This is a genomic window from Chitinophaga oryzae (assembly GCF_012516375.2).
GTDB classification, from domain to species: domain Bacteria; phylum Bacteroidota; class Bacteroidia; order Chitinophagales; family Chitinophagaceae; genus Chitinophaga; species Chitinophaga oryzae.
This window is the reverse complement of record NZ_CP051204.2, coordinates 403,700-461,370: the sequence shown is the minus strand read 5'-3', so window position 1 is coordinate 461,370 and position 57,671 is coordinate 403,700. Positions and strand designations below refer to the sequence as shown.

38 protein-coding genes (1 of these 38 cut by a window edge) are annotated in these 57,671 nt (G+C 50.7%); 14 read left to right on the top strand and 24 right to left on the bottom strand.

Going from position 1 to position 57,671, the window contains the following annotated elements; translation table 11 throughout:
- Positions 1-159: 159 nt before the first annotated feature.
- The 8 genes from HF324_RS01900 to HF324_RS01865 form a co-directional block, all read right to left on the bottom strand.
- A complete protein-coding gene (locus tag HF324_RS01900) occupies positions 160-1,971 on the bottom strand; it encodes a cytochrome c oxidase subunit I (protein ID WP_168808931.1) in 1,812 nt (603 codons plus the stop codon).
- A gap of 106 nt (positions 1,972-2,077) precedes the next feature.
- Complete coding sequence (locus tag HF324_RS01895) at positions 2,078-3,040, bottom strand: cytochrome c oxidase subunit II (protein WP_246269382.1); 963 nt, start codon at positions 3,038-3,040, stop codon at positions 2,078-2,080.
- A gap of 141 nt (positions 3,041-3,181) precedes the next feature.
- Positions 3,182-4,387 (bottom strand): quinol:cytochrome C oxidoreductase, encoded by a 1,206-nt coding sequence (locus tag HF324_RS01890; protein ID WP_168808928.1) that lies wholly within the window; start codon positions 4,385-4,387, stop codon positions 3,182-3,184.
- A 50-nt stretch (positions 4,388-4,437) separates the two neighbouring features.
- Entirely contained in the window at positions 4,438-5,043 is a 606-nt protein-coding gene (locus tag HF324_RS01885; protein ID WP_168808926.1) for a c-type cytochrome, read from the bottom strand.
- A gap of 82 nt (positions 5,044-5,125) precedes the next feature.
- Positions 5,126-5,713, bottom strand: coding sequence for a DUF3341 domain-containing protein (locus HF324_RS01880; RefSeq protein WP_168808924.1), 588 nt, complete (start codon positions 5,711-5,713; stop codon positions 5,126-5,128).
- A gap of 49 nt (positions 5,714-5,762) precedes the next feature.
- On the bottom strand, positions 5,763-7,205 hold the full coding sequence (gene nrfD, locus HF324_RS01875; RefSeq protein ID WP_078669445.1) for an NrfD/PsrC family molybdoenzyme membrane anchor subunit: 1,443 nt from the start codon (positions 7,203-7,205) through the stop codon (positions 5,763-5,765).
- 117 nt (positions 7,206-7,322) lie between these two features.
- A complete protein-coding gene (locus tag HF324_RS01870; RefSeq protein ID WP_168808922.1) occupies positions 7,323-10,385 on the bottom strand; it encodes a TAT-variant-translocated molybdopterin oxidoreductase in 3,063 nt (1,020 codons plus the stop codon).
- Positions 10,386-10,479: 94 nt separating this feature from the next.
- A complete protein-coding gene (locus HF324_RS01865) occupies positions 10,480-11,709 on the bottom strand; it encodes a c-type cytochrome (RefSeq protein WP_246269381.1) in 1,230 nt (409 codons plus the stop codon).
- A 580-nt stretch (positions 11,710-12,289) separates the two neighbouring features.
- On the opposite strand from HF324_RS01865, the gene HF324_RS01860 reads away from it, so the two are divergent.
- The 3 genes from HF324_RS01860 (at position 12,290) to HF324_RS01850 (ending at position 14,407) form a co-directional block, all read left to right on the top strand.
- Entirely contained in the window at positions 12,290-13,042 is a 753-nt protein-coding gene (locus HF324_RS01860) for a copper resistance protein NlpE N-terminal domain-containing protein (RefSeq protein ID WP_168861828.1), read from the top strand.
- Between the two features lie 53 nt (positions 13,043-13,095).
- Positions 13,096-13,662 carry a phosphoribosylglycinamide formyltransferase gene (purN, locus tag HF324_RS01855; protein ID WP_168808912.1) on the top strand — a complete coding sequence of 189 codons (567 nt, stop codon included), beginning with the start codon at positions 13,096-13,098 and terminating at the stop codon, positions 13,660-13,662.
- 73 nt (positions 13,663-13,735) lie between these two features.
- The gene (locus HF324_RS01850) at positions 13,736-14,407 is read left to right on the top strand and encodes a hypothetical protein (protein ID WP_168808910.1); all 672 of its coding nucleotides are present in this window, start codon (positions 13,736-13,738) and stop codon (positions 14,405-14,407) included.
- 9 nt (positions 14,408-14,416) lie between these two features.
- On the opposite strand, the gene HF324_RS33325 is transcribed toward HF324_RS01850, so the two are convergent.
- The 4 genes from HF324_RS33325 to HF324_RS01835 form a co-directional block, all read right to left on the bottom strand.
- Complete coding sequence (locus HF324_RS33325) at positions 14,417-15,688, bottom strand: TonB-dependent receptor domain-containing protein (protein WP_373997296.1); 1,272 nt, start codon at positions 15,686-15,688, stop codon at positions 14,417-14,419.
- The gene (locus tag HF324_RS33320) at positions 15,628-16,878 is read right to left on the bottom strand and encodes a TonB-dependent receptor (RefSeq protein ID WP_220101265.1); all 1,251 of its coding nucleotides are present in this window, start codon (positions 16,876-16,878) and stop codon (positions 15,628-15,630) included. Before HF324_RS33320 ends, HF324_RS33325 begins: the two co-directional genes overlap by 61 nt.
- A gap of 353 nt (positions 16,879-17,231) precedes the next feature.
- Complete coding sequence (locus tag HF324_RS01840) at positions 17,232-18,416, bottom strand: GTP-binding protein (protein ID WP_168861827.1); 1,185 nt, start codon at positions 18,414-18,416, stop codon at positions 17,232-17,234.
- Between the two features lie 8 nt (positions 18,417-18,424).
- A complete protein-coding gene (locus HF324_RS01835) occupies positions 18,425-18,823 on the bottom strand; it encodes a MerC domain-containing protein (protein ID WP_168808905.1) in 399 nt (132 codons plus the stop codon).
- A 422-nt stretch (positions 18,824-19,245) separates the two neighbouring features.
- On the opposite strand from HF324_RS01835, the gene HF324_RS01830 reads away from it, so the two are divergent.
- Together HF324_RS01830 and HF324_RS01825 are read left to right on the top strand one after the other, a co-directional pair.
- Entirely contained in the window at positions 19,246-19,671 is a 426-nt protein-coding gene (locus HF324_RS01830; protein ID WP_258539389.1) for an SCO family protein, read from the top strand.
- Between the two features lie 113 nt (positions 19,672-19,784).
- Positions 19,785-20,120 (top strand): Fur family transcriptional regulator, encoded by a 336-nt coding sequence (locus HF324_RS01825; RefSeq protein ID WP_246269379.1) that lies wholly within the window; start codon positions 19,785-19,787, stop codon positions 20,118-20,120.
- A gap of 132 nt (positions 20,121-20,252) precedes the next feature.
- Here the strand turns inward: HF324_RS01825 and HF324_RS01820 are convergent, their stop codons facing one another.
- The 3 genes from HF324_RS01820 to HF324_RS01810 form a co-directional block, all read right to left on the bottom strand.
- Positions 20,253-21,965: a M3 family oligoendopeptidase gene (locus tag HF324_RS01820; protein ID WP_168861826.1), complete on the bottom strand. Its 1,713-nt coding sequence runs from the start codon at positions 21,963-21,965 to the stop codon at positions 20,253-20,255.
- Positions 21,966-22,170: 205 nt separating this feature from the next.
- On the bottom strand, positions 22,171-22,842 hold the full coding sequence (locus tag HF324_RS01815) for a DUF5606 family protein (protein ID WP_168808897.1): 672 nt from the start codon (positions 22,840-22,842) through the stop codon (positions 22,171-22,173).
- 95 nt (positions 22,843-22,937) lie between these two features.
- Positions 22,938-24,611 (bottom strand): lamin tail domain-containing protein, encoded by a 1,674-nt coding sequence (locus HF324_RS01810; protein ID WP_168861825.1) that lies wholly within the window; start codon positions 24,609-24,611, stop codon positions 22,938-22,940.
- 158 nt (positions 24,612-24,769) lie between these two features.
- On the opposite strand from HF324_RS01810, the gene HF324_RS01805 reads away from it, so the two are divergent.
- Together HF324_RS01805 and HF324_RS01800 are read left to right on the top strand one after the other, a co-directional pair.
- Entirely contained in the window at positions 24,770-25,759 is a 990-nt protein-coding gene (locus tag HF324_RS01805; protein WP_168808892.1) for an aspartate-semialdehyde dehydrogenase, read from the top strand.
- Positions 25,760-26,108: 349 nt separating this feature from the next.
- Positions 26,109-26,327 carry a hypothetical protein gene (locus tag HF324_RS01800; RefSeq protein WP_143312907.1) on the top strand — a complete coding sequence of 73 codons (219 nt, stop codon included), beginning with the start codon at positions 26,109-26,111 and terminating at the stop codon, positions 26,325-26,327.
- Positions 26,328-26,427: 100 nt separating this feature from the next.
- Here HF324_RS01800 and HF324_RS01795 read toward each other — a convergent pair whose 3' ends face one another.
- The 4 genes from HF324_RS01795 to uvrB form a co-directional block, all read right to left on the bottom strand.
- The gene (locus tag HF324_RS01795; protein ID WP_168808880.1) at positions 26,428-27,087 is read right to left on the bottom strand and encodes a DUF2461 domain-containing protein; all 660 of its coding nucleotides are present in this window, start codon (positions 27,085-27,087) and stop codon (positions 26,428-26,430) included.
- Between the two features lie 222 nt (positions 27,088-27,309).
- Entirely contained in the window at positions 27,310-28,392 is a 1,083-nt protein-coding gene (locus HF324_RS01790) for a porin (RefSeq protein WP_168808878.1), read from the bottom strand.
- 262 nt (positions 28,393-28,654) lie between these two features.
- Positions 28,655-30,043 (bottom strand): ammonium transporter, encoded by a 1,389-nt coding sequence (locus HF324_RS01785; RefSeq protein WP_168861824.1) that lies wholly within the window; start codon positions 30,041-30,043, stop codon positions 28,655-28,657.
- A gap of 408 nt (positions 30,044-30,451) precedes the next feature.
- A complete protein-coding gene (uvrB, locus tag HF324_RS01780; RefSeq protein ID WP_168808874.1) occupies positions 30,452-32,503 on the bottom strand; it encodes an excinuclease ABC subunit UvrB in 2,052 nt (683 codons plus the stop codon).
- A gap of 104 nt (positions 32,504-32,607) precedes the next feature.
- On the opposite strand from uvrB, the gene HF324_RS01775 reads away from it, so the two are divergent.
- Positions 32,608-33,399, top strand: coding sequence for a S1/P1 nuclease (locus HF324_RS01775; protein WP_168861823.1), 792 nt, complete (start codon positions 32,608-32,610; stop codon positions 33,397-33,399).
- 115 nt (positions 33,400-33,514) lie between these two features.
- Here HF324_RS01775 and HF324_RS01770 read toward each other — a convergent pair whose 3' ends face one another.
- Together HF324_RS01770 and HF324_RS01765 are read right to left on the bottom strand one after the other, a co-directional pair.
- Positions 33,515-34,438: a PfkB family carbohydrate kinase gene (locus tag HF324_RS01770; protein WP_168808872.1), complete on the bottom strand. Its 924-nt coding sequence runs from the start codon at positions 34,436-34,438 to the stop codon at positions 33,515-33,517.
- An 80-nt stretch (positions 34,439-34,518) separates the two neighbouring features.
- The gene (locus tag HF324_RS01765) at positions 34,519-35,934 is read right to left on the bottom strand and encodes an MATE family efflux transporter (RefSeq protein WP_168808871.1); all 1,416 of its coding nucleotides are present in this window, start codon (positions 35,932-35,934) and stop codon (positions 34,519-34,521) included.
- A 405-nt stretch (positions 35,935-36,339) separates the two neighbouring features.
- Between HF324_RS01765 and HF324_RS01760 the strand changes: the two genes are divergently transcribed.
- A complete protein-coding gene (locus HF324_RS01760) occupies positions 36,340-36,855 on the top strand; it encodes a hypothetical protein (RefSeq protein WP_168808870.1) in 516 nt (171 codons plus the stop codon).
- 106 nt (positions 36,856-36,961) lie between these two features.
- On the opposite strand, the gene HF324_RS01755 is transcribed toward HF324_RS01760, so the two are convergent.
- The 3 genes from HF324_RS01755 to HF324_RS01745 all read right to left on the bottom strand — a co-directional run bounded on the left by HF324_RS01755 (position 36,962) and on the right by HF324_RS01745 (position 50,656).
- On the bottom strand, positions 36,962-39,016 hold the full coding sequence (locus HF324_RS01755; protein ID WP_168861822.1) for an OmpA family protein: 2,055 nt from the start codon (positions 39,014-39,016) through the stop codon (positions 36,962-36,964).
- Between the two features lie 73 nt (positions 39,017-39,089).
- Positions 39,090-40,100, bottom strand: coding sequence for a PorP/SprF family type IX secretion system membrane protein (locus HF324_RS01750; RefSeq protein ID WP_168808868.1), 1,011 nt, complete (start codon positions 40,098-40,100; stop codon positions 39,090-39,092).
- A 107-nt stretch (positions 40,101-40,207) separates the two neighbouring features.
- Positions 40,208-50,656 (bottom strand): gliding motility-associated C-terminal domain-containing protein, encoded by a 10,449-nt coding sequence (locus HF324_RS01745; RefSeq protein WP_168861821.1) that lies wholly within the window; start codon positions 50,654-50,656, stop codon positions 40,208-40,210.
- 610 nt (positions 50,657-51,266) lie between these two features.
- Here HF324_RS01745 and HF324_RS01740 point away from each other — a divergent pair.
- From HF324_RS01740 to HF324_RS01720, 5 genes are all read left to right on the top strand, one after another.
- On the top strand, positions 51,267-53,846 hold the full coding sequence (locus HF324_RS01740) for an NACHT domain-containing protein (protein WP_168861820.1): 2,580 nt from the start codon (positions 51,267-51,269) through the stop codon (positions 53,844-53,846).
- Positions 53,847-53,867: 21 nt separating this feature from the next.
- Positions 53,868-54,788: a transglutaminase domain-containing protein gene (locus HF324_RS01735; RefSeq protein WP_246269378.1), complete on the top strand. Its 921-nt coding sequence runs from the start codon at positions 53,868-53,870 to the stop codon at positions 54,786-54,788.
- Between the two features lie 16 nt (positions 54,789-54,804).
- The gene (locus HF324_RS01730; RefSeq protein WP_168808865.1) at positions 54,805-56,655 is read left to right on the top strand and encodes a chloride channel protein; all 1,851 of its coding nucleotides are present in this window, start codon (positions 54,805-54,807) and stop codon (positions 56,653-56,655) included.
- Positions 56,656-56,772: 117 nt separating this feature from the next.
- Positions 56,773-57,378, top strand: coding sequence for an NAD(P)H-dependent oxidoreductase (locus tag HF324_RS01725; RefSeq protein WP_168808864.1), 606 nt, complete (start codon positions 56,773-56,775; stop codon positions 57,376-57,378).
- Positions 57,379-57,382: 4 nt separating this feature from the next.
- A protein-coding gene (locus tag HF324_RS01720) for a monovalent cation:proton antiporter-2 (CPA2) family protein (RefSeq protein WP_168861819.1) crosses the window boundary here: on the top strand, positions 57,383-57,671 show its 5' end (the start). Its footprint extends 1,601 nt past the window's final position; the window shows 289 of its 1,890 coding nt (coding positions 1-289); its start codon is at positions 57,383-57,385; its stop codon lies off the right edge, out of view.

Sequence of the window (57,671 nt, the reverse complement as noted above, 5' to 3'; positions counted from 1 at the left end):
CTACTGCATACGATGACGACAACTTTATGGAGTTTTCTTGCAACATTTTATTTCTATCCACATCCCGGGTTTTAAATCCGGAACAAATTTACAAACATCACGGTGAACAAGATTCCGGAAAGCAGTTTATTTCTGCGCTCCGGAATCCTGTTTTATAAGTTAGTGAGCGGACTCGTTAGGACCAATCGGTTCTGTCTGCGGGATGAAGTCTCTTCCATCCTTGCTGTAGTCATAAGCCCAGCGGTGAACTTCTGGAATTTCACCAGGCCAGTTGCCGTGACCCGGGTTGATCGGCGTAGTCCATTCCAGGGAGGTAGCTTTCCATGGGTTCTGTTCGGTCAGTTTTCTTCCTTTGAAGATGCTGTAGAAGAAGTTGAACACGAACAGCAGCTGTGTAGCGAATACCAGGATTACCACGATGCTGATAAACTGGTTCAGGCCACCGAACTGGTTGAAGGAAGTCCAGCTGGAATAGTCGAAATACCTTCTTGGCATACCGGCCATACCTTCGTAGTGCATCGGCCAGAAGATCAGGTAAGCGCCTACCAGGGTTACCCAGAAGTGGATATAGCCGATAGTATTGTTCATAAAACGGCCATACATTTTCGGGAACCAGTGATAGATACCGGCGAACATACCGAAGAATGCGGAGACACCCATTACAATGTGGAAGTGTGCGATTACGAAGTAGGTATCATGCAGGTGAATATCGATAGAGGAGTTACCCAGCCAGATACCGGTCAGACCACCAGAGATGAAGGTGCTCACGAAACCGATGGAGAACAGGGAAGCCGGTGTGAAACGGATGTTCCCTTTCCAGATGGTGGTGAGCCAGTTGAACACCTTGATGGCAGATGGTACCGCGATGAGGAGGGTGAGCAGTACGAAGAAGGCGCCGAGGAATGGGTTCAGACCAGTAACGAACATGTGGTGCGCCCAAACCAGGAAGGCCAGGATACAGATAGCGAACAGGGAACCGATCATGGCGAGGTAGCCGAAGATAGGTTTACGGGAGCTAACTGCCAGTACTTCAGACACCATACCCATGGCAGGGAGGATGATGATGTATACTTCAGGGTGGCCCAGGAACCAGAACAAGTGCTGGTAGAGGATGGCGCTACCGCCTTCGTTTGCCAGGGCTTTACCTGCGATAAAGATGTCAGAGAGATAGAAGCTGGTACCAGCGTGGCGGTCCATCAGCAGGAGGATGAAGCCGGACAGCAGTACCGGGAAAGACAGTACGCCCAGTACGGCGGTAAAGAAGAATGACCAGATGGTTAAAGGCATTTTGGTCATGCTCATACCTTTGGTACGCATGTTCAGGAGGGTAGAGATATAGTTCAGACCACCGAGCAGCTGTGAAACAACAAACAGCGCCATAGAGATCAGCCAGAGATCCACACCTATTTTAGAACCGATGGAAGCGTCTCCCAGCGCACTCAGCGGAGGGTACATGGTCCAACCGCCGGAAGCCGGTCCTGTCTGAACGAACAGGGAAGCCATCATTACGAGGCTGGCCAGGAAGAAAAACCAGTAGCTGAGGCAGTTCATGAAAGGAGAAGCCATATCGCGGGCACCTACCTGCAGCGGAATGAGCAGGTTGGAGAAGGTACCACTCAAACCAGCGGTCAATACAAAGAATACGAGGATAGTACCGTGCATTGTTACCAATGCATAGTAAGCTTCGGGAGTGATACGGCCACCTTTAGCCCAGTGACCCAGAATGCTTTCCAGCCAGGGGAAAGTAGCATCGGGAAAACCCAGTTGCAAACGGAACACCACAGAAAAGAAAGCACCGATGATAGCCCAAATAATACCGGTGATCAGGAATTGTTTGGCAATCATTTTATGATCAAGGCTGAATACATATTTCGAGATGAAATTGTCTTCATGATGGTGCTCATGATCATGATGATCATGCGCGCCGTGCATTACCTCCTGTTGACTGTGCAATGTTGCTTCGTTACTCATAATCGGTTCTGTTTATTAATAAACCAACGCCCGGGAAGTATCGCGTTTGTCAGTTTGTCTTTTATTATTGGTTAAGTACTGCGTCAAAAAAATCTTCTACACAAAATTACGGCTTGCCGATATTCGCTGCCACTGTTTTTTGTGTGCTGTCGGCCTTTGGCGCTTCAGCAGGAGCCGGGTGAGCCAGGCTGTACTGCAGCGGTTGTTTGGCAACCCAGGCATCGTATTCTTCCTGAGTTTCAACAACGATCACGCCTCTCATGGAATAGTGACCGGAACCACACATCTGATCGCAGGATATTTCGTAGGTAAAATCCGGGTTACCGGTTTTTTCCTTCATTTGTTTAGTAGTGAACTTCGGTGTGAACCACAGGGTGGTAGGGATACCGGGCACCGCGTCCATTTTCATACGGAACTGAGGTAAACCAACGTCGTGAATAACATCACGGGAACCGATTACGAATTTTACGGGTTTACCTACTACCAGGTGCACTTCAGTAGCCATGAAGTCATCTTTGCTCAGCTGGTCATCCCAGTCCATACCCAGCGGGTTGCTGGCAGCTTCGTCGATTTTTTTGAAATCGCGGCGACCGAGCTGACCGTCTTTACCGGGGTAGCGGATGAGCCAGTTAAATTGTTTACCGGTGATTTCAACGACTGCCGCATCTTTCGGTGCGTCGGAAGTCAGTTGGAACCAGTGTTTCAGACCAAAAGCCACCAGAACGGTCAGTGCGATGGCCGGGATAACGGTCCAGATCACTTCCAGTCTGTTGTTATGCGGAAAGTAAAATGCTTTACGGCCTTCTTTTTCCTGGTATTTGAATGCGAACCAGAACAGAAGGATCTGGGTACCCACGAAAACGACACCGGTGATGGCGAGGGTTACGTAGATGAGGGTATCCACACCTTCACCCTGCACAGAAGCAGATTCGCCCAGGATCTTGCCTTTCAGCAGATTATTACAATAATACACGCCGATGAGCCCCAGCACCAGGAATGCTATCAGCAGGAAACCATTGATACGGTTGCTTTGCTGGCGCGCTTTCTTTTCTCCCTTCAATATGGACACATATTCGCTCGCCTTCGCAATCTGGAAGATGACTATGAATATGAGAACAATAACTAAGACTGCTAAAAATCCTGACATTGCTATATGAAATAATTAAGTTATCTAATGCTTTTCTATTGCTAAATCTTCGTTATCACCATATTAGGTGTGGTGAACAATGCTTTCCTTCAGGTAAGGGTGATTTTTCGGTACCAGCGGAGCTTTGGTCAGCGCGTTGGATACCAGGAAAATGATCAGGCCAACGAAGCCTACTCCCAGACCCAGTTCATACCAGGGGAACACCAGGTGTTTGTAGGTACCGGGACCTACCATCTGCCAGAAGTCCAGCCAGTGACCAGCGATCACTACCACTGCTATGAAAGCTACGGAAGTATAGTTACGTTTGGTGTCCCTTTTCATCAGGAACAGTAACGGAGTGATAAAGTTGATCAGGAGGTTGAGGAAGAAGATAGGTCTCCATTCGCCCCATACGCGCGGCTGGAAGTATTCAGTTTCTTCCGGCATGTTGGCGTACCAGATCAGCATGTACTGGGAAAACCAGAGGTAAGTCCAGAAGACACTGAAAGCAAAGATAAATTTACCCAGGTCGTGCAGGTGTTCTTCATTTACATAAGTCAGGTAACCGTGTTTTTTCAGGTATACCACGAACAGCGCGATCAGGGACAGGCCTGATACCCAGCTGCTGGCGAAAGTATACCAGGAATACATAGTAGAGAACCAGTGAGCATCGATGCTCATCAGCCATAACCAGGGGGTGGTGGAGCCAACGCTCAGGGTGAAGACTACCAGGAAGCCACCGCACCAAACAGTATTTCTCCAGATGAGTTTACGGCCGGTTTCAGGTTTCAGGTCCCAGCCATCTTCTTCGATGGACATGTTGCGGAGCTTCAGGGTGAAGAAAATCCACAAGCCCATAGTGATAATGGTGGCAGTAGTGAAGAAGCCTTTGTTCAGGAAAGCGGATTTCCAGCTGAGGATCTTATCTTCTGCTACGTGATGAGCGTTTAACCAGTGGTAGATGTGTTCTTTACCACCAAAAACGAGGATCATTAAAATGATAAACAGGATCGCACACAAGGCAGGAACTGCCATGGAGATTGCTTCCGGCACGCGACGGAAGGCGATCTGCCAACCACCGTGGGCCAGGGTTGTGGCTGCAATAAAAAAGGTGCTGGCCAATGTAATCAGCAAAAAGAAGCTGCTGTTTTGCAACAGACCGGCCCAGAACCGTGTCGCGTTCTCACCTTGAAACGCAATTAATCCGATCAATAAAGTCAGCAAGCCCACGCCCATTAACACGAAGCTGGTCTTTTTTAATCTTGCCGGTACTACAAATTGGTCTTTCATTACTGTATATTAAAATACTTGTTTGAAATTCAGTTTTAACTCTCTCTAACTTATTTAGCGGTTGTGCTATCTGCCGCGGGAGCAGCTGCTGCTGCAGGCTGAGCGGCGCCAGGCTGTTTGCTCTTGATGTAAGCGGCTACTTTCCAGCGTTGTGCCCTGTCGAGCTGGCTGGCGTAGCTGCCCATCATGTTATAACCATAGGTCATTACATGGAACAGGCGGCCTTCAGAGTAACCGGCTTTTGCGCCGGCTATCAGGTTGGCAGGCGCTGCAGAGTAAGGACCATCGCCTCCTTTGTACAGCGGACCGTTACCGTCCAGTGCAGTACCATGGCAGATACCGCAGTAAATATTAAACAAACGTTCACCTTCTTTCAGATCGTCGGCGGTGATTGTCAGCGGATTTTTCACCAGGTTAGCCTGTGCCGTATCTGCTTCTTTCAGATGGTAAGGCAAAAGTTCACCTCTCTTCACGGTTCCGTCCACTGGTTTCAGACCTGCCAAACGTGCACTGTAAAACTCATACGCACGGGATTCATACATGTCGGGCACATAAATCCTGCCGGGCTTTCTGTTGTGCTCCCCCTTATTACAGGCTGCCAGGAAAGCTCCAGTTGCCAATGCGGCTACAATCAATATGTTAGAAGTCCTTTTCATCAGAAATTATTTATTCTAGCTTTCATTAGTTCTGCTCCCAGTACCTAATGGTTGCAACTGTAATTTTTTGCTGTTAATGTTATTAAGCGTTAGCCGGACGAGCGTAAATGTCTTCATCAGCTTTGTCGAAGCGGCCATACCACCAGCCAGCTTCCGCTCTTTGTTCATTGACGTCGTGCGCACCGGCCTCATTCAGGAAGCGTTTTACTTCTTCTGCATTGGTCTTTTCTGTGAGCTCGATCACCATCACAAACTTATCATCAGTCTGTCTGGGGTGGAATATATGTTTCTTCACACCTGGCATTAACTGGCACAGGTAGCAGAAAGTCATTACCATCCCAACCGCAGCAAACAATACAGTCAACTCGAAGGTAATAGGAATGAATGCTGGTAACGGGAAGTGAGGCTTACCACCGATGTTCAGCGGCCAATCCACGTTAAATACCCAGCTCATGAAAGTTAAAGCCGTGGTGGTACCTGTGATACCATATATGAAACCGGCTGTGTGCAGGCTGGTTTCCCTTAAACCCATTGCATGATCCAGGCCGTGAACAGGAAAAGGAGTGTATACATCGTGCAACTTGTAACCTGCAGTGCGAACTTTCTTCACTGCCGGGAACAACACTGCCTCATCGTCAAACAAGCCTACAACAAAATTTTTAACAGCCATATATTTAAAAATTCAAATTCCAATTAATTAATTCTGTCAATTCATCTGATTAGTGAGCATGTTCGTGGTGAACAGCGTGTGCAAATTGCTCTGCAGTTTCGCCTTCGTATTTCTCCATGCCTTCTTTAAAGTTCTCACCGGAAGTTTTCAGGATAGACTTGATCTCAGCTACCGCGATTACCGGGAAGTATTTAGCGAACAGGAAATAGCAGGTGAAGAACAGACCGAAAGTACCCATGTAGAAACCAACTTCCGGCCAGGACGGACGATAGTAAGACCAGCTGGACGGCAGGTAGTCGCGGTACAGGGAAGTACAGATGATCACAAAACGTTCGAACCACATACCGATGTTTACAATGATAGACATCACAAAAGTGACCATCACGTTTCTTCTCATTTTGCGGAACCAGAACACCTGCGGGGTGATTACGTTACAGGTCATCATGATCCAGTAAGACCAACCCAGCGGACCGGCAGCGCGGTATTTGAAGAAGGTAGCGAATTCGTAAGGGTTAGCGCCGTACCATGCCATGAAGAGCTCAGTCAGGTAAGCGCAACCTACTACGGAACCTGTCAGTACGATTACCTTGTTCATGGCTTCCATGTGACCCAGGGTAATATATTCTTCGAGGTGTAATATTTTACGGGTGATGATCAGCAGGGTTTGTACCATCGCGAATCCGGAGAAGATCGCACCCGCCACGAAGTAGGGAGGGAAGATGGTAGTGTGCCAACCAGGAATTACAGAGGTCGCAAAGTCAAAGGATACGATGGTGTGCACGGAAAGTACCAGCGGAGTGGACAAACCTGCCAGTACCAGTGACAGTGCTTCGTGACGTTGCCAGTGTTTGGTGGAACCTGTCCAGCCGAAGGAAGCTACACCATACAGCAGTTTACGCAGTTTGGTTTTAGCTCTGTCGCGGATGGTGGCGAAATCCGGGATCAGACCGGAATACCAGAACAACAGGGAAACGGTGAAGTAAGTAGAGATCGCAAATACGTCCCACAGCAGCGGAGAGTTGAAGTTAACCCATACCGGACCGCGGGTGTTGGGATAAGGCAGGATAAAGAAGCCCATCCATACACGACCCATGTGAATAATCGGGAACTGGCCGGCGCACATTACCGCGAAGATGGTCATCGCTTCTGCCGCACGGTTCACCCCTGTACGCCATCCCTGACGGAACAGCAGGAGGATGGCCGAAATCAGGGTACCGGCGTGACCGATACCTACCCACCATACGAAGTTGGTGATGTCCCAACCCCAACCGATGGTTTTGTTCAGATTCCAAACACCCACACCGAAATAAATCTGCCAAAACACTGAAAATGCGCCGAAGCCCAACAGTGACAGTGAAATTAAAAAGCCTACATACCACAATTTACCAGGCTTCCCTTCAATGGGACTAATGATATCTTCCGTTACCTGGTGATAATCCTTAACCCCGTCAACTAAAGGTTCTCTCAGTGTGGATTCGTATTTTAAACTCATATTCTATAAGCTTTTAGCTGCTAGCTTCTAGCTACTAGCCCTTGTCTTTTGTTATGATCTCAGATTCTGTAACTTCTTTTGTTATATTTCTCCCTTAACGTTACCTGTTAAAAGATCTTACGCGTGATGCGCTTCTTCCTTGTGAGCAGATTTGTTCTCTGCTTTAGGAGCGGCATCTTTGTTTCTGATCTTGGCGAGGTAGTTGATAGAAGGCAGTACGTGTGTTTCTTCCAGCACATAGTACATCCTTTCTGTTTGTTCTTCGTTACGGATCTTATAGATTTCGCTGTTTTTGTCGTTGACGTTACCGAACACGATCGCATCAGCGCCGCAAGCCTGTTGGCAAGCTGTTTTGGCAGCACCGTCTTTCAACGGATGACCAGCTTTCTTCGCTTCCAGTTTGGCTTCCTGTAAACGTTGTACGCAGAAAGAGCATTTTTCCATCACACCACGGCTACGAACCACTACGTCAGGGTTCAATACCATGCGGGTGAGGTTGTCGTTCATATCTGCCACGTCGTACAGGTTGTTTTCGAAGCTGTCCGCACCGTTCCAGTCCCTCCAGTTGAGGCGGCGAACTTTGTAAGGACAGTTGTTGGCGCAGTAACGGGTACCGATGCAACGGTTGTAAGCCATCTGGTTAATACCTTCAGAGCTGTGGTTGGTAGCGCCTACCGGACAAACGTTTTCGCAAGGAGCGTTATCGCAGTGCTGGCACAGCATCGGCTGGAACACTACTTCCGGGTTATTTTCATCACCGCTGAAGTAACGGTCGATGCGGATCCAGTGCATTTCATGCGCTTTTGCCACTTCGTCTTTACCTACTACGGAAACGTTGTTTTCCGCCTGGCAGGCTATGGTACAAGCGCCGCAACCGAAGCAGGTGTTCAGGTCGATGGACATGCCCCATTTGATACCAGGGTAGGGGTGAGAAGAGTACAGGGTAGCATCGTCACGGAAGTTTTTACCAAACTTCTTCAGTTCTTCCCTGTCTTCGTTAACTTCTTTAGGATTGTGTTTGAATTCTGCGAGGGTAGTTTCTTTAACGATCGGACGGCCTTCGTAGCTGTTGTGCGTCTGTGTTAAAGCAACAGGGTATTTTTTACCGGTAGCTTCCACTGTGGCGTCCACTGCGAAGTAATCGAAAGTCTGACCGTTGAAGTTCACCATCGGGTAAACGTTCTGACCGATACCGGCAGCGGCGCGGCCTACGTTTTTGCCACGGCCGTAACCTACTGCGATAGCGATTACCTCCGGATGCATACCCGGGATGATCAGCATCGGCAGGACTACTTCTTTGCCGTTGGCTTTTATTTTCAGTTCTTTCTTTTCAACGTTGATTTCGTAATCGTCACCCAGCTCAGCGGAGAATGTTTTAGCGAGGGTGTTGGAGATACAAGCGTAGTTGTCCCATGTAGCGCGGGTGATCGGGTCAGGCATTTCCTGTAACCAGGGGTTGTTGGATTGTCTGCCGTTACCGATGGCCACTTTTTCGTACAGTACCAGTTCGTATTTACCGCCTTTTTTCGCGCTGCTGATTTTAGCGGCCGCGCCGGCGATATCACCGGAGAAGGAGGCGCCACCCGGTGCCGGAGCAGTGGCTGGTTCTACCACACCGTCCTGCAGGGCTTTGTCCCATGCTTCCTGGCTACCCAGTTTGCTGATCCACTCAGCTTTCAGGTATTCCGCCCAGGTAGTGGTGTTGCCGGTCCATGCCAGCAGGGAGTCCTGCGCAGCACGTGTTTTGAAGAGCGGGGAGATGGTAGGCTGTGCGAAGCTGTAGTAGCCTGGTTTGCCCTGAGCATCGTTCCAGTTTTCCAGGAAGTGGTGATCAGGAGCAGCGTATTTGCACAGTTCAGTGGTTTCGTCGAGGCGGTCGTTGAAGGAAAGGGAGAGTTTCACTTTCTTCAGGCCTTCGCTGAACTTAGCGGCGTCGAAGTAGTCGTAAGCAGGGTTAGCGCCGTATACCAGTACAGCACCGATGCTGCCGGCATTCATATCGCTTACCAGTTTGGCCATATCGGCGTCGATACCCTGACGGTAATCGGAAGGATTAGCCCAGTCAATGGTAGTGCCGTTAGCGCCTACGATATTGTTGATGGCGTTTACGATCAGCTGAACATTCACATCGTTGGAACCGCTTACTACCAGTGCTTTACCGGTGTTGGCTTTCAGTTCAGCCGCCGCTTTCTTAATGCCCGCTTCCACTTTAGCGTCCAGTTTGGGAGCGCTAACGCTGCCACCAACGGCGGCCAGCAGGGCCAGTGCTACCGCACCGGCTTCAGAAGGTTTGTGGGTATATCTTTCGTCAGCGTTGGCACCGGTGAGGCTCATGTGGCTTTCAAACTGGAACAGTTTGGACATTTCCGGTTTTTTAGCGCTTACCTTACGGGTTTGAGCGAACTGACGGGCGTATTCAACCGGGTTCAGCCAGGTACCGATGAAGTCGGCGCCCAGGCTCACGATGGCTTTGGCATTTTCGAAGTGGTAGGAAGGGATAGACCTTTTACCGTAGGAAGCCTCGTTGGCGAGCAGCATGCCGGAGTAAGACACCGGATCGTGCACCACGTGACGGGAGTTAGGATACTTGGCCAGGAAAGCGTCGATTACTTTCTTGGTAGTAGGGCTGAGGATGGAAGAACTCAGCAGCACAACAGGTGCGCCGCCCAGGCCAGCCAGTGCAGCACCTACCTGTTTGTCCAGTTCCGCCCAGGTTGTTTCTGTACCGCCGATAGTCGGGAAACGCAGACGGGCTACGTCGTACAGGCTCAGTACAGTACCCTGTACCTTAGCGGAAGTAGAACCACCTGTGATGGAAGACAGGGTGTTACCTTCTATTTTGATGGGACGGCCTTCGCGGGTTTTAACCACTACCGGTACGTATTCACCATCTATGGTGTAAGAAGAAGCATAATAGTTGGCTACGCCCGGAGTGATCTCTTCCGGTTTGTTCACGTAAGGGATAGCCTTATGAACGGGGGTTTCGCAGCTGGCAGCGATAGTCGCCGCAGCAGTGGTGAAACCGAGGTATTTCAGAAAGTCCCTGCGGGGGGTAGTAGCATTCAACAGGCCTTCACTCTCAAACGGCAATTCTTCGCTGAATTCGTTCTTCACAATTTCCTGATGCGCTTCGGTATTGTGCAACTCCTCCAAGCCTTTCCAATACTTTTTTTGCTCCATGTTATATTAACGAGTTACGTTTATGAATTTTGATATCTTCTGAAACAGGTCATGATTTTCTGTAAGCAGAAAATCATGACGCGTTAAATCCTTTCTAGTAGTGACATTTTTGACATTCAGTACCACCTACCATTTCAACAGTCACACTATCGATCTTCTTATCTTTAATATCCTGATGAAGTTTCTCGAAGATGCTGTAGTAGTTGTTGTCAGCGAACTGCACTTTGGTAGTACGGTGGCAGTTGATACACCAGCCCATAGACAGGTCGGTGAACTGATGTACTTCGTCCATTTCGGTAATGTTACCGTGGCAGGTCTGACACTGTTGTTTACCAGCCACCACGTGTTGGGAGTGGTTGAAGTAAACGTGGTCAGGCAGGTTGTGGATCTTGGTCCATTCGATAGGACGGCCTGGTTTGGTATACTTACCTTTATCGGCGTCCCAGCCTACGTAATCGTATAATTTCGCGATTTCTGCAGTACCGTCAACTTTTTTGCCTTCAGCAGTAAACAGCTCAGGGCCGGTGTACTCTTTAATGGCTTTGTGACAGTTCATACAGATGTTCTCGGAAGGAATCATAGCGTGCTTGCTCTTCTCAGCACCGGCGTGGCAATACAGACAGTTGATCTGGTTGATGCCGGCGTGCACTTTGTGGCTGTAGAAGATCGGCTGCTCAGGCATATAGTCTTTCTGACGACCCAGCCCGATAGCTCCCTGGATGGTGAAGTAACCGCCTACCATGAAGAGCACCAGGATAGCCAGTGCGATGTAGGCTTTGTTTTTGTAGAAGGGGATCGGCTCCGGAGTAGGCTGACCTTCTTTATCACCAGCAAGTTTGTTCAGGTTGCTGTTGATCTGCATCAGGATCAGGGCTACCACCGCCAGGATCAGGGTGATAATGCCGAAGAGCAGACTGTTGTCGCTGCCTTCTTCTTTGGCACCGGCAGTAGCAGTACCAGCTTCCGGTTTAGCACCACCTACAGGTTTGGCTTCTTCTACTTTAACGTACGCCAGGATGTCGTCAATCTCCTCATCTGTTAATGCAGGGAAAGCCGTCATCGCGGTTTTGTTGTACTCGTTAAAGAGGTTGTTGGCGTACTTGTCGCCAGACGCCAATACAGAAGCGGAGTTGCGGATCCACTGGTGCAATAATTTCTTATCGGACCAGCGGCCTTCTACACCCGCCAGTGCAGGACCTGTCAGCTTCTTATGGACATTGTGACATGAAGCGCAGTTTTGTTGGAAGATTTGCTTACCCTTGGCAGGATCCGCTGCTTTTACGGCAGAAAACGGAATTACTATACTAGCGCATAGAATAAGCACACTCACAAAATGCTTGCGCAAAAGAATGGAAACACGACGATACACAGCCTATATAGTTTAGATTTGACCTAAAGTTTCTTAAAAGTGCCAGCAAAAATAAGACACAATGTTGACAATTTACCAACAATTCTAAAAATTATTTGCCTTAAAAAATGCGTCATTTTTGCTCCCCGAACTGTAATTTCTCTGCTGTAATCCTTTATGCTGGCTAATTTGGGAGCTACGCCCCTCCGGACCTTTCAAAACTTATTATTTTAATTGAAAGTTCAGTTCCTTATCGCTGACAGGCCCATAAGTAATAGGGCAGACGTTCTCCGGGGGATATAGTATTATTATATACAGATCAAAACCCTATAGCGGCCCCCTATACCATTTGGTTATTTGGCTATTGGGTTATTATAATATTATAATGGCTAAATAACTAAATAACCAAATGGTAAAATGGTAAAATAGCTAAATAACCAAATAATCAAATGATTAGTGGTTGCTGCCGCCTTATTTTAAGGTAAGTATCTTATTTTTACCATAAATAACCTGCCACCGGACCAGAATGTTCAATCTGTCTGTAAAAAATACACCCATGCGTAAACTCATTTGCTTAACAGCCCTGTTCGCCGCCCTGACGGCCTGCAATAATAGCCAGACCACCCAAAATACCGCTGACAGCACCACCGGCGGCCACCCAACACCTGTGACCACCGCCACCCACATTACCGGCACCTACCAGGGCACCCTGCCCTGCGCCGACTGCCCGGGGATGGACTACCAGATCAGCCTGTTCGACGACCACACCTTCACCGAACTGGTCGCCTACCAGGGAAGGGGGCAGGGAATCGCCTTCACTGAGAAGGGTACCTGGCAGCAGATCAACGATTCCATCGTCAGCATTAAGAAAAAAACAGACAGCACCTCCTTCCTCGCGACCGACAGCAAACTCCTGGTACTTGATAAGCAAGGCAAACGGATTGAAGGCGCCCTCGCCAGCAACTACGTCCTCAGACCGGTGGAAGGCGGCGACCGCCGCGACCTGCTGGCCCAAAAAGCCGGCGCCGGCATCAGCTTCACCGCTACAGGCAACGAACCTTTCTGGAGCCTCGACCTGGAAACCCGGAAAATCCTCTTCCGCACCGCAGCAGGTGACAGTATCCAGACTACCCTGCCCGCAGCCAGGCCCAACTCCGACACCCTGAAGGTATATACCACCCCGCAACTCACCGTCACCATCCGCAATACCATGTGCACCGATGACATGAGCGGACTCATGCGCCCTAATACCGTTGAAGTAAAGGTGAAAGACCAAACTTATCATGGCTGCGGAGAGTACCTGAAATAACTCCCGGCCGAAAAAACTGCTGAAATATTACCTTTGCGCCTAAAACAGTACAGTTGAAAAATATTGTCATCTTCGCCTCGGGTGCAGGAAGCAACGCGCAAAAGATTATCGATCATTTCAGGAATTCGGATAAAGGCAGGGTAGCCCTGATTGTATGTAACAAACCCGGAGCAGGGGTGCTGGACATCGCACAACGGGAAGGCATACCCGCCGTTTTAATTGAAAAAGAAAAATTCTTCCATACCGATACGTATGTACAGCTCCTGAAGGAGCAGCATACAGACCTGATCGTGCTGGCTGGTTTCCTTTGGAAAGTACCGGCCAACCTGGTACAGGCATTCCCCGACCGGATCATCAACATCCACCCGGCCCTGCTCCCCAAATACGGGGGCAAAGGCATGTACGGTCATTTTGTGCATGAAGCAGTGGTGGCTGCCGGCGAAAAGGAAAGCGGCATCACCATCCATTTCGTCAATGAGAAATATGATGACGGAGAACCTATCCTCCAGGAACGCTGCATCGTTACTCCTGAAGACACACCGGAGACAGTCGCCCGTAAAGTACAGGCACTGGAACATCAATGGTTTCCGGTAATTGTGGAACGAATATTGCTAAAATAACAGACGGTGTGCGGCCCTGACCAGCCGCCGCACACTGCCCTTCAAACCTCACCCTTAGCTACCTACTAACTGTATGAAAAAGACTCTGTTGCTCATCGGAATACTCTGTTTGTCTTTTGCCTCCTCCTATGCCCAGGACGGTGGAAAACGGTTCAGGTCTACCTATCTTAAAATAAATCCTACTACGCTGATCAATGAGCTGGATATCCTGCTGGAACAGGACATCTCTGATAAAGTGAGCATTGAATTGGGTATCAGCGGTATCTATACCGATTACCCCGACTATGTGCTGGCAAAAAAAATCGATATCGGTCAGAAAAAACCGGATATCAGCACGGAACAGTTTGTAGATGGACGGGGACTGGGGTTCAGGGCAGGGCTCCGCTATTATCTGATCACCCGGGAAATAGGCCCCAGCTCTGCGGCAGGCACCTACTTTGAACCGGTACTGATCTATAAAAAAGTATTCTACTCCAACGAAGACGTAGTACTGAACAATAATACCTACACCAATTCAGGCTCTAAAGACGTCTATGCTATACAATTGCTCGTAGGCCGTCAGTTCCGCCGGGAGAAACTGGTGCTTGATCCCTACTTTGGCATCGGTCTCCGGGGTAAATCCTATCACTCCGATAATTACGAACTGCTGGAAAACGGCGTAGTGAACCACAACAAAGGCACGCTGGTAAGCGTATTGCCCAGCCTGCACCTCGGTATCAAGCTGGGCCTCCGCCTTCGTAAATAAATCACCGCTTTAAAACGGTACAATCACTTTTGCACTGAAATTCCTTCCCATATTGTAGATACCCATCCGGCCGTTGGGAGCGCTGCTGTAATATTCAAAATATTTCAGCCTGTTCATATTAGCCTGATAAGCCACATCAAACACATTGTCCAGCTGGAGGAACAGCTCCATCACGGTTTTCCCTTTTTTATTGACAATACCGGAACCGGCGCCTACATTAATCAGCGTATAGCCGGCGGTGTAAGTTTCTGTATTGTCCACGCCATAAAAGTGTTTCTGGGCGGAGAAACGGTCTACGCCGGCACGCACATATGCTTTGGAGAACATGCCGAAGTTACGGGCAGCCGTTGCCTTCAGGGCGGAGCGTATATGCAGCGGCGGTATAAAAGGGAGATAGCGTGCGGCATCGCCATGCAGATCGATCAGGGCTTTGTTACGGTTACGGCCTTCCGTATAGGCGGCGCTGTTATCCATGGTCAGCCAGGACACAGCACGCGGATGCAGATTTACACTCACTTCTGCCCCATACAACCGCGCGCCGGATTGCTGGTAACGATACGTGGCGTTGCCGGGCACTATCACCACCGGCTCGCCATTGGCATCATACAATCTTGCCTGGTAGATATAATTGTTGATATTATTGTTAAACACCTCTACACTGATGTCCAGGTCGGGCAGGTAGGCCAGGAAGCCCAGGTCCTGCTGAAAGCTGAATTCCGGCTTAAACTCCCGGTTGCCCAGGTATACGATATGGGCGCCGGGGTCCAGCCCGTTGGAACCGATTTCAGTGATATTGGGCGCCCGGTAGCCTCTGGCGATGTTTGCTTTGACCAATACCCGCTGGCTCAGGTTCCAGGTAACGCCCAGGCTGCCGGAAATACCGGTATAATTGTGATTGAAAGCGGGGAACTGCAGACTGGCGCCGGCGGTATCCGGCAGGTGGTACTGTTTATCGAAACCATTGTCTTTATTCGGGCCTACGTAAAAGTCGTTCCAGCGGATATGCCGGCTATCGTAACGAAGGCCGCCGGAAATGTCCACCTGGCCGATGGTTTTCTTGGCAAAGAAAAATCCGCCGATGTCAAACAGGTTATAGTCCGGGATAGGGAAATCGGTGGCATTGCGGCTGCGGTTCTGCTGGTACATGCCATTTACGCCTACAGTCGTTTCTACCCCGGCGATAGCCGGCAGGTTATACCGCAGATCGTAATTGAGCGTGTTCAGCACCACATACAATCCCGGCTGTGCCGGCATTTCGGGGTGATTATATTCCCGGCGCACGCTCTGCTGTACGCCCAGCAGGGAGTTGAGATCTCCCTTGCCCAGCTGCCAGCGGCTACGGTTATATAACCGGTAGTGCTGAATATGCTGATGCAGGGGTTCAATGTATAGGTACGCAGTTCGTTGTCAGGCACGATGGGCCTGTCCTTGATGTTATCGTCCGCATCTTTTATCTGCCGGGTGAATTTGCGGGTCAGCGAATCCCGGCTGCCGTCGGGGATTTCCTGCGTATTATCATATAAGCTGGCGCCCCACTGCGAATATCCCCATGACTTATCCACTCTGGCCAGCGCCGTAAGATTGTATTCCCGGTAGGCGGTACCATACACAAAGCCGTCAATACTGTTGCGGTAGTTATGGGCCGCTTTCACGGTGCCGCGCAGCACGTACTTCCAGTCGTTTTTGCTGTAAGCCAGTCCAAGGGAGGAACCGATCATACCATTATTGGTCTGGTAGTCTGCCAGGAAACTGCCTTTCAGTTGCCCGGGCGCTGTTTCCGGGATATCCGGTATCATATTGATCACGCCGGCCAGGGCATCGGAGCCATAAGTGAGGCTGGCAGGGCCTTTCACCACTTCTGCTCTCGAGATGCCATATTGGTCCACCTCAATACCATGTTCATCACCCCATTGCTGTCCTTCCTGCCTTACGCCGTCGAAGAGCGTCAGCACCCGGTTGTAGCCCAGGCCGCGGATGAAAGGCTTGGATATATTAGGGCCTGTGGTAACGGCGCTCACGCCGGGTACGCCTTTTACAATAGCGTCTATGATATTGCTGTTGACTTGCGTGTTCATTTCCCGTTTACCTATAACGGCAATGGGTATAGGATTTTTGCGCACGGCGGTTGCGCGGGATACGCCTGTTACCACCACTTCGTTTAGCTTGGACAGGTCCTCTTCCAGCGCGATGTCCAGCGTGATGGTCTGACCGCTGCGGATGCTTTTCTTCAGGGTCAGCGGCTGATACCCGACCATGGATACTTTAATATCATAGGTTCCCGGATGCAGGTTGCGGATAACGAACATTCCATGCTGATCCGCTACAGCGCCCGTTTTCAGCGCCGATATAGCGATGTTGGCAAACTGTATCGGTTTGCCGTTGCCGGTAATTTTTCCCGTGATGGTCCCCTGTTGCGCCTGGGAAGTTACCATTAGTAACAGGGCACCCAGTAGTGTAAATAAATGTTTCATGTAAAATCTTGTAGGTAAAGCAGCGCGCATGGGGTCCCGGGATAAAGTGACGAACACTTCCCCCGCGGCTACCGATATTTTTTTACAAAACTATAATCTTATTTTACACTTGCCTTAATTATTATTTAGGCCAACCTAAATTCAGGTATTTATAGCCGGTAGATGTCTGCGTTCGTGCCGGGCAGGGAAGCGAAGTAGCGGGTACAATGCTATAATGTGCTGCCCAGCTGATTAGCGGCTCTGCCGTACAAGCGTGCGGAACATTTCCATTGCCATGTGAAGCGGCGCCGATGGAAACCCGGTTTAACAAGACGACCTTTCCCGCCGGAAGGCGTTAATGCCCCCTGGAGCATCTACATCACCGGAAACGGGTCCCGGAAAACTTCACCCTGCTGGTAGCCTTTCACTTCTGCCTCGGTGCAAAGGCATTGGTCCAGTTCCGCTGTAATAGTGGCCTGGTCCATATCCTGGCCAATCAGCACGAGTTCGTTGTAGCGGTCTGCGAAGCGTTCATCCCAGCGACCGGTGATCAGCTGGTAGGTTTCTTCATCGAGGTTCCATTGCTGGCGGGGGATTGCGCACCACCAGTAACCGGCTTTTTCCGCACGGAGAGAGCCGCCGGCCTGGCTCCAGTTGACCGCCAGCCTGGGGCGCGATGCCAGCCAGAAGAGACCTTTGCTACGGATGATATTACCCGGCCAGTGTTGATTAAGATAATCCCAGAAACGTTGGGGATGGAAGGGTTTCCGGCTGCGGTATACGAAGGAGCCGATACCGTATTCTTCGGTTTCGGGCGTGTGTTCGTTTTCCAGCTCCGCCTGCCAGCCGGCGCTCTGCGAGGTGGTATCGAAATCGAACAGGCCGGTGTTCAGTATGCGATGGAGCGGTACCTGCCCGTTGACCGCCTCTATGATTTGCGCGCCGGCGTTGAGTTTTCCCAGTAGCGCTTTCAGGTTGCCCAGTTGTTCCGGGCTGACAAGGTCGCATTTATTGAGTACAATAACGTTGGCGAATTCCACCTGGTCGGTGAGCAGGTTCACGATGGTACGCTGGTCGGCGGCATCGTCTGTCAGGCCCTGGTCCTGCAGCAGCGCGATGCTGCTGTAATCCCGGGTGAAGTTATAGGCGTCCACGACCGTCACCATGGTATCGAGACGGCTGACGGCGCTCAGGTCTATGCCCTGGTGCTCGTCCTGGTAACAAAAGGTTTGCGCTACCGGTACCGGTTCGGAGATACCGGTAGATTCGATCAGCAGGTAGTCGAAGCGGTTCTCCCGGGCAAGCTGTTCCACCGCTTTCAGCAGGTCGTCCCGCAGCGTGCAGCATATACAACCGTTACTCATTTCCACCAGGCGCTCCTCTGTCTTATGCAGGGTGTTTTCATTTCTCACTAATTGCGCGTCGATATTCACTTCGCTCATATCATTAACAATGACGGCTACACGAAGATTTTCGCGGTTATGCAATACGTGATTCAGGAGCGTAGTTTTTCCTGCGCCGAGGAAACCACTCAGCACGGTAACGGGTAATTTTTTCATATGTTATGTTAGTGATGTTTGTGTATCCTGCAGTACCGCCGGTGGCGCTGGTTGAGCAGGTGTGCGCTGACGATGCCGCCGGCGCCGATGCATATCAGGGTATATTCCGCTGAGGCGGCCTCTGTCCAGAAGTGTCCGGCCAGCAGCAGGGCAAAGCCTGCCACGAACAACAGCAGCGGCAGCAGCCGGCGGTGATGGCGCAGGTATCCCTGTCCCAGAGCAAGGCAGCCTATTACAAAAGAAAACAGCAGCAGGCAATATTCCAGTACGTCGTTTTCCGCAATTTCCATCCCCAGCAGCGGGAGGGCGGCAAACAACAAGGGCAGCACAGCGCAGTGTACGGCACAGAGCATAGAGGCGCCTATTCCTATCGTGTCCAGATTCATTCTTCTAAATATATTCTCCACCTTACCTGAATTTTGTTCCGATCACAAAACTATGTAATTTTGCAACAATGTTGCAAATAAAAAGACGCATCATTTAAATATATTTTTTAAGATAATTTTTAACTGGTTGATCATCTAGCTAAAACAGGGTAAAATAGGTTTATATGATCGGTGTCTGTCAACTATGTGTTACCTTTGTGAATTGAATAATTATTGACTTTAAACAGCGGGGATTTTTCACCTATGTCTAAGAAAGCGATCTTATATACTGTATTTTTCACCGTGCTGAGCCTCAGTTTTCTGGGATATGCCGGTTATGTTATCAAGGGGAAAGAGGCACTTTCCTGGGGAAAGAAAAATTACCGATCCTCGGTGCTCCGGGGCATACGGTACAGGGATTTTCTTTTACCGACCAGGAAGGACACACCCGGACCAAGGATGATGTGAAAGGCAAAATTTATGTAGCGGAATATTTTTTTACCACCTGCACCGGTATTTGTCCGAAGATGAATGCCAACATGGAAAAAGTATACGCAAAATATAAAGACAAACCGGATTTCCTGATCCTGTCTCATACGGTAGACCCCGAGCACGACAGCGTTCCGGTATTAAAAGCATATGCTGAAAAGCATGGAGCGGACGCCAAAAACTGGTGGTTCCTTACCGGCACCAAAAAAGAGTTGTACGCGCTGGCCCGCCAGGGATACCTGGTAGATGACGGCACCTACACCGGAGAGGAAGACTTTGTACATACGCAGTGGTTTGCCCTGGTAGACAAAACCGGACAGATACGCGGTCTGTATGAAGGCACCAAAAAACAAGACGTGGATAAACTGATTGACGATATTGACCGATTAATGGAAGAATAAAAGTTTTTTTCATCATGGGTACCAAACAACAACTTACAGAACGAATCAGCACCTTACTGCGGGATAGCAAACTGAGTATAACGGATACCAGAATAAAAATTCTGGAGCTGTTCATGAGAAGTAACGGAGCACTTGAACACAGTGACTTTGAAAAGCTCGCGGGCAAATCATTTGACCGTGTGACCGTATACCGTACCCTGCAAACCTTTCTTGAAAAAGGGATTATTCACAAGATCCCCACTACCGATACTTCTGTGCGTTATGCCGTATGCAAATCAGAATGTACAGAACATCACCACCATGATCATCACGTGCATTTCAAGTGTGAAACCTGCGGACACACCACCTGCCTGGATGAAACGGATGTTCCCAGCATACAGCTGCCGAAAGGCTATGCCATGCACAATGTAGAAGTAGTGGTGAACGGAATATGTAAATCCTGTAAATGATTTAGGGATTTTTTGATTTACGATTTTTTGATTTTGCGAATAAAAGGCGAAGACCAAAGCGGATATAATTATTCGCTTTGGTCTTCGCCTTTTATCATCCACGAAATCAAAAAATCGCAAATCAAAAAATCCCTAAATTTTCGCGATCTCGCTTCTCATAAAGTCCGCCAGCTCTTTAATGTACGCCGGAGATAAGTCGAAGCGGATACCGGCAGCCTTGTACAGTTCAGGAAGCGTTTTGGTGTTCCCTAAACTCAACGCCTGTACGTAGTTATCCAGTGCCTGTTGTTTGTTTTCCTTGAACTGCTTCCACATGGCGATCGCACCCAGCTGGGCAATACCGTATTCGATGTAGTAGAAGGGCACTTCAAACAGGTGCAGTTGCCGTTGCCAGGTAATGGCGCGGTAATCTTCATGACCGCTCCAGTCAACCACGGCAGGGGAGAACTCATTCAGTATTTCCAGCCATTTAGCGGTACGTTCTGCGGTGGTATGCTGCGGATGCTCGTATATCCAGTGCTGGAACTTATCGATGGTAGCAATCCAGGGGAAGATAGTGAGTGGTCTTTCCAGTTGCTGAAGACGGGCGCGGCGCAGTTGTTCTTTATCATCAAAGAAAATGTCCCAGTAGTCCATTGTCAGCAGTTCCATGCTCATACTGGCCACTTCGGCGATCTCCATCGGGTATTCCTTAAAGGCGCTTAACGGCAGGTTGTGGCTAAGGAAAGAATGTACCGCATGGCCGCCTTCGTGCACCATGGTGGTAAGGTCTTTCATCTGACCGGCAGCATTCATGAAGATAAAAGGCACGCCGGTTTCCGCCAGCGGGCAGTTGTACCCGCCCGGTGCTTTACCGATGCGGCTTTCCAGGTCGAGGCGTCCCATTTTTTTCATTACGCGCAGGCAGTCACCGAAGAACGGTCCCAGCTGATCGAATGTTTCAATGGTTTTAGTGATCAGTTCCTCGCCGGTGTGGAAAGGCTCCAGCGGTTTTATACCGGCTGGTTCGGCTTCTGTATCCCAGGGTTTCAGTTTGTCGACTTTCAGTTTAGCCTGCTGCTTTTCCAGTATCTGTTGTACCAGCGGCAGGATGTGGGTTTTTACTGCTTCGTGGAACTGGAAGCAATCTTCTTTGGTATAATCAAAGCGGCCCAGTTCTTCGAATTTATAATCGCGATAGTTGGCAAAACCTGCATTTTTCGCCACCTGGTCCCGTTTTTGTATGAGTCCGGTATACAGTTCGTCCATCGCATCGCGGTCCTGCAGCCGGCGGGCAGCCGTTTTGGTGAATACTTCCTCGCGCAGGGCACGGTCTTCATTTTCGAGGAATTTAGCGGCCTGTTGCAGCGTGTATTCTTTTCCGTTAACCGTGATGGTCATTTTGCCTGCGATCACACCGTACTGTTGCGCCATTACGCTCAGTTCTGCCTGCAACGGGATATTCTCTTCGCGGAAGAGTTTCACCTGTTTCTTTACGTTGCGGAGGTACGTTTTATACAGCTCCTGGTCCAGGTCTTTCAGGAAGGGGCTTTCCAGCAGTTTTTTATTGAGTGCGTCTGCATAGGGTTGCAGGCGGGGCTGTATCTCCATGCAGAAGTAGGTGAAAGCTTCTTCCAGTTCCTTATTGGTGGTGTCGCAGGTCATTTTGATCTGGCGCCAGCAGGCGTCTTCGCTGATCACGGCGTCCAGCTCACTGATATCTTTCAGCCACTGTTCGAGGTCTGCCACGCTGTTGATGTTCCTCTGCTGCAGCGCTTCGTAGTATGGCTGCAGGGTGTCCCAGGTAGTCACTTCAAACGTTTCGGGCAGGAAGTCACGGGGGAGTTTTTTTATATCTGCGTTCATGTACTGATGTTTTTACTAGATTTTTCGGATTTGGAATTTAGTCAATTTAGCCCAATTCCCCCAAATGAATCAGGCTTCCGTTACAGTGAGATACTGTATGCGGAAGCCTGAATTATTTTGTTATTTAGTTATTTGGTTATTTTAGAAAGCTTTGCGCAAAAACAGCTAAGCTAAATATCAAAATAATCAAATAGCTAAATGAACACTACTCTTCGGTTTTCTTTTTGCGGGGTTTAGCCGCTTTTTTAGGCTCTTCACCTTCGGCAGCAGGAGCGTCTTCTTTTTTAGCTTTTGCTTTCTTTGGTGCTTTTTCTTCTTCGCCTTCAGCTGCAGTTGCTTTTTTAGCGCGGGGCTTTTTAGGCTTTTCTTCTGTGGCAGCTTCTTCAGCAGCAGGTTCAGCAGCTTTCTTCTTTTTAGCAGGAGCCGGAGCTTCTGCTACTTCAGCAACAGCTTCTTCCACTACGTCTTCTCCTTCTTCGGCCAGGATTTCCTCAAACTTCAGCAGATCGTTCGCTTTGAGGATGCCAAACCATTTCACCATTTTCTTCATATCGCTCACATACACCCTATCTTCATCGAATTCAGGATATACGCTCTTGAAATAAGCTTTGATCGCGTTATTGTCTGCTTTGTTGTCGATCAGCGGAAAAGCAGCCGCTTTTTCGTCCATGGCTTTGAATACTTCAGCCAGGTTTACGTTTTCGCCGGTAGTGAAAACTTCAATACTTTCCAGTGGAGTAAAATTATGCACGCGGGAAGATACAAACCTTGTGCTTTTATCTTCCAGTGACCTAACGATGGCGCCATCTTGTTTGCTGGCAATTAACTGAAACAAACCGCCCAATCCGGTTACTGCAACAATTTCTCTGTACTGCATGTTCTAATTTTTAGGAAGCGCAAATATAAATAATTATAATAGATTGCCCGCTGACAAATTTTCACCTTGAAAATGCCGTCAGCAAAGGGCTGGCATCAATTCAACTTTCGTGCCATGACCAGGGGCTGTTTCCAGCGTTTAACCCGGCCTTTGAGGTCAAATATTTCAATTAAAAATATATAAATACCTGGCGGCAAAAGTACTTTATTTTCTCCAAATCCATCCCAGTAGAGATTTCCTTTATTTCCCATCGTCATATTCCGCGCCGGGCGGCAAACAGGGTGGCCGGTGGCGTCAAAAACCGTGACGTTCCCTACCCATCCGGCACCGGGAAGGTCCCAGTGCAGTGTTGCGCGGTTGGCAGGAGCGGCATCGTCCGGACAAAACACGGCGGGTTCTACTTTAACGCGGGCATTGTCCGCCATGTCCGGCCACGGAAAGGAATTGGCGTATCCGGGCGTGGCGTATCCTGCGGAAGCGGCAGCCGATATCCAGCGGACCGTATGGGCGCTGTCCCTGCGTTCGAGGGCAACACCTTTCGGCTGGCTGATCAGCGGAAAATGGAAGGCCGCTGCATAGCTGACCTCATCCAGCACTATACTGTCTGCCAGTAACTGCAGGGCGCCGTCCTCCGCCGGCATAGACGGCAGGCTGGCCACTTCCTGCACATTTTCGGGACTGGTGCACCGGTAATAACCACACAGCCTGTCGGCCGCTGTAGTAACGGCCAGCCATTGCCCTGGCAGCAGCAAACGGCCGCCGGCAGCGATTCTTTTCGCCGGCCCCCGTTGGCCGTCTGCCTTTCTGGCGCAAAGAAAAATATTCCGCAGGCTGACAGCGTGGGCGCTGCGGTTATGTAATTCAATAAATTCCGGCACGCCGGCAGGCGGGTCAAACAGCAGTTCATTGATGACCACATCGCCCGGGACCGGCGGTAGTGGCCGTGCAAAAGACAGACTGTTTTTCAGGCCGCTTTCCTTGCCGTCGCAGTCAGTGATACCTTGCAGCGTAACGGTCCCGGTATCAACGGCGGACGCCAGCCGAAGGGATACAATGTTAAACAGCGGGGACAGTACTGTCACAGCAGCCACGGGAGAAGTGCTCACCTGATAGCCCGCCGTGAGAGCGGCTTTCGCGCTGTCGAGCGTTTTGCTGAAATGCAGCAGCAGGTGCAGGCTGTCGGGCATCTCTATAAAATAGAGGTCAGGCCGGGTGTCGGTTGTTAGCGTCCGGGCAGCGGCGTTGTAAGTACCGGGCGTGCCGCCGGCGGGGGAAGGGGAGGCCGTCCAGTTTATTTTACCGCTGCAGGGCTGCAACGGGTCACACATCTCCAGGCTGCGGCCGGCGCGGGCCGACGTGGGCAGACCATACCAGGCATCGGTATAAGCAACGGCATGCCTTACCTCCCGGCGGTCGTTGCACAGCACCACCAGCCCGGAATCATCCGGCAGTGGCGGGAACCGGTCTGCCGGCAGCACATTGGGCACCGCGAAATGCGCGGCCGGCGCGCACAGCAGCACCAGGCTGTCAGGCTGTAATAAATAAGGAGGCAGTGTGATTTCACGTTTGTTCACAGCCAGCGTCCAGCGCTGTAACTGTACGGCATGGCTGCTCCTGTTGCGCAGCTCAACGTATTCAAAGGGTGGCAGCCCTATGGCGGGCGCGGGTTTGATCATTAGTTCATGGACAACGACATCATAAATACCGGTAACCGCGGTATCATTGGGCATGATCACCTGCCACAGCAGGGCAATACAAACAACAGACATATAGTATGGCTTTTAAGGGGGTTAAGTCCCAAACATACAGGTAATCCGGGAGTTGTATGTTAATGCCGTCTTAACGCCGAATAAATACCTCAGATTTTTATGAAAAGCGGTGTGTATATATTAATTTTGGGACTCCAAAAATTAAAATGTAAATCAAAATGAAAGTTGCCGTAGTAGGAGCGACCGGTCTGGTAGGCTCAAAAATGTTACAGGTGTTGACAGAGCGGAATTTCCCTGTCACTGAATTGATTCCCGTGGCTTCTGAGAAGTCCGTAGGTAAGGAAGTAACATTTAAGGGTAAGACCTGGAAGGTGGTGAGCGCTGATACGGCTATTTCGATGAAGCCTAACGTGGCTATTTTCTCTGCCGGCGGCAGCACTTCCCTGGAGTGGGCTCCTAAATTTGCGGCAGCGGGCATTACGGTGATCGATAACTCCAGCGCCTGGAGAATGGACCCCACCAAAAAACTGGTGGTACCGGAAGTAAATGGTGATGCCATCACGCAGGAAGACAAAATCATTGCGAATCCTAACTGTTCCACCATACAGATGGTGCTGGTGCTGAAGCCACTGCACGAAAAATATAAGATTAAGAGAGTGGTGGTATCCACCTACCAGTCGGTAACCGGTACCGGCGTTAAGGCGGTCACCCAGCTGATGAACGAAAGGCAGGGTATCAGCGGTGAAATGGCATATGCTTATCCGATTGATCTGAACGTTATTCCCCAGATCGACGTGTTTCTCGATAACGGCTATACGAAAGAGGAGATGAAGATGGTGAACGAGACCAAGAAAATTATGCGCGACGATAACATCAGGGTAACGGCTACGACTGTACGTATTCCGGTAATGGGCGGCCATAGTGAATCCGTGAACATCGAGTTTGAAAATGACTATGATGTAAACGAAGTACGGGCGCTGCTTTCCAGGACGCCGGGCGTGATCGTGGTAGACGACCCGTCTAAGGCGCAGTACCCGATGCCGAAAGATGCACATGATAAAGATGAAGTGTTTGTAGGCCGTATCCGTCGTGATGAAACGCAGCCTAACACCGTGAACATGTGGATTGTGGCGGACAACCTGCGCAAAGGCGCTGCAACAAACGCAGTGCAGATTGCAGAATATTTGCAACAAAAGAACTGGTTATAATCATACTGTCGTGCTATGTAATTGTGTGCCGTAAACGCACCGTGAACGTAGTCCCGCGTATGGCTATACGAAAATGAAATCATAACTCCTTAAAAGCAAGCGTTTTAGCGCTTGCTTTTTTTTGAATATTTCACAATAGTATAACACACAAAGTGTAAAAATTACACGGAAGTAGTATTGATTTGTGGCCGATAAAATCCAATTTTGATAACATAATCCTATGCCAACTAAGCTTTTTGCAAAAAGAGTAGTCCAATTTTAGAGAGATGCCGGATATTTTCGTTATTTTCTAATCAGAAAACACCCTTTAAGTCCTATGAAAACCAACACCAATCGTGAGCTTTTGTTAATGCACAAGTTTACTGAAGAGTGGAGCACCAATTTTTCCTCACAGGTGTCCAGAATCATGAATATCGTGGACCAGCAGGACACACTGGACGGAATAATTCCTACCATTGAGGTGGCAAATGTTTACAACCAGCGGTTTGCCCACGCGCGTACAGACAAGGAGAATTTACTGAAGAACAGAAAAGCGCGTCCGTTTGAGTTTCTTATTCACAAAAACTAAATCACGATTTTTTGATTTTCGATTTTTTGATTTAGGAATTTTGGAGAGCCTTATCCATTAAATTCCTAAATCAAAAAATCGAAAATCAAAAAATCGGAGGTCAGTCCATGGCACGGTTAATGAATGCAATCATCGGCTGCATGAGCGCAAATGTTTTTAAGATTTCCCGGACGAGCGACGGCTGTACGCAGGCGTCATCTGATACGGGGTGTGATACAATGAGGCTTTTTAATTTCAGGTAGGCTATAGCGGGATTATCGCTCTGATATCCCTGAGGTACTGTTTTGAGGGCATCGCCTTCTACCTTTCCGAAATGTTTAATAAAACCTTTATTGGCGATGATGCGTTCAAATTCGTCGAAATTGTAGTCAATTTCCTGGCGTACTTTTTTCAGTTCAGGGGCGGCCGGCATCCAGAGGCCGCCGCCGGCAAAACTATTGCCGCCCGGTTCCAGATGGAAATAGTACCCTGCCAGCGTCGATTTCTTGCCTCCTGCCTGGAAGGAGGCAGCCATGTTTATTTTATAAGGCGTCTTGTCCTTTGAGAATCTAACGTCTTTATATATACGAAATACGCAGTCTTTTAATTGTAACCCGGCAAGCGTGGCATCCTGCCTCGCCATACCATCTATCAGTTGCTGGACCATACTTTCAAAATCCGCCTTGGCGGCCAGGTACTGCTCCCGGTGTTCGTCGAACCAGACCTTGTTATTGTGCTGCTTCAGTGATTTCAGAAATTTCAACGTGGAAGGCTGTAACATTGTTATTGTTTTTTTATAGCAAGATAATACATGCGGCTGATAAAATTTCCCCGGGCTGAAGCCTCCGGGCTAGGATGTGTTTGAGCTGGCACAGCAGGTGGCTACCGGAAAACGAGGGGATACATAAAGCGCGAAAGAGGCAGGCCCTGTAAGCCAACCTCCTTCACTGCAAGGGTTTCCCGTTTCTTGTCTCTCGTTCCGCTATGAGTCAGATTTCGGTTTTCAAAAGTGGTAAACAGCGGCAAACAATACATTTGCCGTAACACCGGAGGGTGCACCGTCAGATTTCTGAAAGATATCCGCGGACGCTTTATCTACCCTGAACTCCGGTATAATGGTCAGGTTTCCTGCTTTGTAGTTGAGCGACAGGGTACCGGCCACCACGCTGCCGCCACCCGGTACGGCCCCAAATACTTTTACCCCGTCTTTATCACTGAAGTATTCACCGCGCAGCGTCAGGCCCACTTTGTTGGTGAAGTCACAGTTGACATACAACGCCGATCCCCACCAGTTGGCGCTGTTCCTGTCTTCTTTAGGTGCGCGGGTATTCAGGTAGGTGCTGTAGGTACCGTTGTAGCCCAGTCCCAGTACGTTGTTCACCTGGTAGGTAGCCACCACGTCCACCTGATGGTTCTGCACGCCGAGCGTATCCTTTCCCTCCAGGTAGTTGAGGTAGAGCTTGATCGGTGTTTCCGCCGGGGCGAAGCCCAGCTGTGCGCCTATATATTTATGACTGTTTAAGGTGACTGATTTAAGATCGGTAGGATTAAACACGCCTACCATCGCGCTCAGCGAAGAGCTGAGGGTGATATCCGCTTTTACGCCGGTGTTAAAAAACGGGCCGTAGCTAAACATATAACTCATGCTGTAGTTGCGGTTCAGATAAGCATCTACCAGCTCATATCCAACGTGGGTAGCATAACTGCCCAGGCTCAGCTTTACTTTCTCCGTCAGCTGATAGGATACATATAATTGTTTGATCGCCATGGACAAACCGTTTGAGGGTGATGGCGGTTCATTGTAGGAGAACTCACCGGCTCTTTTTCCGAAGCCGAGATCGGCCACTATGCTACCTTTTTTAAATCCATGCTCCACTTTAAGCGAAACCATGCCCAGTTCAAAAGAATTATGGGAGTTGGTGAAGCTGGTTTTATTGTCGGTGTAGTTACCGTTCAGGTTATATTTATAATAAACATCCGCAGAGCCTGAAATTTTGAAGGCCGGTGCCGGCAGGGTGTCAGAGGATTGAGACCAGGCAACAAAAGAGTTACCCATAACAAATAAGGTTGTTAGCATTCGTTTCATGTACTTCTGATTTGGTTGATAAAAATGGTAAGTAATGATGCGGCCTTCTCCTGCGTATTGTTTTGGGGGATGCGTGCTTGATGCTACATAGTTAGGAATGGATAATTAAGAAAGCGTTTCACTATTTACAGCATGCTATCTCATTAATTATCCATTCCAGATCTTTCAACGATATCGTCTATACGTCTTAATAAAATTGATAAAGGTCAGAATCGAACTCAAAGAACTTACTATCACGGAGGGTCATAACAGGTGTCACTTTTCAGGAGTGTATGAGCTCCTCTTCCTTCAGTGACCCTGTGTCGGTCACACTCATCATCGCCGGGTGATAGTGTTCGTTGTGCTGTGTTACGTCCAGGCCGAGCGCTTCTTCATCTTCACTCACCCGCAGCGGATGGATGAAATTGATCAGCTTGAAGATGGCGTAAGACACGGTGAAGCTGTAAGCTACTACCAGCAACAGTCCGAGTACCTGGTTCCGGAACAATTCGAAGTTGCCGTAAAACCAGCCGTTGTTGCCGCCTTCGTTCATCGCTTTGGTAGCGAAGATGCCTGTCAGCAGCATACCTACCATACCACCGAGGCCGTGACAAGGGAATACGTCCAGTGTATCGTCGATGCTGGTTTTTGATTTCCAGTGCACCGCCATGTTGGAGATGATGGAAGCAATAAAGCCGATGAATATGCTCTGCGGGATCGCCACATAACCTGCGGCGGGCGTAATGGCCACCAGTCCTACAACGGCGCCGATACAGAAGCCGAGGGCTGACGGTTTTCTTCCGCGTATCACATCAAAGAACACCCAGGAGAGACCGGCAGCGGCAGTAGCTGTATTGGTAGTAGCGAAAGCCGTCGCTGCCAGCGCATTGGCGCCGAGGGCGGAGCCGGCGTTGAAGCCGAACCATCCGAACCACAGCAGGCCGGTACCTAACAATACAAAAGGAATATTAGCCGGTTGCAGTTCTTTCTTTTCAATATGGTCTTTTCTGCGTTTCAGCACCAGCGCACCAGCGAGGGCTGCGCAACCTGCAGAGATATGTACCACGGTGCCGCCGGCAAAGTCCAGTACGCCCAGTTTAAAGAGGATGCCTTCCGGATGCCAGGTCCAGTGCGCGATAGGCGCATATACCAGGAGGCTGAACAGTACCATGAACAGCACATAGGAAGTAAAACGAATCCTTTCCGCTACCGCGCCTACCACCAGCGCCGGTGTAATGATGGCGAACTTCATCTGGAAGAGCGCAAACAACAGCAGCGGAATAGTGGGCGCCAGGCTCCAGGGAGCGCCGGAACCAACGTTGTTAAACATAAAGAAGGTGGAGGGGTCGCCGATAATGCCATGATAAGACTTTCCAAATGCCAGGCTAAAGCCTACTACGATCCATACTATACTGATCAATCCTGTTGCAATGAAGCTCTGCATCATGGTAGAGATCACATTTTTCCGGTTCACCATACCGCCATAAAAGAAGGAGAGGCCCGGTGTCATCAAAAATACCAGAGAAGATGCTACCAGGATCCAGGCGATGTCAGCCGTATTATATTTACTAACATCTGAAAAATTGGGTAAAGCTGGAATAAAAATCCCAATTACTGCCACTACCGCCAGGAAAATAAAGGGTAGATAGTCTTGGAACGAACTTTTCTTCATAGCATTTGATTTTTAAATTTCTTAAATAAAAGTAGATTCGAAATTTAAAACATCAAATAGAAGGGCTTAAAAATAGAATTCTTTGAATTATCGTTGTAAAAATTAGGATTAAGTCAATTATATAATAATAAATTACAATATAAATTATTATATCACTTCTTTATCTAGCTGAACGACGAGCCAAAAACATTATATAATCAGCTAAAAATCAATCAATTAAAAATAACGGTGAAGAGGTTACGATTTTTTCAAAAAAATCAGGAAGAGATGTTACTGTAATTCGGAGAGACCCGCCATAGACAACTGTCTATCAGCTTTATACATATCTATAATATATCACTGGGTAGAATTTTCTCCAGTGATATATTATAAATAATTCTATATAATGTTTATGAAAAGGTAGATGAATTATTGTTTCATTTCCTGTAATTCCCGCTCCATTGCGAACATCTGATCGCGCAAACGGGCCGCTTCCATAAAGTCGAGATCTTTGGCCGCCTTTTCCATTTCCTTTTTCACCTTCTGGATAGCTTTCTCCATCTGCGGAATCGTTTTTGCCGACACGGTCGTTTCCTTTGCATACTGCACCGCATCTTCGGCCACCAGCGACACATCGTGCACCGCATAAGGGGAGGATTCGTCGAAATGTTTGATCTCCAGCACGGAAGTCTGCCCCAGTATCTGCTCCTTGCTCTTACGTACTGTCCGCGGCGTAATATTATGCTCCAGGTTATACGCTATCTGCTTTTCGCGGCGGCGGCTGGTTTCGTCGATCGTACGCTGCATACTGTCGGTCATATGGTCCGCATAAAAGATCACCAGCCCGTCCACGTTACGCGCAGCACGGCCGGCTGTCTGCGTCAGCGAACGTTCATCGCGCAGAAACCCTTCCTTATCAGCGTCCAGGATGGCCACCAGCGACACTTCCGGCAGGTCAAGCCCCTCCCTCAGGAGGTTTACCCCCACCAGCACGTCGATATTGCCCAGCCGCAGGTCCCGCAGGATCTCGATACGTTCCAGCGTGTCTACCTCCGAGTGGATGTAGCGCGACTTAATATTAATACGTCCCAGGTATTTGTCCATCTCCTCTGCCATCCGCTTGGTCAGGGTGGTTACCAGCACACGGTCGCCCTTCTGTACCCGCTTGTCAATTTCATCGAGCAGATCGTCTACCTGGTTTACGCTGGGCCTTATTTCAATAGGCGGTTCCAGCAGCCCGGTGGGGCGCACCACCTGTTCCACTACGATCCCTTCGGTCTTCTTCAGTTCATATTCACCTGGAGTAGCGCTTACAAAGATTGCCTGGTTGACCAGGTTCTCAAATTCATAGAAATTGAGCGGCCGGTTATCCAGGGCTGACGGCAGGCGGAAACCGAATTCCACGAGATTCAGCTTACGGGAGCGGTCACCACCATACATGCCGCCTATCTGCGGGATAGTTACGTGGCTTTCATCGATCACCAGCAGGAAATCTTTCGGGAAATAGTCCATCAGGCAGAAAGGGCGGGCGCCGGGCTTACGCCGGTCCAGGAAACGGGAATAGTTCTCGATACCGCTGCAGTAGCCCAGCTCACGGATCATTTCCACATCGTAGTTCACCCTTTCGGATAAACGCTGTGCTTCAATCAGTTTTCCGTTGGCCTTAAAATATTCTACCTGTGCATGCAGTTCGTCCTGTATTTCGTAAATCACCTGCTGCAGGATATCCTTGGGCGCGAGGTACAGGTTGGCCGGGAAAATGGCCGCATTCTCCATCGTGGTGATGCGTTTGCCGTTCTGTACATCGAAGCTTTCTATTTCTTCAATTTCGTCACCGAAAAAGGTGATCCTGTAGCCGTAGTCCACATACGGCAGGTTGATGTCCACAGTATCTCCCTGTACGCGGAAATTACCCCTGTTAAAGTCACCGGTGGTACGGCTGTAGAGGGAATTCACCAGTCCATGCAGGAAGGCGTTCCGGCTAAAGGTTTGTCCCTGGTGGATACGGATAATCCCGTTTTCATATTCCGTGGGGTTACCCATACCGTAAATACAGGAAACGCTGGCCACCACGATGATGTCGCGGCGTCCGGAAAGCAGGTTGGACGTAGCTCTCAGGCGGAGCTTATCCAATTCTTCATTGATGGCGAGGTCCTTTTCGATATAGGTATCGCTCACCGGCATATAAGCTTCAGGCTGGTAGTAGTCATAATAGGAAACGAAGTACTCCACCGCATTATCGGGGAAAAACTGTTTGAGTTCTCCATACAGCTGGGCCACCAGGGTTTTGTTGTGGGTGAGCACCAGGGTAGGGCGTTGTACATTCTGAATCACATTAGCCACTGTAAAGGTTTTACCGGATCCGGTCACCCCCAGCAGCGTCTGATATTGTTCACCTTCCAGTAATCCTTCGGTCAATTGTCTGATGGCTTCCGGCTGGTCACCAGCGGGAGCATAAGGCGCTTGTATCTTAAATGGCATATTGAAAATTCATTTGAGCAGTATGTAAAAATACTAAAATGACGCGTCCTAAAAGTGTTAAAAAAAAGAGCTTTAATTTTGCCCTTTCAATCACTGACTTACTCATGAGAAAAAAGATCTTACCGGGCCTGATCCTGGCCTTTTTACTGCCTTTAGCCAGCTTCGCCTGGGGGCCAAACGGGCACCGCATTACAGCGGAGATAGCCTGGCTGCACCTGACCCCGCAGGCTAAAAAAGCCGTTGCCAACATCCTCGGGCGCCAAAGCCTGCCTATGATCGCTAACTGGCCGGATTTCATCAAATCCGACACCACCCACCAGTACGACCACACCAATACCTGGCACTATCTCGATTTCCCCGCCAATGCGGGCCGCGCGGAATTCGACAGCCTCCTGAAGGCTGCCACCGGCGAAAACCTGTATTCCCAGACACAGGCCATGATCCGCGACCTGAAAAACAAGCAGCTGTCCAAAGAGAAAAAACTTTTCGCCCTTACTTTCCTCGTTCACATGATGGGCGACATGCACCAGCCGCTGCACGTGGGGCGTGACGAAGACATGGGCGGCAATAAAATCAATGTAATGTGGTTCAACCAGCCTTCCAACCTGCACCGCGTATGGGATGAGCAGCTGATCGACTTCCAGCAGCTCAGCTACACAGAATACACCAAAGCCATCAACATCGCCACTCCGGCCAGGGTAAAAGCCCTGCAAAGCGGCACCATCGCCGACTGGATGTTCGAATCCCATCTGCTGGCCGATAAAGTGTACGGCTATACCAAACCGGATTCCAAACTCAGCTACCGCTACAACTACGTGTTTGTGGAAGACCTGAACAACCAGCTCCTGAAAGGCGGCCTGCGGCTTGCAGCTGTCCTGAACAGCATCTATAAATAATTACGAATTACGGATTACGAATTACGAATTGAGGGCTCCCTTGTAGAGAGGTTATTAAGTAACCTTCCTATAAAGGAGCCCTCAATTCGTAATTCGTAATCCGTAATTCGTAATTCTATACCAGGTCGATATCGAAGTTCACCAGCTGAACAAACTGTTCCAGACGGGCGGTCAGTTCTTCGTGTGTTACTTCTTTCAGGCGGGAAGTACCAAATTTTTCCACGCAGAAGGAAGCCATCGCAGAACCCACAATGATAGCGGTCTTCATGTTTTCAAAGGAGATATCACGGGTTTTGGCCAGATATCCGATAAAGCCGCCCGCAAAGGTATCACCGGCGCCGGTTGGATCGTATACATCGTCCAGCGGCATGGCAGGAGCGAAGAACACGTGGTTTTCGTGGAACAGCAGCGCACCGTGCTCGCCTTTCTTGATGATCAGGTAGCGGGGGCCCATGGTGAGGATCTTTTTAGCCGCTTTCACGAGGGAATATTCACCGCTCAGCTGACGGGCTTCACTGTCATTCACCATCAGTACGTCCACTTTTTTCAGCACTTTCAGCAGGTCGTCCATGGCTACTTCCATCCAGAAGTTCATGGTGTCCATCACGATCAGTTTAGGACGAACGGTCAGCTGGTCGATCACGCTCATCTGCACCTGCGGCGTCAGGTTACCGAGGATCAGGAATTCACTGCCCTGGTAGCTGTCCGGGATAACCGGGTTGAAGTCTGCCAGTACGTTCAGGTCAGTAACCAGCGAGTCGCGGGTATTCATGTCCATATGGTACTTACCGGACCAGTAGAAAGACTTCTCGCCTTTCTTCATCTGTACTCCGTCCAGTGCCACACCTCTGGCAGTCAGCGCATCCAGCTCTGCCTGCGGGAAATCTTCACCCACTACAGACACCTGATTCACCGGTTGCACGAAATTGGAAGCAGCCCATGCGATGTAAGTGGCAGAACCGCCAATGATTTTTCCTGATTTACCAAAGGGCGTTTCAATTTCATCGAACGCCATTGTGCCTACGACTGTAAGAGCCATGTTACTTTCCTGAAGTTTATTAGTTTAAAATTTAATACAAAACCAGGCAAAGGTAACATCTTCCGGAGAAAGCAAAAAGGTTAAATCTTTACCGTTTTCCAGGTACCGCGGCGGAATAACAGTATGCCCGCTACAGCCATTGCTGACTCGGCAATGGCGATGGCCCAGAAAACGCCCTGGGGGCCCCAATTGAGCCATATAGAGAGGGTATAGGCCAGCGGCACCTGGAACATCCATAAAGCCACCAGGTTGATCAGGGTAGGCGTTCGGGTGTCCCCCGCACCGTTAAAGGACTGCGTGATCACCATACCATAGGCATAGAACACATACCCAAGGCTCATCAGCCGCAAACATTGCACCCCGTAGGCGATCACATCGGCCTCATGGGTGAACAGCCGGATGATGGCCGGCGCACCCGCCAGGAAAACAACGCCCACGATACCGAGAAAGATCATATTCAGGAAGGCCGCCCGCCATACCGACTTCTCCGCACGGTCGGGCTGTTGTGCCCCCAGGTTTTGCCCTACCAGCGCCGCGGCTGCGTTGGCCATTCCCCAGGCCGGCAGGATGGTAAAGATCACCACCCGGATAGCGATAGTATATCCCGCCACCGCATCTTTTCCGAAATAGGATATGATCCTCACCAGGAAAATCCAGCTGGCGGAAGCAATCAGCATCTGGGCGGTACTGCCGGCCGCCAGCTTCAGGATAGATACAATCGTGCCCCAGGCGGGCGCCAGATGCTGTTTCGTAATGCGGATCAGGTCTTTACCCCGCACCAGATGATATACCTGGTAACAAACACCCATCCCGCGGCCGATAAAAGTAGCCAGCGCCGCCCCTTTCAGGCCCATAGCCGGTACCGGTCCCCAGCCGTTGATCAGCAGCGGGCACAGTACAATATTAAGGCCGTTGGCCAGCCACAGCGAACGCATGGCCAGCGCGGCATCTCCGGCGCCACGGAAAATACCATTGATCAGAAACAACAATACGATGACCAAATTACCAGCCAGTAGTATTTTCGTATATCCGACACCGTAATCAGCCACTTCTGCTGACGCTCCCATCAGTACTAAAATCTCCCGGGAGAAAATAAATCCCACGATGCTGATGATCACCGACAATACCAGTGCCACATATAACGCCTGCATGGCAGCATGAGCCGCCTCTTCAGGGTTCTTCTCACCGGTACGGCGCGCCACCACTGCGGTAGCGGCCATACTCAGCCCCATCGCACAGGTATATACCAGCGTAAGCACCGACTCTGTCAGTCCAACGGTAGTAATGGCATTCACGCCGAGGTGACTCACGAAGAAAATATCTACTACGGCAAACAACGATTCCATGGCCATCTCCAGTACCATCGGTATGGCCAGTAAAAAAATAGCCCGGTTAATACTACCGGTAGTGAATTCTTTTTCTGTTCCGGCAACAGCAACACGAAACAGTTCAAAAAATTGAACAAGACGCCACTGCGCCCGTTTAAAGAAAGGCATGTCCAATAAGTTAATACGTGAAAGTCTGTGGCTGCGGGCAGCCATCATTAAAGGTTCTGAAGCGGGGAAAATGCGGGAGGTCCGCGAAATTAGTTTCTCATATGCTACTATTTTTACATCGGCATGATGTCAAACAAAAGTAGCCGTTTTTTTGAAAAGTCAAAATTTCTGTGCGGAAAAAAACACTGTTATAACTTCTATCTGACATCTTCCTAAAAAAAGCAAAACAACAAAACGTAATACAGGTAATACTTTCGCCGATACCACCCGTTGCCTGCAGAATATTTTGTGCAAGGGTTGTAACATTTAATGCTACCTCCCGTTTAACATCACAGTAAGCGCGCTGAAACCTATAGGGAAACCAAAAGTCAACTTATCCAATTTAACCTTCGTAAAACAGACATCATGTTCATGTTTCACAAACACGCTCTCAAAACGGGAGTCGTAGCTGCTACTGTATTGGGCATAGCTTTCACCGCCTGCAACAAGGACGACAGTCCTCCTCCTGTTCCCGAGCCGCGTAACACCACCTTTAAGTTACGGGGTACGGGCACCGATGCTGCCCGCGAAACAGGCGCTGTTACGATCACTGAAAATACGGACAGTTCCATCAATGTAATTTTAATGCTGGGCAAAAACAAGAAAGACACGGTACACCAGGTGTATTTCATTGGCGGCACCTATCTGGCACCTACAACTGATACGTTAAAAGCTGTGGAGGCAAAAGGCAACGGTGGCCTCCTTGCAGTGGAACTGTTTAAAAATGTAAAGAAAGTTACTTTACGGCAGGCTGCAGGCGCTACCAAAGAGATACCTTTCCGGTATAATGATGCCGTTAAGTACGTAGCCCATCTGAAAGTTAAACACAGCCGTTTCTCTGCAGACACGCTTACGATTGGTAACGTTGGCAAAGCCAACTAATTTTTTATACCATTAAAACTGTTCTGGTATAGTGTGATGAAAAGAAATAGCCGGCTGCCGCCGGCTATTCTGTTGTTTTTATTAGGATATGGAAAACAATCAGGGTCTATTGCGACGACTGATTTTCGTTGGTATCATTGGTCAACACAGGCATTTGTTTACGTAATACCTTAAATTCTGTACGCCTGTTTTGCTGACGGCCTTCCGGATTGTCTTTATGATTAGGCAGCGAGTTAGGCGCCACCGGACGGGATTTACCGTATCCTTTGGCAATTAACCGCTGGGAAGAGATACCCATGCTGATCAGGTAATCCACGCAGGACTGTGCACGGGACTGGGACAGTTTCATGTTGAACTTGTCTGATCCCACGCTGTCTGTATGCGCAGACATTTCGATCATCAGTTTCGGGTTATCATTCAGCATGTCCACCACGGTATCCAGCACAATTTTGGATTCAGGGCGGAGCGTCGCTTTACCAAAATCGTAGTAGATGTTGTTCAGGACAATCGGTTTCTCTACTTCATAATGTTTCAGACAGAGGGTTGGATTATCGAGTGAGTCCACCCTGGTAAGTTCGTCTGATTTGAAGTAGAGGCTCTTGGTGAAGTAATTTTCTTTTTCAGCAACAATTTTGTAATAACGCTGCGGGTCTACCTCGAAGGAGTAGCGTCCGGTGGCATCGAGGGTGATTTTTTTCAGTGTTTTCTGCCGCACCGTATCGAGCAGGGTGATGGTAGCGCCTGCGAGCGGCTGGCGCGTATCACAGTCCACGATCAGGCCGCTGGCCATTTTCCGGATTCTCTTAATGCTGAATACTTCGAGGCAGCAAACGGATTCACGGTCGGAGCTGATAAATCCTTCCGCGAAAGGATGGGTGTTGTCGATCGCGGAATAATAGATATCATCTTTGGGAGAATTCAACGGTTTGCCCATGTTTACCGGGTTCGACCAGGTACCAAAGTCGCCTTCGCTCTGGAAGAAGTCCAGCCCGCCGAGGCCTACGCGGCCGTCGGTACTGAATACCAGCACATTTTTCTCCGCGTCGTAAAAAGGCGCCTGTTCTTCATCTTTGGTATTGATGGTAGTACCCATATTGCGGGCGTTGCCGGGGGCGTTGCCGTTCATAACGCAGTACCAGATATCGTATTTTCCCATACCGCCGGGCCTGTTGGACGCAAACAGCAGGTATTTGCCATCCGCTGTAATGTAAGGCTGCATGGAGTTATAACCCTCCATATTGATGTTGCTGCCCATTTTCTGCGGCTCCGACCAGGTACCGTTTTGTTTGGTGCTGAGATAGATATCAGCTTGTTTTACGCCATTTTTGACAGACCAGCGGGTCATATACATGGAGTTGCCATCGGGGGAGATGGAGGAGACCCCCTGGTCATATCCTTTCGCAGCAGGGACATTCAGTTTTTGGCTGTTGCCGAAGTCACTGCCGCTGCCGCTGGCCGTATAGAGGTCATTGACGTAGGGCGTTCCTTTTTTTTCCTTCTTCTTTTCAGGCTGACCGGTAGGTGTTACCGGTGTTTCCGCGCGGGAAGAAGTAAACATCAGTGTTCGGGCATCTACTACCACGGGGGCATAGTTGGCGCCGCCTTCGTTCACATTGCCGGCCAGCTTCACGATAGTAAAACGGGGTTGTTTGCCGGCCTCGCTTAAAGCAAATTCGCAGTTGGCGATTTCCAGCGGTACGCGGGTAGACAGTTCGTCTGCACCGGTGTAGCTGGCTTTAAAATCGTTGAACTGCTTCAGTGCTTCGTCGTATTTTCCATTGGCCCTGAGGCATACGCCATACCAGTATTTGGCCTGAATAAACTGGGGATTGTTGAACCCTACCACCTGGGAATACCAGGTTTCGGCGTTTCCGAAATCATGATAAAGCCGGTAGGATTCTGCCAGCCGTGCCACTACCTGCTGATAGTCTTTAAACTTACCGCTGGGCGGGGCTGCGTTGGCGACGGCATAAGGTAATATCTGTTCCGGTTTCACCTTGAAAGTGCCGAGGGCTTTATTGTAATACTGAGCTGCCGAATAATAGTCCTTGGCGTTGTAATATACGTCTGCCGTATGTTTGAAATCAACTACGTATTGCGCCTGTATCGAATTAATCAGCCCTGCAAAAATTACCAGTACAAGAAGTGTAGTTTTTTTCATGAAGGTTCTAATTCTATGGTCTGGAGAAATAAGGTATCCACTTCTGTTTATATCCACTTGTATAACTATATCCCTATAATCTCGGGCAGATGAAGTATTCTTCATTCAACACCCGTTTTTTCCTGCTGATAAAGGACAGGGAAACTTCAAAGCTCTGGCTGCCGTTGACAAGGCGGCGCATATTTGAAGAGTTGGCGTCATAGCTGAGGCCCAGGACAAAACCTCTGAAATGGAAGCCGGCAAAAGGAATGACTGCATCGTTGAAGCGGTAGTTGCCACCTACCAGGAAATCGAATTCGGGATTTACCAACAGTTGTGCGTACATGCCGGCCACTATTTCTTCGGCGTTCCCCTGGCGCATGTACAGGCCGGTGGGGGTAAGGCTTACGGCGTCATTGAGTTTTATTTTGGTACCGCCATGTACGAGGTAGCGTACCGGCAGTTTCTTTTCTTCACCGGTGCCGCCGGAGAAAGGATCTTTGGGGCCGGTGAGGTGGGCTGCTGCGAATCCCACAAAAGGATTGAGCATATGATTGGGATTACCGTCAAAGAACATGGCGCCGGCGCCTGCATCAAAAACGGTGGAAGAGGTAGTTGTTACATTTTCACCGTTGGCGATGCTGGGATCGAAGCCGATGGTGGGTTTATACTGGCTGCCGGTCTGGAATTTAGCCGGATCTACCCGGCGGTTGATGACACCCGCCTGGATACCGAATACGATCTGGCTGGTTTTGGTTTGACCGAACCGTACGCCGGTATAGGATACGTTGGCCATGGCGTTGAAGAAATTATATCCTGCATCGCCGGCAGACATATTAAGAACATTGAGGCCGACGCCAATATTTTTATCGGTGGCGGCATCGACGGAAACGCCGGCGGTAGAGAAGGGTTTTCCATAGTTTGCCCACTGGTTGCGGTAATTCCCCGAGATCCGGTAATCTCCGTCAATCACGCCAGTCAACGCGGGGTTCAGCCACATCGGGTAGGCGTAATACTGGGAGAAGTGCGGGTCTACCTGTGCAAAAGACTGCCAGGGCAACAAACTGCTCCATAAAAGTACTGCAACAATAAAGATCCTTTTCATAGGAACATTTTTTACTTGTTCAAAATTGCCGGGGTGCAGACCGGTGCCTGGCATGCACCCCGGCTAGTTTATTATTTTATTAATCTACGGGTTTCTGTTCCTGTCGTTTACCGCATAAGGGTGACGTTACCTTTCTTCGTGATGATCTGTCCATCCTGCATGGTTGCCCTTACGATGTATACATACACGCCTACCGGTTGTTTCTGTCCGCTCATTGTACCATCCCATCCCTGACGTTGGTCTTTGGAGGTGAATACCAGCTGACCCCAGTGGTTGTATACTCTGAATTCGAGCTGGGCGATGGCGGTTCCGTACACATACAACACATCGTTGGCACCGTCGCCGTTCGGGCTGAAGAGGTTCGGTATGTAGATGTTGTTGCCTTGCGGGTTGGCCGTAGTAGAAGTAAGGCTACCCACTGCGCTGGTCTGACAATCGCTGGCGCCGATGGCTCTTACACCAAATTTCACGCTCTGGTTCGGTTGCAGGTTGATCACGGTATGTGATGTTCCGGCAGGACCGGTGCTTGGTGCGAAGAATGTGGTGCCGTTGAGCGTTACTTCGTAGCGTACTGCTCCCGGAACGGCGTTCCAGCTGAAGGTGATGCTGGTGCCGGTGATATTGCTTGCTGTGGCCACCGGTGTTGCGAGCGGTTGCAGCATGTTGACTGCCACGGCTGTTCTTGCGCCTACGCCGATACAACCACCAGAGGAGCTTGCAGCTTCCACATAGTAAGTGGTGCTTGCATTCAGGGCTGGTGTTGTATACACCGGACCGGTAAAGATGGATGTACCTCCGGTTGGTGCAGTGTACCAGTTGAAGATGACGCCTGGCGTTGTTGATCTGGCTGTCAGCGTGGCTGTATTACCCGGACAGATACCGTTTTCGGCGCCGGTAACAGTCGGTGCGGCTGGTGCGTTGATCAGCTGAACACTTACTGCGGTGCGTGTTGCGCTCGGACAGCCGTTAGCGTTAATGGCTTCCAGATAGTACATCGCATTTGCAGTAACCGGAGGCGTTGTGAAGCTGCTGCCGGTTGATATCGCTGTTCCGCCGGTTGCGGTAGTATACCATTTGTAAGTGAGTGCTGCGTTCGGGCCTTGTACACTCAGTGTCACGGTCTGGCCCTGACAAGTCTGGAGCGTAGCGTTTACCACTGTTGGTGCAGCCGGTGCAGCGTTTACGGTAACGTTCACCGCTGTTCTGCTGGCGCTTACACAACCACCGCTGGTAGCAGCTTCGAGGTAGTAAGTCGCGTTAGCGGCCGGTGTAATGGTGTAGTTAGCACCGGTGAATACCGGCGTACCGCCTGTTGGCGCAGTGTACCATTTGTAGATCACGCCGGTTACGCTGTTCTTCACAGACAGGGTGATGGTCTGGCCTGCGCAGGTTGTTTTCGGATCGGCCAGCGGAGCGTCGATGGTAGTGATCACTGTTGCTGTCACACCAGCGCGGGAGCTTCCGCAGCCTTTATTGTTGATGGCTGCCACATAGAAGGTGGTGGTAGCGTTCAGCGGTCCGGTAGTATAGCTTGTACCGGTAGCCAGCAGTGTGCCGTTGGCCGGGGCGCTGTACCAGTTGTAGGTCAGTGCAGGGTCCGGATTCTGGATACTGAAGGTGGCGGTACCGCCGATGCAGATGGTCAGGTTATTGGCCGCTACGGTCGGCATGGACGGCGCAGGATCTACGTTGACGGTTACGCCTGTCCTGGTGGCGCTGGAGCAACCGGTGCCGATATTGGCCTGAACGTAGTAGGTAGTAGTGCTGTTGACAACCGGTATGTTATACACTTCACCGGTGAAGAGCAGGTTACCACCTGTTGCGGCGTCGTACCACCGGTAGATAAATCCGGTCTGTGCGTTCTTCACGGACACGGTTACACCGGTGCCGGCGCAGGTCCTGAGGCTGGTAGCGGTTACTTCCGGCGCAGCAGGGGCGGAGGTCACTGTTACAGTGGCTTTCACCCTTGCAGAAGGATTACCGCACTGTGCAGGGTCGCCTGTAGCTTCCACATAGAAGTCTGTTGTAGTGGCCAGCGGGCCGGTGGTATATATTGGTCCGGTGAAGACGGCTGTACCACCTGTCGGTACTGTGTACCATTTGTACGTGATATTGTTTGCAGGAGAGATCACGCGCAGTGTTGCGGTAGATCCTGTGCAGATAGTCAGTGCATTGGATTCGAGTACCGGTGTTGGCGCGGTGCCTACGCTCACGGTTACTTTAGCTCTTACCGGGCTGGTGCAGGTACCGTTGCTGGCTTCTGCGTAGAAGTCGGTGGTCACTGTCAGCGGTCCGGTGCTGAAGGTAGTGCCTGTTCCGAGCTGGGTACCGCCGGTGGCAGCGCTGAACCATTTATAGGTAGTGCCGGCTACCGGGTTCTGGATGCTGAGGGTTACTGAGCCGCCAGCGCACACATTGAGCGAAGTGGCTGTCACCGTTGGTGTTGCAGGTGCTGTACCTACCCTTATCGGGATCGCTGTTCTCGCGCCGCCGCAACCGCCGCAGCTTGTGCAGCTGCCGCCGACCACCGCTCTTACGTAGTAGGTGGTGCTGCTGTCAGCATTGAATGTATAGCTGGTACCGGTAAATAACAGGTTGCCATTTATGTCGCTCCACTGATACCTGAGGCCTGGCTGCGGGCTCTGTACGGTCAGCGTTACGCTGGAACCGGTGCAGGTGTTAACGGAAGCCTGGTTTACCACAGGTGCCGGCGGTGCGGGCACTACGGTCACGGTACCGGCAGTGCGGGCAGACGGTGCGCCACACTTGGTGACATCGCCTGTTGCTTCCACATAGTAGGTAGTAGTGGCGGCCAATGGCGGTGTAATGAATACCGGTCCGGTAAAGATCGCGGTACCGCCTGTTGGCGTGGTATACCATTTATACGTGAGCGCGTTGTCCGGGTTGAGGATCATCAATGTGCCCGGGTTGTTCTGACAGGTGGTCACATTGCTGGCTACCAGTACCGGTGTTGGTGCGGTGCCTACGCCGATGGATATTTTCACACGGGTAGTATCGCTGCAGCTGCCGGCGGATGCCTGTACATAGAAGTCTGTAGACACTGTCAGGTTTCTCACGATGTATACCGGTCCGGTGAAGAGCGCGGTACCTCCGGTGGCCACGTTGTACCAGCGGTAAGTAAGGGTATTCACCGGGTTCTGTACGGAGAGGACTACGGAGTCGCCTGCACAGATATTGGTATGGGAAGCGGAGATAGTCGGTGTTTGAACGGCGGTGAGGTTTACATTCACCGCTTTCGCTGCACCGGCTGCATTTGCGCAGCTGTTGCTTCCTTCTACGGTCACATAGAAAGTAGTGCTGGCGGTGATGGCCGGTGTGGTGTAGGATGCGCCGGTAAACAGCAGTGTTTGCAGGTTAGCATCTTTATACCATTTAAATACCGGGTTGGTCACGGTAGTGCTGGAAGCAGTCAGGGTGACGGTTGTTTTCGCACATACGGTGGTATCTCTTGCGATGATATCCGTAGCCGTAGAGCGTTTGCTCACGGTCACGTGTGCCGCTTTCAGGTTACCGGCCGCATTTTCACAGTTACCGGCGCTGCTTACGCTTACATAGTAAGTGTAGGTACCAGGTGCGAGGCCGGAGATAGTCAGCACACCGGCTGCGCTAACGCCTTGTGTGATCGGGCCGGTCTTATCCGGATTAGCGTACCATTTGAATACCGGGTTCTGCACGGTAGCAGATGTCGGTGTGAGTCTGGCGGTATCGCCTGCGCAGGTGTTCTGATCTGTCACATTGATATCGGCCGCTGTAGAAGCGTTGGTCACCATCAGGGTGATGACAGCGCGGGCGCCGGCGTTTGCACAGTTGTTGGCGTTCACGCCTTCTACATAGAACTTATAGGTACCTACGGCGAGGTTGGCCGGAGTAGTATATGTATTGGTATTGGAGGCCAGTTTGGCGCCGCCGGTGGCAGCATCGTACCAGTTGAAGTTAACGCCCGGTACAGCGTTTACGCTGAGGGTAGCCGGTGTGTTCACGCAGGTAGTTACGCTGTCTTTGGTGGCAACAGGAGTAGCCGGAGTACCGTACACGGTTACTGTTGCAGGCAGGGACGCTGCGCCGCTACAGTTGTTTCTCATGGCTCTTACAGTATAAGTGTAAGTACCGGAGTCGAGGGTCGGTGATGTCAGGTAGGCGATGCTGTCGAGCAGGTGGTTGCCTTTGCTGTCGTACCAGCCATAGGTAACGCCTACCGCAGGGTTCACCACTTTGAGGGTAGCCTGCTGACCTTTACAGATGCTGCTGTTGGTCACCTGTACCATTGGCTGAACGATCGCACGTTGTGCATAGTTGAAGCCTACTTCGGTGAGTGCGCCTGCGATACCGGATTTCAGTTTCACTTCCACACCAGTGAATGGTTTGGTCGGTACGAAGGACAGCAGTGCGCTTCTGCCACCACTGAGCAGGTTGACATGCACCAGCGGGTTAGACACCAGTACGGAATCGCCAGGTGTATTACCATTGTAGGATGTCAGCTGCACGCTTGCCAGTAAGGCGGCAGAGAGCAACTGGCCTGGGTTGGTGACCATTACTTTTACTGTATCGCCCGGAGTGGAGACACCGTTAAAGTAAGCCTTTTCCCAAACGGAGGCATTCAGTATGCCGAGGTCTATTACGAGGGAAGAATAAGTATTGGCGCTGTTGTCAACTGCCAGTTGCGGGTTGTACACATTGCCCAGCACCAGGAGGCCGGAGCCACCGATGGTGAAGGAGCTTGCTCCTTCGCAAGGCACAGGGTCCTGTCTGTCGGTAACGGTGACGGCTGTTACCGGTACTCTTGCGGAAGTGCAGGAGCCGCCAGGGATCGCTGCTACTACCCAGTAGGTTTTGGTACCCACGGTAGCGGAAGCTGGTGCGGCGAACTGTGCACCTTTAAACAGGGTGTCTGTGGCGGTCTGGGTAGCGAACCAGTAGAACTGTGCATTAGCGGTAGAAGCCGATGCCACGAATACCGGTTGCTGGTTGACTACCACGGTGTCCGGGTTCGGTGTTACGGTCGGAGCAGGCAGGGTAGCTGCGGTGCTTACGTTAACAGCCGTTCTGGTAGCGGAGGTAGTATTACAGCTGTCGTTGAATGCTTCTACATAGTAGGTGGCGGCAGCTGTTACATTCACCACTTTATAGGTAAATCCGCTGTCTGCGTTCAGTTTGGTACCACCGGTAGCTACGTTGTACCAGTTATAGGTGTATCCTGCCAGCGGGTTGGCGATGGCCAGTACCGCGTCTGAACCCGGACAAACTTTCACATCATTGGATTGTACGGTCGGTGCAGCCGGAGCGGCAGCCACTTTCACAGCTACCTGTGTTCTTCCGGTGCTTGCGCAACCATTGCGGAAGGCTTCCACGAAGAAGCTGGTATCTGCCGTCAGTGCGCCGGTAGTCAGCGTAGCGCCGTCTTTACCGGTGAGGTAGGTGCCGTTGGATGTATACCAGCGGTAAGTGATGCCTGTCACCGGATTCTGTACGTTGAGTGTTGCCGTGTTGCCTGCGCAAACAGCTACCTGGGCAGCCTGTACAGCAGGTTTAGCCACTGCGCGCTGTGCGTAGTTGAAGCCGATTTCTGTGAGTGCGCCCACAAGTCCGGACCTCAGTTTCACCTGTACGGCGTCGAACGGTTTGGTTGGTACAAATTCGGCGATAGCCTGTGTACCGTTGCCCAGGAGGCTAAGTTTCACCAGCGGATCGCTGACGGTCACAGAATCCTGCGGAGCATTACCATTATAAGTGGTCAGCCGGACGCCGCCCAGCAGTGATGCGGACAATATCGTACCCGGGTCAGAGAGCAATACCCTTACGGTGTCGCCAGGAGCGGAGAGGCCGTTGAAGCCTACTTTTTCCCATACCTCTGCATTCAGTACGCCGAGATTGATCACGAGAGAGGATGCAGTGCTGGCATCGTTATCTACCGCCAGCTGCGGGTTGTATACGTTACCCAGCACGAGGAGACCGCTGCCGCCGATAGTCTGGGTGGTAGCGCCTTCGCAAGGCACCGGCGTTGGTGTGTTAAATGTTCCGTACACCACTACTGCCGGCACGCGGATAGAAGAGCAGGAACCATTGATGGATGCTTTCACCCAATAGGTTACAGTGCCCGGCGTGTTCCGGGTAGGCGGTGCGTAGGTCGGACCGGTAAACAGGCTGTCGTTGCCAGTCTGGCTGCCGTACCAGGTGAATACCACGTTGGCGGCGTTGGAGGTGGCTTTAAGCACGGCTTGTGTGCCGATGTTTACGGAATCCGGATTAGGTGTCACCACTGGTGCGCTCAGGGAAGCAGAGATCACGATATGGAATGCCTGTCTCGGAGAAAAAGCACCACAGGCGCTGACCGCTTCCACATAGAAAGTGGTGTCTTTGGTGATATTGGGCACGTTAAATACGTATCCGCTGTCGGCGTTGAGTTTGGTACCGCCGGTGGCCACGTTGTACCAGTGATAAGTAAGCTGGTTGTTCGGATTAGCAACTGCCAGTGCTGCGCTGGTACCGGCGCAGAGGTTGAGTGTCTGGTCAGGACCGGGTACTACAGGGGCCGGAGACACAGTAACGGTTACGGGTACACGGTTAGGATTAGCGCAATTGTTGGCGCCTACCACCTGCACGTAGTAAGTAACGGTGCCTGGTGTTCTCAGGGTATCAGTAGTATAAGTGTTCTGGCTGCTCAACACCGTGGTGCTGGTGGCGCTTGCGTACCAGCGTACGGTGGTACCGGCAGCAGGTGTTACAGACAGGGTTGTTTTCTGGTTCACGCATACGGTATCGCCGGTGCCGCTGATAGTCGGGTTCGGGTACAGGATACGGGCGCCATAGATGTCGATGGAGTTGAGCAGGTTAGCGAGACCTGTCAGTTTCACTTCCACGCGGTCGTAAGTACCGGTGGCCGCCACGGTAGCAGCGAATTGCTGACCGCTCAGCAGACGCAGGGTCAGCAGGTCGGCCAGGGTATCTGCTTTCACGGCAGTAGTACCGTTATATTGGGTGATCACCACGCCACCAAACAGGCTTACATCTCCCAGGCCGCCAGGAGCTGCCATGGTCAGGCGGATGCTGTCGCCCGCTGCTCCCGGGTTCGGGAAGATAAGCCGTTGGTATACTGAACCACCGAGTAAGCCTACCGGTATGTTCAGGCGGGTGAAATTGGTTTGAGAGCTGTCGATGTCATTGGTTGGGTTCTGTACAGAGCACAGTACGCAACCGAGGGTAGTACCGGAAACCTGTGTTGTCGGTACGTTACAATCCGGAGAAGGAATTACCGGACCGGTTACTTCTACGTTTACACGTACCCGTGCAGAAGAGCACGCGCCAGGGATGCTTACCGCAGCGAAGTAGCTGTAAGTACCCGGATTACTGAACGGACCTACCACGAAGCTGGTACCGGTACCGGCGATGGTGGTGGTAGTAGAGTCGGCATACCAGTTGATCACCGCGCCCGGAACAGGGGAGGCGGTCAGCGTTGCCTGTTGACCGGTAGCGACGACTACTGTGCCGGTTACCACCGGTGCGGCCGGTGCGTTCACGATGCTTACCACAGCGGGTTTCAGTGCACCAGCTGCGTTTTCGCAACGGTTGGAACCGCTCACGGCAACATAATAAGTATAGTTGCCCAATGCCAGACCGGTGATGGTGAGGTTACCCACGCTATCCAGTGCGTAGTGTACCGCGCCTTCTGTCAGGCCATTGGTGATAGCGGTTGTTTTACTGGCGTCTTTATACCAGGTGAATACCGAATCCAATACTACACCGGATGAAGGTTTCAGCACTGCAGTATTGCTTACGCAACCGAGCGTGGTATCAGCGATGTTGATATCGGCGGCGGTAGCCAGTGCATTTACGTTAACGGTAACGCGTATACGATCAGGGTTAGCGCAACCGTTGGTACCTATTACCTGTGCCCAGTAAGTTACCGTACCGGCGGTGTTGAGCACCGGTGTTGTATACGGATTGGCTCCCAGGGCTGTAGTGGTGGTGGAATCAGCATACCACTGCACGCTGGTGCCGGGCGCCGGTGTAGCGGTGAGGGTAGCGGTGGAACCAACGCAGGCCTGTACGTTACGTACCAATGTGGTCGGATTGGGGCTGATGATGCGCGCACCATATATATTAACTGCATTCAGCAGGTTCAGGGTACCGGTCATTTTCACTTCCACGCGGTCAAACACGCCTCTGGCCGGGATGGTTACATACCCCCTGGTGCTGGTGAGCAGTGTCAGATGGAGGAGGTTGGTGAGCGTATCCCTGGCAACAACGGTGGTTCCATTGGCCACGGTCAGCACTACACCGCCCAAGAGCGACACGTCTGCAAGACCGCCGGGGAACTCCAGATCAAACCGGATGCTGTCCAAAGCGGCGCCTGGTTGCGGGAAGATGAGCTGCTGGAAAGCAGCGCCGCCCAGCAGACCTACCGGTACGCTCAGTTGCGTGAAGTTGGCCGGATCACTGTCCACCGAGAAAGTCGGATTGTTAATCGTACAAAGCACGCAACCGAGGGTAGTGCCGGATGCTTGTTGTGTAGCGGCGTTACAGGAAACAGGCGTACCTGCGGTAGTAACGGTCACATCTACACGAATCCTTGCGGAAGAACAACCACCGGCAAGACGAACACCAACAAAGTAGGTATGTACGCCTGGTGTGGCGAACGGACCTACATTATAGGAAGGACCGGTAGCTACGGGCGCCAGTGTGGTGTCTGTGTACCATTCGATGGTGCCGGCCGGAGCGGAGGCGGTCAGCGTGACTGGCTGGTTCACGGTACCGGAAACGCTGGTAGCTGTTACCGGCGGTACGGGGCTGGTGCCTACCGTAACGGTGGCGGAAGCCAGTGCGCCGGCCTGGTTTTCACAATGGGTACTATCAGTAATACTAACATAGAAGGTGGTAGACGGAGCAGTGAGCCCTGTGATGGTAAGTTTACCGGCGGCGTCTATCGCATAGCTGATGGCGCCTTCTACCAGTCCATCGGTGATCTGGGTAGTTTTATTAATGTCTTTATACCACTTGAAGGTGGTAGTACCGGATGGGTTGGTTGCAGTAGGTGTAATCGTTGCAGTATTGGCGCAGACAGCAGTGGTGGGTGGCACGGTGATATCAGCGGCAGTAGCAAAGTTATTGACAAGGACTGTCACCAGCGCTTTGGCTGATTCAGAGGCGGAACAGGTTTTCAGGCTGGCAGACACATAATACCGGTAAGCGCCTGCGGTAGTGGCGGGAGCCTGGAAGCTGGAGCCGGTGCCTACCACGGTTGTCTGGGTAGAATCATACCAGGTATAGTTGTAATTGGTATTGTCAGGACTGCTGACACTCAGTGTAAGCGGTGTACCCAAACAGGTGGTCCTAACGACGGAGCCGCCGGTGGTAGCCGGTGAGGGGCTGAACCGCTGGATTTCGTTCACATTCAGGGTGGCGAGCCCGCTCACGATAGCGCCGAACCTGACCTGTATATGGTCAAACGGTCCCGAAGAAGCGAAGGTGAGGGTTTGGGGTCCCGACCCGCCCGAGAGCAGATCTATCTTAAGCAGGGCGCTGTTGCCTGTAATGGAATCCACCACTGTGCCCTGATTATAGGTGACGATGGTGATGGCGTTCAGCAGTTGAGCGCTCAGCAGTGCGCCGGCGTTGGAGGTGACGATACGCACAGAGTCGCCGGTTTTTGACAGCCCGGGATATACTGCGGTTAATTGTGTATAGCTATCTGCTAAGGTGGTGCTTACCGCGGAGAACATTTGAGCGAAGGTGGCCACGTTGCCATCCGCTGCGTTGGGCGCGTTGGTCACAGAGCCTACGCCGGCCAGTGCACCGTTGACGCCATATAATATATCGATAGGCGTATTACAGTTGATGGTACCGGTAGCCGGTGTATTATAATAGGCGGCGTATACATTCACATTGACGAGTGCCGAGAGCAGGTCTGCCCGGATAGAAACGCGTACTCTGTCGTACGGAACCCCCGGAGCAGGTACAAACACTTCTGCCTGGTTACCGCTGGCGAGCAGGTTGAGCAGGGCAGTGGAAATAGGAGCGGGGGAGCCTACCGGAGTAGTTCCGTTATAGGCCTGCACGATAATAGAGCCTGCCAATGCCAGGGATAAGGCATTTCCTGCGCCGATTTTTACCACTGCCGGAGTGGAGGCTGTGGGAAGCTGGCCAGCCGGAAAGATCAGGCTTTGGGAAACCGTCACAGTGGCGCCAAGCCCTACAGCTACTGGTGCTGTTATCTGGGAAGACGTCTGTAAGAAGTTGCCTGATACGTCTACGGCGTTGCCGGGGTTGGCCACACCGCACAACAGACAAACGCCGATGCCGCCGGTAACGACGGTGCCATTGACCTGGTCAGTCGCATATACACGCTGTGTCTGCGTTTGCGCCATTGCCGGTTGTGCTATCATTCCGAAGGCCATCAGCAGTAACAGCAGGTTGCCCAGGAACAAACGGGTATGCCTTTTGAAGAAGAGTAACACGGGTGTGTTCAAGGCACTCTTCGCCCGGGACCGGGTAATAGGGGCAGCAATAAAAGGGCAATTAGGAGTAGTGTTTGAATGCATAGCACCAGATATTAAAATAAAACGATATTCATTTTGCAATGAATTACAAATTACTCTGGCGGCAGGATAGGTTATGACGTGGCTAGATGACAAATAACTAAAAGTGAGGCGGTTGATGTATCCTACTTTCAATCATATGTTAAAGGTTTGCAAAAACGTTACGAATGTATAGTGAAGCGGGGGATAAAGTGTGGTTCATTTTAGTTCATTTTGACCGGTAGCGTCCCTTTCGTTCATTTCAAAAACCAATTGTTCAGTTTGTTCATTTTGGTGACGGCAATCACTCTTTTATTACGAAGAAGTTCCCACAACCGGCAGCACCGGATTCGGGCACAAATTTTTTTTCCCTGACCACCGAATTTTTTTAGCAAGCGCTGCCAAATAGCCACCACGGTTGACTTTCGCTATATTTTATTATATATAAATAAATTATACATATAATTATATTGTATAAATAACACAAAAGTATTTTTATTAAAAATTATCATATATATAATCATTTTTAAAATCTCCTGTTCATTTTGTTCATTTTGATTTTCATAAATCTAAACCGCTGACTCAGACGTACTTAATGGAGTATCGAAAATTCCTAATCCATTTATTGTCCCCTATGATTGATCTATCCTATGACTTCATCATGACACTGCAGAAAGAAGTATTGCGCAGATACGGTGTTGAAGTCATGTCGTCGGCAGATTGCAAGAATCTGGCTCAGTCCATATTGGATAACACCACAAAACTGGTAAGTGAGACAACGCTCAAAAGGGTATTCGGATTTGCTGTTACACAACACAGCTTTTCGCGCTACACATTGAACACCCTCTCACAATATTGCCGTTTTAAGGACTGGGAAGATTTCCAGCAACATCATTATCAATTGCTCAACAGCGCCAGTCGCAGCAACCAGCAACTGGACACGCGCAGATGGGACGAACTGAAAACCAAAGCGGATGCTGTATCGCACTACACGATCCTGACGCTTAAAAACCGTTCAGGCATAGCGTTCCCCTTTACCGTTCCCCGTACCTTCTGTAACGCACATATTGAGCGGTTCCTCGAAAGCGACTACGCCGCTACCGCCCTGATCGCGCCATCAGGGTGGGGGAAGTCCGTGGCCCTGGTACACCTCGCCGAACACTTCTGGTTCTGCAGGGACGCCCGGTTCAAACACGACGTATGCTGGTTCATCCATGCACACGCCGCCGGCAGCCTGTTACTCAAAGGCTTATCCCTGGCCAACTGGCTGGACAACCAAATGGACCTCGGCAAAGGGGAGAACTTCCGCGAATACTTCTCCAGTCACTTCAATAACAAAGGCGGCCGCCTGATCCTTATCATCGACGGCTTCGATGAGATCGCTGTTTCCGGTGATAAACTCAAACTATTATATACCAAGCTGGAAGACTTCGTTTATTCGAACGACCGCTATCCCTGGGTGAAAGTGATCCTTTCTGTCCGGAGCAGCACCTGGTCGGAGATATTCCAGCATTCCCACCAGTACCCGGCCTTCCGCCGCTACTGGTACCTGGGACCGGAGATGGACGAGGAAACCAACATCAACCTGCCGGCGCTGACCGAACAGGAAGTGAAGTCGGTCCTCTACAATCACCATTTTGATCCGTCTACCATCCGGATGTTCTCCGAGAGCTTCCTGCAGAAACTACGCAACCCGTACTACCTGCAGCTGTTCTGCCAGCTGAATGCCGGCCCGGAACAAAATTTTGTGGATGAACACCTGAGCCTGTTCGAGATCGTGTCACGGTTTGTGCAAAACCGGGTGTTCAACTCCCAGAGCAACGCCTTTAAAATAAAGATCATTGAAAAGCTGCTCGCCCTGCTCGACTATGGCCGCAGCGGCATCTATATCGACAAAAGCAAACTGCTCAACCAGAACGCCGATCTGTTCCCCGCTTACAAGGAACTGCTGGCAGATAATATCCTGGCGGAAGAGAACCTGAGCCAGGAAATCATGTTCCACGTAAAGGTGCGCTTCGCGCACACCTTCCTGCTGGAATACTTTGTAGCCATGCACTACCTCCAGCAAAGCAGCCAGGAAGTCAACGAGCACCTGCTGCGGAACATACTGGACCATCTGCCACAATCCCCTTACCGTATCGGGGTATTCCGCTGGCTGCTCCGCTATGCGATCACCACCCGGCAAACGGAAGGCATCATCAAAATGTTCCATCTTCCGCTGGCCAACATCGAAAAATCACACCTGCTGGAATATCTCGTGCTCCACTACCAGCACGAGGGCAACAATCAGGTGGAACTGAAATCGATCTTTCCCCCGGGGTTCTTCAAGAAAAACCCGCTCAGCCAGATCATCAACGATGAGTTCATGCATTTCCGTAAAAGGAAAGTGCTGAACGCCCTGCTGGGAATGGCCGAAGCCCGGGAAGACAAACTCAAGATCCGCAACCTGCTGTTCAGCATGGCATTGCTCCAGCTGGACGCCGAACAATGCGAGCTGGAGCTCAACAGTATCAAAAAACTCTACAGCGCAGACGAATTTGACGGCGAACTGTGGGTGACGCCTTATGAAATACTCCTCTTTATATATGAGTATCTTAAATTCGGCTTTGTCAACGAAGGCATCCGGGCTAAAATATACCAGTACCAGCAGTACTGGGGCCACACTTCCCGGCATCAGATGTCCGTGGCGCAGGAAATCGTGTTCCGTAACATGGGCACCGCCTTCCTGCTGATGGAAGACTATGAACACCTGCTCAACTTCACCCGGCGCCTGTTTCAGGCATATCCCTCCCTGCCATACCGCAAAGCGGACTCTTTCCGCCTCATGCTGTTACTCTGGCAGGCACAGGGCCACCTGGGAATGGGCAATGTCAAATCAGCCGAAAGGATCTGCCGGCACGCCGATCATGTCATCAAAAAATATTCATCCGACTATTTCAGCGGCAAACACCTTGAGTCCTTTCAGAAACTGCTGCATGCTACCGTATATTATAATGAACACGAATTCCATAAAGCGATCCGTGTAGCCGAAATAGCCATTGAACATGCACAGAAACTGGACCTGAAAGTGCTGGCGCTGATGAACTACGCCCTGTTGAAGAACATCTACCGCGACCTCAACATGGACAAACAGATCACCGACACACAACAACAAATAGAATTAATCAGAAACAGCACATCCTTCAAACAGGCCATTCCAAATTTTGCGAAGTGATTATGGCATAATTTTGCTTTATTGCATAGCATAATGGCCATCGATGAAAGCAAATACACAACGTCTACCCAATTGCTGCTCAACATATTGAGCCTGCTGACGTTGTTACCACTCGCACCTTTTATAAACCGGTTCCTCCCGCCCATTGTAGCGGGAGGGTTCCACTTAGACCTGGCTGTATCTTTCCTGATCAGCCTTCTGGTCGTATATGCCCTGCGATGGTTTTTCCGGCCACTGATTATTCCCGCCTTCCTGCTGGTGTGCAGCATCCTGCTGTTCAATAAATACCGGGACGATTATACTTTCACCAATGTGCTGAACGATTATAAAGGGATGGTGCAGGGCAACTGGGGCACCAAAGACAGCAAACAGCTGGACATCCTCAGTTTGTATCCGCGCCGTGTGGAAAGTTACCGCGACAAAACGGTACGGGGCATCCGGGAGAAAGTCAACTACCAGGATTCCGTGGTCCGCAACTTCTCCGTGAAACATTCACTGGACTACTACGACGAGTATTTTTATAAGTTCGGGAAGATCACCCGCTTTCTGTCCCTCTTCCGGTATATCAACGGTAATTTCAAATATGTGCTCGACTCCCGTCGTGACGAATACTTCGCCACGCCACAGGAAACTATCCTGAACGGCCTTGGGGGCGATTGCGACGATCATTCCATCCTGATGACTTCCTGCCTGCAGTCTATCGGGGCGCGCTGCCGTATTGTACTGATCAAAGGGCACGCTTACCCTGAGCTCTATTGTGGCGACAAGGAAGATTTCGAGATCATGAAACAGGCCATCATCACGCTGTTTCCCAAACCCGTCATCAAAGAACTGTATTACCACGAGCTGAAAGGAGAGTACTGGATCAACCTTGATTATACCGCCAGACATCCCGGCGGCCCGTACATGAATGATAAAGTTTATGGGTTGATTGAGCTCTGATCTTTAAATTTGCGCCATGAGTCAATTTAGCCGCATCCGGAAGTACCATGGTTTTTTCAGGTTTAAACGGGATTTCGAACAATACAGCCTCCGTAAAGCCAAAAGCTATGAGTTGCTCCTGCACTGGCTTCACAGCAAGCTCAACCGCAATCAGTTCCTGCTCCTGTCCGGTATCCTGGTCGGGTGTTCCGCCGGGTTGGCAGGCGTGGTGCTCAAAATGCTGGTCCACTATATCCATTATGTTATTACCTACAAGGTACATTTCAGCACGCAGGTTATTTTTTATGTAGTCTTTCCTTTTCTGGGGATTGTGCTGACCACCCTGATCGTTATTTTCTTTTTCAAGGGGCAGTCCCGTAAAGGGATTCCGGCGATACTGCATGAGATCGCCCAGAACTCCAGTATTATACCGCCGGTGAAGATGTATTCCCAGATACTGCAAAGCGCGGTGACCGTTGGTCTTGGTGGTTCTGCGGGGCTGGAAAGTCCTATTGCCGTTACCGGCGCGGCGTTGGGGTCCAACTATGCCCGTACCTATTCGCTGGGATACAAGGAGCGCACCCTGTTACTGGCAGCCGGCGCCACGGCGGGCATCGCCTCCGCTTTTAACGCGCCCATCGCCGGGATGATGTTTGCCTTTGAGATCTTGCTGACCGGGGTGGTATTTTCCGATTTCATGCCGTTGATTGTGGCCGCCGTTTGCGGCAGCCTGCTCTCCAAAATCATTCTACAGGAGGAGGTGCTTTTCCATTTCGAATCCCGGACGCCTTTCAACTATCACAACGTACCTTTTTATATTGTGCTGGGCCTGTTATGCGGTTTTTACGCCCGCTATTTTGTGGTGCTGTCGCATAAAGTGGAGCATTTCTTTAAACGGCTGCAGTGGAGCGCCCTGCGCAAAGCCATGCTGGGCGGGGTGTTGGTATCCGCGCTTTGTGTAGCGTTGCCTCCTTTGTTCGGAGAGGGATATACCGCCGTAAAATCATTGGCCGGAGGCCATGGAGAAGTTATCCTGCAAAACAGTTTCTTTGGGTATTTCCCGCCGCAGAGCTGGATGCTGCTGGTATTCACCGGCTGCGTATGCCTGCTGAAAGCTTTCGCCACCTCCATCACCATCCAGAGCGGCGGCAACGGCGGGAACTTTGCGCCGTCCCTGTTTGCCGGCGGCTTCCTCGGTTTCTTTTTCGCCATGCTCTGCACACAGGTAGGCCTTACCGACGTGCCGGTCACCAACCTCGTTATCGTAGGCATGGCAGGGGTAATGGCGGGCGTGATGTATGCGCCGCTGACGGCCATCTTCCTGATCGCCGAGTCCAGCTCCGGCTACGACTTGTTTATCCCGCTGATGATCGTGTCTACCACTTCCTACCTGATGGCGAAATGGTTTTCGCCTATCTCCCCGGAGCTCATCACATTAGCCAAAGAGGGCAAGGTGTTCACCAAAGCGCACGACAGCAATATCCTCCTGATGCTGCGTATGCAGGACCTGGTAGAAGAAGATATCCAGCGGATCGATATTGACGCCAGCCTGCGCCAGCTTATAGAACTGGTGAAAGACGGGCAGCGCAACATCATTGCCGTGGTGAGCCAGCAGGACAAACTGGAAGGGATCATCACACTCGACGATATCCGCCCGATCATGTTCAGCCCGGAACTATATGATACCGTGACTGTTAAGAAATTAATGAAAGCTCCGCCGGCAGTAGTATCTTTAAAAGACAATATTACGCTGGTACTCAAAAAATTTGACGAGGCGGATGTATGGAGTTTACCGGTGGTGCAGGACAAGAAGCTGGTAGGGTTTGTCTCCAAATCACGCATACTGAATAAATACAGATTACTGTTACAGGAATATTCCGAAGGTTAATTACGAATTACGGATTACGAATTACGATTTGGGTTATCTTAAGGAATTACGGTTCTTTAATACATCATCATTCGCAATTCGCAATTCGCAATTCGTAATTCGTAATTCGTAATTTATATGGCGCGGGTACTCATCAATTTTGCACATCCGGCACTGGAGAAGTCCAGGGTGCACCAGCAGTTGCTGGCTGCTATTAAAGGTATAAAGGGCATCACATTCAACGATCTGTATGAGTGGTACCCCGACCTGGACGTTGACGTGGCCCGGGAACAACAACTGCTGGAGCGGCACGATATCATCCTGCTGCAACATCCTTTTTACTGGTACAGCGCTCCCGCTATCATTAAACAGTGGATGGACCTGGTGCTGGAGCATGGCTGGGCTTATGGTCATACCGGCAAAGCGTTGCAGGGCAAATATCTCGGTAACGTCATTTCTGCGGGGAGTGCGGAAAGCGGATATCACCCCGAAGGCAGGCACCAGTACCCGGTGCGGGACTTCCTGCTGCCCTTCTCGCAAACCGCTGTATTGTGCAATATGCAATACCTGGCCCCTTATGTGATTTACGGCGTACACCGTATGGACATAGAAGATATCCGGGGCGTGGCACAAAACTACCGCAACATGCTGGAGCAGCTGCGGGACGACAAATTAACGCCGGAAGCCCTGACCCGGCTGACGTATATGAACGAGGCATTACAACTTCCATCCCAAACCCGATAAAAATATGAATCAACATTCGCTGCTATTTCAGTCAATGATATACCTGGCTGCGGCCATTGTGTTTGTGCCGCTGGCCAAGAAAATGGGGCTGGGCGCCGTGCTGGGCTACCTGATAGCCGGTGTGATCATTGGTCCGTCTGTGATGGGTTTCATCGGTAAAGAGGGAGAAGACATTATGCATTTCGCGGAGTTCGGCGTGGTGATGATGTTGTTTCTTATCGGGATGGAACTGGAGCCTACGTTGCTCTGGCGATTGCGAACATCCATCCTGGGGCTGGGAGGGCTCCAGGTGC

Coding starts and splice junctions, on each gene's coding strand:
- uvrB (WP_168808874.1), bottom strand. CDS start 32,503: ATGCCATTTAAGATACAAGCGCCTTATGCTCCCGCTGGTGACCAGCCG.
- HF324_RS01880 (WP_168808924.1), bottom strand. CDS start 5,713: ATGGCTGTTAAAAATTTTGTTGTAGGCTTGTTTGACGATGAGGCAGTG.
- HF324_RS01870 (WP_168808922.1), bottom strand. CDS start 10,385: ATGGAGCAAAAAAAGTATTGGAAAGGCTTGGAGGAGTTGCACAATACC.
- HF324_RS01775 (WP_168861823.1), top strand. CDS start 32,608: ATGAGAAAAAAGATCTTACCGGGCCTGATCCTGGCCTTTTTACTGCCT.
- HF324_RS01840 (WP_168861827.1), bottom strand. CDS start 18,416: ATGAAAAAATTACCCGTTACCGTGCTGAGTGGTTTCCTCGGCGCAGGA.
- HF324_RS01725 (WP_168808864.1), top strand. CDS start 56,773: ATGGCGCGGGTACTCATCAATTTTGCACATCCGGCACTGGAGAAGTCC.
- HF324_RS01850 (WP_168808910.1), top strand. CDS start 13,736: ATGAAAAAGACTCTGTTGCTCATCGGAATACTCTGTTTGTCTTTTGCC.
- HF324_RS01885 (WP_168808926.1), bottom strand. CDS start 5,043: ATGAAAAGGACTTCTAACATATTGATTGTAGCCGCATTGGCAACTGGA.
- HF324_RS01890 (WP_168808928.1), bottom strand. CDS start 4,387: ATGAAAGACCAATTTGTAGTACCGGCAAGATTAAAAAAGACCAGCTTC.
- HF324_RS01815 (WP_168808897.1), bottom strand. CDS start 22,842: ATGCAGTACAGAGAAATTGTTGCAGTAACCGGATTGGGCGGTTTGTTT.
- HF324_RS01765 (WP_168808871.1), bottom strand. CDS start 35,934: ATGCCTTTCTTTAAACGGGCGCAGTGGCGTCTTGTTCAATTTTTTGAA.
- nrfD (WP_078669445.1), bottom strand. CDS start 7,205: ATGAGTTTAAAATACGAATCCACACTGAGAGAACCTTTAGTTGACGGG.
- HF324_RS01785 (WP_168861824.1), bottom strand. CDS start 30,043: ATGAAGAAAAGTTCGTTCCAAGACTATCTACCCTTTATTTTCCTGGCG.
- HF324_RS01900 (WP_168808931.1), bottom strand. CDS start 1,971: ATGAGTAACGAAGCAACATTGCACAGTCAACAGGAGGTAATGCACGGC.
- HF324_RS01770 (WP_168808872.1), bottom strand. CDS start 34,438: ATGGCTCTTACAGTCGTAGGCACAATGGCGTTCGATGAAATTGAAACG.
- HF324_RS01825 (WP_246269379.1), top strand. CDS start 19,785: ATGAGAAGTAACGGAGCACTTGAACACAGTGACTTTGAAAAGCTCGCG.
- HF324_RS01820 (WP_168861826.1), bottom strand. CDS start 21,965: ATGAACGCAGATATAAAAAAACTCCCCCGTGACTTCCTGCCCGAAACG.
- HF324_RS01755 (WP_168861822.1), bottom strand. CDS start 39,016: ATGAAAAAAACTACACTTCTTGTACTGGTAATTTTTGCAGGGCTGATT.
- HF324_RS01795 (WP_168808880.1), bottom strand. CDS start 27,087: ATGTTACAGCCTTCCACGTTGAAATTTCTGAAATCACTGAAGCAGCAC.
- HF324_RS33320 (WP_220101265.1), bottom strand. CDS start 16,878: ATGAAACATTTATTTACACTACTGGGTGCCCTGTTACTAATGGTAACT.
- HF324_RS01740 (WP_168861820.1), top strand. CDS start 51,267: ATGATTGATCTATCCTATGACTTCATCATGACACTGCAGAAAGAAGTA.
- HF324_RS01790 (WP_168808878.1), bottom strand. CDS start 28,392: ATGAAACGAATGCTAACAACCTTATTTGTTATGGGTAACTCTTTTGTT.
- HF324_RS01745 (WP_168861821.1), bottom strand. CDS start 50,656: ATGCATTCAAACACTACTCCTAATTGCCCTTTTATTGCTGCCCCTATT.
- HF324_RS01860 (WP_168861828.1), top strand. CDS start 12,290: ATGCGTAAACTCATTTGCTTAACAGCCCTGTTCGCCGCCCTGACGGCC.
- HF324_RS01800 (WP_143312907.1), top strand. CDS start 26,109: ATGCACAAGTTTACTGAAGAGTGGAGCACCAATTTTTCCTCACAGGTG.
- HF324_RS01810 (WP_168861825.1), bottom strand. CDS start 24,611: ATGTCTGTTGTTTGTATTGCCCTGCTGTGGCAGGTGATCATGCCCAAT.
- HF324_RS01730 (WP_168808865.1), top strand. CDS start 54,805: ATGAGTCAATTTAGCCGCATCCGGAAGTACCATGGTTTTTTCAGGTTT.
- HF324_RS01805 (WP_168808892.1), top strand. CDS start 24,770: ATGAAAGTTGCCGTAGTAGGAGCGACCGGTCTGGTAGGCTCAAAAATG.
- HF324_RS01760 (WP_168808870.1), top strand. CDS start 36,340: ATGTTCATGTTTCACAAACACGCTCTCAAAACGGGAGTCGTAGCTGCT.
- HF324_RS01750 (WP_168808868.1), bottom strand. CDS start 40,100: ATGAAAAGGATCTTTATTGTTGCAGTACTTTTATGGAGCAGTTTGTTG.